This is a genomic window from Saccharopolyspora sp. NPDC045839, from assembly GCF_056431645.1.
The window spans coordinates 56,620-113,414 of the sequence record NZ_JBWKKH010000017.1; the positions used below are offsets into that span (position 1 = coordinate 56,620).

The 56,795-nt window shown below is 71.7% G+C and carries 49 protein-coding genes (2 of these 49 only partly in view); 18 read left to right on the forward strand and 31 right to left on the reverse strand.

Annotated elements, in window-relative coordinates; translation table 11 throughout:
- Positions 1–1,039, forward strand: the 3' portion of a protein-coding gene (locus tag AC07EQ_RS23400) for an MFS transporter (RefSeq protein ID WP_478390033.1). It extends 311 nt beyond the left edge of the window; the window shows 1,039 of its 1,350 coding nt (coding positions 312–1,350); the start codon falls outside the window, past its left edge; it ends in the stop codon at positions 1,037–1,039.
- On the opposite strand, the gene AC07EQ_RS23405 is transcribed toward AC07EQ_RS23400, so the two are convergent.
- From AC07EQ_RS23405 to AC07EQ_RS23420, 4 genes are all read right to left on the reverse strand, one after another.
- A complete protein-coding gene (locus AC07EQ_RS23405) occupies positions 998–1,693 on the reverse strand; it encodes an IclR family transcriptional regulator (protein ID WP_478390034.1) in 696 nt (231 codons plus the stop codon). The two genes, AC07EQ_RS23400 and AC07EQ_RS23405, sit on opposite strands and share 42 nt — an antisense overlap.
- A 155-nt stretch (positions 1,694–1,848) precedes the next feature.
- Positions 1,849–2,631 (reverse strand): DeoR/GlpR family DNA-binding transcription regulator, encoded by a 783-nt coding sequence (locus AC07EQ_RS23410; RefSeq protein ID WP_478390035.1) that lies wholly within the window; start codon positions 2,629–2,631, stop codon positions 1,849–1,851.
- Positions 2,632–2,652: 21 nt separating this feature from the next.
- Positions 2,653–3,645, reverse strand: coding sequence for a 4-hydroxythreonine-4-phosphate dehydrogenase PdxA (pdxA, locus tag AC07EQ_RS23415; protein ID WP_478390036.1), 993 nt, complete (start codon positions 3,643–3,645; stop codon positions 2,653–2,655).
- A complete protein-coding gene (locus AC07EQ_RS23420) occupies positions 3,642–4,835 on the reverse strand; it encodes a four-carbon acid sugar kinase family protein (protein WP_478390037.1) in 1,194 nt (397 codons plus the stop codon). Before AC07EQ_RS23420 ends, pdxA begins: the two co-directional genes overlap by 4 nt.
- Positions 4,836–5,059: 224 nt before the next feature.
- On the opposite strand from AC07EQ_RS23420, the gene AC07EQ_RS23425 reads away from it, so the two are divergent.
- The 3 genes from AC07EQ_RS23425 to AC07EQ_RS23435 all read left to right on the forward strand — a co-directional run bounded on the left by AC07EQ_RS23425 (position 5,060) and on the right by AC07EQ_RS23435 (position 7,500).
- Positions 5,060–5,329, forward strand: coding sequence for a hypothetical protein (locus tag AC07EQ_RS23425; protein WP_478390038.1), 270 nt, complete (start codon positions 5,060–5,062; stop codon positions 5,327–5,329).
- A 310-nt stretch (positions 5,330–5,639) separates the two neighbouring features.
- The gene (locus AC07EQ_RS23430) at positions 5,640–7,211 is read left to right on the forward strand and encodes a BCCT family transporter (protein ID WP_478390039.1); all 1,572 of its coding nucleotides are present in this window, start codon (positions 5,640–5,642) and stop codon (positions 7,209–7,211) included.
- A gap of 163 nt (positions 7,212–7,374) precedes the next feature.
- Positions 7,375–7,500 (forward strand): hypothetical protein, encoded by a 126-nt coding sequence (locus AC07EQ_RS23435; RefSeq protein WP_268951827.1) that lies wholly within the window; start codon positions 7,375–7,377, stop codon positions 7,498–7,500.
- A gap of 3 nt (positions 7,501–7,503) precedes the next feature.
- Here the strand turns inward: AC07EQ_RS23435 and AC07EQ_RS23440 are convergent, their stop codons facing one another.
- The 8 genes from AC07EQ_RS23440 to AC07EQ_RS23475 form a co-directional block, all read right to left on the reverse strand.
- Complete coding sequence (locus tag AC07EQ_RS23440) at positions 7,504–11,457, reverse strand: HAMP domain-containing protein (RefSeq protein WP_478390040.1); 3,954 nt, start codon at positions 11,455–11,457, stop codon at positions 7,504–7,506.
- A gap of 18 nt (positions 11,458–11,475) precedes the next feature.
- Positions 11,476–12,132 (reverse strand): response regulator, encoded by a 657-nt coding sequence (locus tag AC07EQ_RS23445; RefSeq protein WP_478390041.1) that lies wholly within the window; start codon positions 12,130–12,132, stop codon positions 11,476–11,478.
- A 133-nt stretch (positions 12,133–12,265) separates the two neighbouring features.
- The gene (locus AC07EQ_RS23450) at positions 12,266–12,685 is read right to left on the reverse strand and encodes a CBS domain-containing protein (protein ID WP_478390042.1); all 420 of its coding nucleotides are present in this window, start codon (positions 12,683–12,685) and stop codon (positions 12,266–12,268) included.
- 293 nt (positions 12,686–12,978) lie between these two features.
- Positions 12,979–14,109, reverse strand: a complete 1,131-nt coding sequence (gene solA / locus AC07EQ_RS23455) for an N-methyl-L-tryptophan oxidase (RefSeq protein WP_478390043.1) — start codon at positions 14,107–14,109, stop codon at positions 12,979–12,981.
- Between the two features lie 95 nt (positions 14,110–14,204).
- On the reverse strand, positions 14,205–14,969 hold the full coding sequence (locus AC07EQ_RS23460; protein ID WP_478390044.1) for an amino acid ABC transporter ATP-binding protein: 765 nt from the start codon (positions 14,967–14,969) through the stop codon (positions 14,205–14,207).
- Positions 14,966–15,823 carry an amino acid ABC transporter permease gene (locus AC07EQ_RS23465; protein ID WP_478390045.1) on the reverse strand — a complete coding sequence of 286 codons (858 nt, stop codon included), beginning with the start codon at positions 15,821–15,823 and terminating at the stop codon, positions 14,966–14,968. The genes AC07EQ_RS23460 and AC07EQ_RS23465 overlap by 4 nt, the downstream gene beginning before the upstream one ends.
- A gap of 21 nt (positions 15,824–15,844) precedes the next feature.
- Positions 15,845–16,768, reverse strand: coding sequence for an ABC transporter substrate-binding protein (locus AC07EQ_RS23470; protein WP_478390046.1), 924 nt, complete (start codon positions 16,766–16,768; stop codon positions 15,845–15,847).
- A gap of 184 nt (positions 16,769–16,952) precedes the next feature.
- A complete protein-coding gene (locus AC07EQ_RS23475; protein WP_358503808.1) occupies positions 16,953–17,198 on the reverse strand; it encodes a hypothetical protein in 246 nt (81 codons plus the stop codon).
- A 155-nt stretch (positions 17,199–17,353) separates the two neighbouring features.
- Here AC07EQ_RS23475 and AC07EQ_RS23480 point away from each other — a divergent pair, with 155 nt between their 5' ends.
- Positions 17,354–18,856: an ArnT family glycosyltransferase gene (locus tag AC07EQ_RS23480; protein WP_478390047.1), complete on the forward strand. Its 1,503-nt coding sequence runs from the start codon at positions 17,354–17,356 to the stop codon at positions 18,854–18,856.
- Between the two features lie 3 nt (positions 18,857–18,859).
- Here AC07EQ_RS23480 and AC07EQ_RS23485 read toward each other — a convergent pair whose 3' ends face one another.
- The 4 genes from AC07EQ_RS23485 to AC07EQ_RS23500 form a co-directional block, all read right to left on the reverse strand.
- A complete protein-coding gene (locus tag AC07EQ_RS23485) occupies positions 18,860–20,170 on the reverse strand; it encodes a PrsW family intramembrane metalloprotease (protein ID WP_478390048.1) in 1,311 nt (436 codons plus the stop codon).
- A 147-nt stretch (positions 20,171–20,317) separates the two neighbouring features.
- Positions 20,318–21,742 carry an amidase gene (locus tag AC07EQ_RS23490; protein ID WP_478390049.1) on the reverse strand — a complete coding sequence of 475 codons (1,425 nt, stop codon included), beginning with the start codon at positions 21,740–21,742 and terminating at the stop codon, positions 20,318–20,320.
- A gap of 102 nt (positions 21,743–21,844) precedes the next feature.
- On the reverse strand, positions 21,845–23,338 hold the full coding sequence (locus tag AC07EQ_RS23495) for a CoA-acylating methylmalonate-semialdehyde dehydrogenase (RefSeq protein WP_478390050.1): 1,494 nt from the start codon (positions 23,336–23,338) through the stop codon (positions 21,845–21,847).
- Entirely contained in the window at positions 23,335–24,636 is a 1,302-nt protein-coding gene (locus AC07EQ_RS23500) for an aspartate aminotransferase family protein (protein ID WP_478390051.1), read from the reverse strand. The genes AC07EQ_RS23495 and AC07EQ_RS23500 overlap by 4 nt, the downstream gene beginning before the upstream one ends.
- 154 nt (positions 24,637–24,790) lie before the next feature.
- Here AC07EQ_RS23500 and AC07EQ_RS23505 point away from each other — a divergent pair, with 154 nt between their 5' ends.
- A complete protein-coding gene (locus AC07EQ_RS23505; RefSeq protein WP_478390052.1) occupies positions 24,791–26,413 on the forward strand; it encodes a PucR family transcriptional regulator in 1,623 nt (540 codons plus the stop codon).
- Positions 26,414–26,481: 68 nt separating this feature from the next.
- On the opposite strand, the gene AC07EQ_RS23510 is transcribed toward AC07EQ_RS23505, so the two are convergent.
- Positions 26,482–27,090: a TetR/AcrR family transcriptional regulator gene (locus AC07EQ_RS23510; RefSeq protein WP_478390053.1), complete on the reverse strand. Its 609-nt coding sequence runs from the start codon at positions 27,088–27,090 to the stop codon at positions 26,482–26,484.
- A gap of 153 nt (positions 27,091–27,243) precedes the next feature.
- Between AC07EQ_RS23510 and AC07EQ_RS23515 the strand changes: the two genes are divergently transcribed.
- Positions 27,244–28,809: an MFS transporter gene (locus AC07EQ_RS23515; RefSeq protein WP_478390054.1), complete on the forward strand. Its 1,566-nt coding sequence runs from the start codon at positions 27,244–27,246 to the stop codon at positions 28,807–28,809.
- A gap of 871 nt (positions 28,810–29,680) precedes the next feature.
- On the opposite strand, the gene AC07EQ_RS23520 is transcribed toward AC07EQ_RS23515, so the two are convergent.
- From AC07EQ_RS23520 to egtA, 5 genes are all read right to left on the reverse strand, one after another.
- Entirely contained in the window at positions 29,681–30,022 is a 342-nt protein-coding gene (locus tag AC07EQ_RS23520; RefSeq protein WP_478390055.1) for a hypothetical protein, read from the reverse strand.
- A gap of 120 nt (positions 30,023–30,142) precedes the next feature.
- On the reverse strand, positions 30,143–31,114 hold the full coding sequence (gene egtD / locus AC07EQ_RS23525) for an L-histidine N(alpha)-methyltransferase (protein WP_478390056.1): 972 nt from the start codon (positions 31,112–31,114) through the stop codon (positions 30,143–30,145).
- Positions 31,111–31,872: an ergothioneine biosynthesis protein EgtC gene (egtC, locus tag AC07EQ_RS23530; protein WP_478390057.1), complete on the reverse strand. Its 762-nt coding sequence runs from the start codon at positions 31,870–31,872 to the stop codon at positions 31,111–31,113. Before egtC ends, egtD begins: the two co-directional genes overlap by 4 nt.
- Before the next feature lie 3 nt (positions 31,873–31,875).
- On the reverse strand, positions 31,876–33,213 hold the full coding sequence (gene egtB / locus AC07EQ_RS23535; RefSeq protein WP_478390058.1) for an ergothioneine biosynthesis protein EgtB: 1,338 nt from the start codon (positions 33,211–33,213) through the stop codon (positions 31,876–31,878).
- Positions 33,214–33,245: 32 nt separating this feature from the next.
- Positions 33,246–34,478 (reverse strand): ergothioneine biosynthesis glutamate--cysteine ligase EgtA, encoded by a 1,233-nt coding sequence (gene egtA / locus AC07EQ_RS23540; protein WP_478390059.1) that lies wholly within the window; start codon positions 34,476–34,478, stop codon positions 33,246–33,248.
- 267 nt (positions 34,479–34,745) lie between these two features.
- On the opposite strand from egtA, the gene AC07EQ_RS23545 reads away from it, so the two are divergent.
- The 4 genes from AC07EQ_RS23545 to AC07EQ_RS23560 all read left to right on the forward strand — a co-directional run bounded on the left by AC07EQ_RS23545 (position 34,746) and on the right by AC07EQ_RS23560 (position 40,636).
- Complete coding sequence (locus AC07EQ_RS23545) at positions 34,746–35,339, forward strand: TetR/AcrR family transcriptional regulator (RefSeq protein WP_478390060.1); 594 nt, start codon at positions 34,746–34,748, stop codon at positions 35,337–35,339.
- Positions 35,340–35,436: 97 nt separating this feature from the next.
- On the forward strand, positions 35,437–37,524 hold the full coding sequence (locus AC07EQ_RS23550; protein WP_478390061.1) for an FUSC family protein: 2,088 nt from the start codon (positions 35,437–35,439) through the stop codon (positions 37,522–37,524).
- A gap of 117 nt (positions 37,525–37,641) precedes the next feature.
- Positions 37,642–39,021: a pyridoxal phosphate-dependent decarboxylase family protein gene (locus tag AC07EQ_RS23555; RefSeq protein ID WP_478390062.1), complete on the forward strand. Its 1,380-nt coding sequence runs from the start codon at positions 37,642–37,644 to the stop codon at positions 39,019–39,021.
- 103 nt (positions 39,022–39,124) lie between these two features.
- On the forward strand, positions 39,125–40,636 hold the full coding sequence (locus tag AC07EQ_RS23560) for an alpha/beta hydrolase (RefSeq protein WP_478390063.1): 1,512 nt from the start codon (positions 39,125–39,127) through the stop codon (positions 40,634–40,636).
- Positions 40,637–40,721: 85 nt separating this feature from the next.
- On the opposite strand, the gene AC07EQ_RS23565 is transcribed toward AC07EQ_RS23560, so the two are convergent.
- Entirely contained in the window at positions 40,722–42,197 is a 1,476-nt protein-coding gene (locus tag AC07EQ_RS23565; RefSeq protein WP_478390064.1) for a peptide MFS transporter, read from the reverse strand.
- Positions 42,198–42,416: 219 nt separating this feature from the next.
- Here AC07EQ_RS23565 and AC07EQ_RS23570 point away from each other — a divergent pair, with 219 nt between their 5' ends.
- The 5 genes from AC07EQ_RS23570 to AC07EQ_RS23590 all read left to right on the forward strand — a co-directional run bounded on the left by AC07EQ_RS23570 (position 42,417) and on the right by AC07EQ_RS23590 (position 48,084).
- The gene (locus AC07EQ_RS23570; protein WP_478390065.1) at positions 42,417–42,977 is read left to right on the forward strand and encodes a TIGR03086 family metal-binding protein; all 561 of its coding nucleotides are present in this window, start codon (positions 42,417–42,419) and stop codon (positions 42,975–42,977) included.
- Positions 42,978–43,159: 182 nt separating this feature from the next.
- Entirely contained in the window at positions 43,160–44,497 is a 1,338-nt protein-coding gene (locus tag AC07EQ_RS23575; RefSeq protein ID WP_478390066.1) for a hemolysin family protein, read from the forward strand.
- Positions 44,494–45,534 (forward strand): hemolysin family protein, encoded by a 1,041-nt coding sequence (locus AC07EQ_RS23580; protein ID WP_478390067.1) that lies wholly within the window; start codon positions 44,494–44,496, stop codon positions 45,532–45,534. The genes AC07EQ_RS23575 and AC07EQ_RS23580 overlap by 4 nt, the downstream gene beginning before the upstream one ends.
- Before the next feature lie 114 nt (positions 45,535–45,648).
- Positions 45,649–47,172: a protein kinase domain-containing protein gene (locus AC07EQ_RS23585; protein WP_478390068.1), complete on the forward strand. Its 1,524-nt coding sequence runs from the start codon at positions 45,649–45,651 to the stop codon at positions 47,170–47,172.
- A gap of 36 nt (positions 47,173–47,208) precedes the next feature.
- On the forward strand, positions 47,209–48,084 hold the full coding sequence (locus tag AC07EQ_RS23590) for a 3-methyladenine DNA glycosylase (protein WP_478390069.1): 876 nt from the start codon (positions 47,209–47,211) through the stop codon (positions 48,082–48,084).
- Here AC07EQ_RS23590 and AC07EQ_RS23595 read toward each other — a convergent pair whose 3' ends face one another.
- Positions 48,085–48,465 (reverse strand): winged helix-turn-helix transcriptional regulator, encoded by a 381-nt coding sequence (locus AC07EQ_RS23595; protein ID WP_478390070.1) that lies wholly within the window; start codon positions 48,463–48,465, stop codon positions 48,085–48,087.
- A gap of 40 nt (positions 48,466–48,505) precedes the next feature.
- Positions 48,506–49,768 (reverse strand): MFS transporter, encoded by a 1,263-nt coding sequence (locus AC07EQ_RS23600; protein ID WP_478390071.1) that lies wholly within the window; start codon positions 49,766–49,768, stop codon positions 48,506–48,508.
- Positions 49,769–49,859: 91 nt separating this feature from the next.
- On the opposite strand from AC07EQ_RS23600, the gene AC07EQ_RS23605 reads away from it, so the two are divergent.
- Positions 49,860–50,822 (forward strand): ArsR/SmtB family transcription factor, encoded by a 963-nt coding sequence (locus tag AC07EQ_RS23605; RefSeq protein ID WP_478390072.1) that lies wholly within the window; start codon positions 49,860–49,862, stop codon positions 50,820–50,822.
- Here AC07EQ_RS23605 and AC07EQ_RS23610 read toward each other — a convergent pair whose 3' ends face one another.
- Positions 50,823–52,055: a Bcr/CflA family multidrug efflux MFS transporter gene (locus AC07EQ_RS23610; protein WP_478390073.1), complete on the reverse strand. Its 1,233-nt coding sequence runs from the start codon at positions 52,053–52,055 to the stop codon at positions 50,823–50,825.
- A 138-nt stretch (positions 52,056–52,193) separates the two neighbouring features.
- Between AC07EQ_RS23610 and AC07EQ_RS23615 the strand changes: the two genes are divergently transcribed.
- Complete coding sequence (locus tag AC07EQ_RS23615; RefSeq protein ID WP_478390074.1) at positions 52,194–52,775, forward strand: TIGR03086 family metal-binding protein; 582 nt, start codon at positions 52,194–52,196, stop codon at positions 52,773–52,775.
- 60 nt (positions 52,776–52,835) lie between these two features.
- On the opposite strand, the gene AC07EQ_RS23620 is transcribed toward AC07EQ_RS23615, so the two are convergent.
- The 5 genes from AC07EQ_RS23620 to AC07EQ_RS23640 form a co-directional block, all read right to left on the reverse strand.
- Positions 52,836–54,374 (reverse strand): class I adenylate-forming enzyme family protein, encoded by a 1,539-nt coding sequence (locus AC07EQ_RS23620; protein WP_478390075.1) that lies wholly within the window; start codon positions 54,372–54,374, stop codon positions 52,836–52,838.
- 170 nt (positions 54,375–54,544) lie between these two features.
- A complete protein-coding gene (locus AC07EQ_RS23625) occupies positions 54,545–55,324 on the reverse strand; it encodes an energy-coupling factor ABC transporter ATP-binding protein (protein ID WP_478390076.1) in 780 nt (259 codons plus the stop codon).
- Positions 55,312–56,079 (reverse strand): cobalt ECF transporter T component CbiQ, encoded by a 768-nt coding sequence (cbiQ, locus tag AC07EQ_RS23630; protein ID WP_478390077.1) that lies wholly within the window; start codon positions 56,077–56,079, stop codon positions 55,312–55,314. Before cbiQ ends, AC07EQ_RS23625 begins: the two co-directional genes overlap by 13 nt.
- A gap of 2 nt (positions 56,080–56,081) precedes the next feature.
- The gene (locus tag AC07EQ_RS23635) at positions 56,082–56,423 is read right to left on the reverse strand and encodes a PDGLE domain-containing protein (RefSeq protein ID WP_478390078.1); all 342 of its coding nucleotides are present in this window, start codon (positions 56,421–56,423) and stop codon (positions 56,082–56,084) included.
- A protein-coding gene (locus AC07EQ_RS23640) for an energy-coupling factor ABC transporter permease (RefSeq protein WP_478390135.1) crosses the window boundary here: on the reverse strand, positions 56,420–56,795 show its 3' portion. The gene runs 296 nt beyond the window's last position; only the last 376 of its 672 coding nucleotides appear in the window; its start codon lies beyond the right edge, outside the window; its stop codon occupies positions 56,420–56,422. Before AC07EQ_RS23640 ends, AC07EQ_RS23635 begins: the two co-directional genes overlap by 4 nt.

Below are 56,795 nucleotides of genomic sequence, written 5' to 3' on the forward strand. Positions count from 1 at the left end.
CGGCCCGCGCTCGGCGATGATCGCCGGCGCCTTCCTCTGCGCGCTCGGCGTGCTCAGCCTGGCGCACGCGCACGCCTTCCCCGGACTGCTCGCCGGGTACTCCGTGCTCGGCGGCACGGGCGCCGGACTGGTCTACGCCGCGTGCACTTCGACGGCGGCCAAGTGGTTCCCCGAGCGCGCCGCCTCGCGGGTCGGGTTCGTCACCGGAGCATTCGCGTACGGATCGGTGCCGTTCGTCCTCGCCCTGCTCACCGGGCCGTGGAATGTGACGGCGGCGCTGGACTTCTTCGCGCTCGCGCTGTTCGCCGCGGTGCTCGGCTGCGGCTTGCTGCTGGCCGACCCGCCGCGGCACTGGTGGCCCGCGCACCTCGATCCCCGCGAATGGGCCCTGGCCCGCACCAGACCGCCGGCAGCGCGGCAGTACTCGGCGGCCGAGGCGCTGCGCACGCCCGTGCTCCCGGCGATGGCCGCGTGCTTGTTCTGCGCCGCAACGGTTTCGCTGTTCAACGCGGCGTTCCTGGTGCTGTTCGCTGCCGCTCTGGCGCCTGCTCCGGCCGCCGCGGCATTCGTCGCGACCAACGGCGCCGGGCGGGCGCTGGCGATCCCGGTCGCCGACCGGATCGGCTGCCGGCGCACGCTGTGCTGGGTGGTGACGATCCAGGCCGTCGGTCAGATCCTGCTGCTGGCAGCGGTTTCGCAGGAATCGGTCGCGCTGGTGATCGCCGGTGCGACGGCGGCGGGGGTCGGCGGCGGCGCGTTCTACCCGCTGTTCGCCGCGCTGGCCCGCGAGTACTTCGGCGAGCAGCGCAGCGCCGAGGTGCACGGGCTGATCTACAGCGCGAAGGCCCTCAGCGGCGTGGTCGGCATCGGTCTGGCCGCCATCGTCGTCGCGCAGTGGGGATCCCCGGCCGCGCTGCTGGCCGCAGCGGCTCTTTCGCTGGCCGCTTCAGCCTTGTGCGCAGCGCTGCGGCGTCCTGGCCTGCCGAAGACGCTGCCGTCACCCGACCTGGGCGCCGATCGCGTTCGCGGCGGCCTGTAGCCGCTCCGCCAGCTCGGCGGGCTCCTGGTCGCTCGACACGTAGACCACGGCCACGGCCGCGCAGGAACCGCGCGACGGGATCGGCACGGCCACCGAGGAAAGGCCCGGGACCACCTCGTCCCGGCTCGTCGCGTACCCCCGCCGACGGGCCTCGGCCACGCGCGCCGCGACGTCCTCCCCCAGCCCTTCCGTCCCCAGCAGCGCGAGCAGCGCGACCCCCGGCGCGCCGTGCTCCAGCGGATGCCGGGTACCCGGGTGCTCGGCCACGGTCCCGGCCGCGCGCCGGGGTTCGACGCTGGCGAGCGTGATGCACTCGCCGTGGTCGTGCACCACCACGAAGCTGGTCATCGCCAGATCCGCTGCCACGGCGGCGAGTTCGGGTACCACGACGCTCTGCAGGTCACGGGCGACGCCGTGCGCCAGCACCGCCAGTCCCGCGCCCGGCGCGCAACGCCCGGCGGAATCCCGCGCCACCAGGCGATGGTCCTCCAGGGTACGCACGATCCGGTAGACGATCGAGCGGTGCACGCCGAGGTCCGCGGCGATTTCGTCGATGCTGCGCGGCCGTTCCGCCGCAGCGAGCAGCTCCAGCACCTGGATGCCGCGCGACAGCGTCTGGGACCGCGCTCCGTCGTTCTTCGCCCGTTCGACCATGTCGGCGAACATAACCGCCCACCCCTTGTGCCGCCGCTCCACATGGAGGTGCCCGGCGCATACGGCTCTCGATGCTCGACGAGCCCGAAGCGGTCGCCCGCGAGCTCGGCGAGTTCCTCACCTGACGCATTCTTCGCGCACCAGCGGCTTCCGCCTCACACCACGACGATCTCGGCGCCCGGCAACGCCCGGAACGGCGCCAGGTCGTCTTCGGTCGCGCCGTCGTCTGTCACCAGCGTCCACATCGCCGGCAGCGGGGCCCAGGCGTTGAACGGCGCCGCGCCCAGCTTGCTGCTGTCGGCGAGCACGAAGACCTCGCGGGCGCGGGCCATCATCTGCTCCTTCAGGCGGGTCTGCAGGAGGCTCGCCTCGCAGATGCCCAGCCGCGGATCGAGGCCGTCCGCGCCGAGGAAGACCTTGTCGGCCGTCAGCCGGGACAGGGTGAGCTCCGCCAGCGGTCCGACGAAGCCCTGGCTGATGTGCCGCATCTCCCCCGCCAGCGCGATCACCTGCACCGCGTCGGCGTCGGCCAGCTCGGTGAGCACCGGGATGCCGTTGGTGATCACCGTCAGCCCGGCGCGGTCGCGCAGGTGGTGGGCGAGGCGGCCGGTGGTTGTCCCGGCGTCCAGCAGCACCGTGTCCGGCGCGCCGATCCGCGCCGCCGCCCACCGCGCGATGCGGTCCTTCTCCGCGGTGGCCAGCGCGGTGCGCTGGCCGAGCGACGGTTCGGTCGCCGTCGCGGGCATCGCGCCGCCGTAGGTGCGGGCCAGCTTGCCCTGCTCGGTCAGCAGCGAGAGGTCGCGGCGGATGGTGGACTGGGTGACCGCCAGGGATGCCGCGAGCTCCTCCACCTGCACCGCGCCCTGCTCGGTCACCAGCCGCTCGATCAACGCGCGCCGCCGGCCCGCGGGCATCCGCTGCCCGAAATCAGTGCTCACCCCACCATCCTCCCAACAAGGTCAGGGGCGGCGGGCGAGTGCCGCGCCCTGGCGCAGGGCCTCGACCAGGCTGCCCGCCTCGGCCCGTCCGGTGCCCGCGATGTCGAAGGCGGTGCCGTGGTCCACCGAGGTGCGGATGACCGGCAGGCCCACCGTGATGTTCACCCCCGCCTCCAGCCCGAGGATCTTCACCGGCCCGTGCCCCTGGTCGTGGTACATGGCCACCACCAGGTCGAAATCCCCCCGGCCGGCGCGGAAGAACACCGTGTCGGCGGGCAGCGGCCCCTGCGCGTCGATGCCGTCCGCGCGGCACGACTCCAGCGCCGGGACGATCTTCTCCTCCTCCTCGCCGCGGCCGAACAGCCCGTTCTCCCCGGCGTGCGGGTTGATCCCGCACACCGCGATCTTCGGCTCCGCGATGCCGGAATCGACCATCGTGCGGTGCCCGCGCCGGACGGTGCGCTCCACCAGGCCCGGATCGATGCGCTCGATGGCGTCGACCAGCCCGATGTGGGTGGTCACGTGGATGACCCGCACCTTGCCGGTGGACAGCATCATCGACACCTCCGGAACGCCGCACAGCTCGGCGAGCAGCTCGGTGTGCCCGGGATAGCGGTGCCCCGCGGCGTGCAGCGCGGCCTTGTTCAGCGGCGCCGTGCAGATGGCCTGCACCTCCCCGGCCATCGCCAGCTCGGCGGCCTTCGCCACGTACCGGAAGGCGCCCTCACCGGCCACTTCGGACAGTTCGCCGAACGGCAGGTCCGCCGGGATGATCCCGAGGTCCAGCACGTCGATCACGCCGGCCTCGCCGGTCGCCTCCGCCGGCGAGCCGACGGTCTTGAACCGCACGTCGACGCCGCAGATCTCGGCGGCCCTCGCCAGGCGCGCGGCGTCGCCGACCACCACGCAGCGGGCCAGCTCGCGCACCTCGGGCTCCACGAGCGCGCGCACGACCACTTCGGGTCCCACGCCGGCCGCATCGCCCATCGTGACGGCAATGGTGGGCAGGTTCATCCGAGTCCCCTTCCGGAACGCACCGCCGCGATGGCCCGGTGCAGCGTCTCCGGCGTGCCGAAGCCGCCGGCCTTGGTGATGACGTAGCCGGGCTGCGGCTCGGTGCGCGCGAGCACCACTCCCGGTTCCAGTTCGTTGAGCAGCCGCAGGCCCGTGACGCCGCGCCTGCTGAGCACCGCGCGAGCGGTCTCGCCACCGGTGAGCACGAGCAGCTCGGCGTGTTCCGACGCCGGTGCGCAGACCTCGGCCAGTGCGGTGTTGACGCGGCGGGCCGAGCCGGCGTCGACCGGGCCGTCCACGGTGACGACGACGTCGCCGGTGGCCAGCTCGTCGCGCAGCTGCTCGGACATCCGAGCCAGTGCGGCGGCGTTCGCGTCGAGCAGGTTCCGGACCGGTAATCGGCGGGTGTGCGGGACCCGCTCGGCCAGGAACTCCGCCTGTTCCCGGGAGACGTCGTTGGCACTGCCGACCACCGCCAGCGCGCGGCCGCCGACCGGCGGCGGGGGCTCGACCTCGCGGCCCGGCCGCAGCTGCTCGGCCAGCGCATCCGCCAGCCCGGCCGAGCCCACCCAGTACGGCAGGCGACCGCCGGCCGTCCCGGCCGTCACCACGGCCCTCAGGTCGTTCTCGGCCACGGCATCGCAGATCACGACGTCGGCCTCGGCGAGCAGTTCGGCGAGCTTCGCCCGCAGCGCCACCGCGCTGCCGCGGATCGACGCGAGCGCCACGTGCCGCACCGCCAGCGGCTTGAGCGCCGAGGCGATGTCGACGGGCGGATCGGCGACCTCCGCGACCCAGGAATTGGTGTGGTGCAACGCGATTCCGCCGATGTGGACGACACCGCCCAGCACCGTGCGCCCGGTCGCCGGGGACGCCGGGCACAGCAGCACCCCGGCGCCGTCGGCGTGCTCGACGAGCGCCCCGATCTCGGCGGCGAGGTTCCCGCGCAGCGTCGAGTCGATCTTCTTGAACACCACCCGCCCGGCGGCGTGCCCGCGCAGCGCCGCCGCGACGCGCTCGGCCGCCTGAACCGGTTCGAGGTGGCGGCTGTCGGTGTCGGCGACGAAAACCTCGGCGTCACCGGTGTCGTCGAGGGCCAGCAGCGTGCGCATTTCACGCAATGCGAAGGGAACGCCGGAATCACCGGCACCGCTGAGGTCATCGGCCACGACCAAGACTCGCGATCCCATGATCACCCGATCTTCCGCTCGCCGGAACACATGCGGCCGCCCGTCGCGCGGCCGGCGCCGCGAGCCACACGATAGTGATCGCTGCGCGAATCACGCAATAGCGCGCAGGATGATGAGCACAACGCGCAGGCTCGGCAAAGCGGTCCGGCCGTCTGCTGAAATCCCGCCGGACCGACGAAGGAGATGACCCCGATGCGCCGAGCCTCCAGGGTCCGCTCGGCCCGGTGCCGCCCGTGCTCGCGCGACTACGCGCCGCGCCCGGAACGACGACGATGCGCGGTTCGTCGTGCTTGCTGGAGGGCGAGATCCCGGCGACGCGGGTGTACGAACTGCAGCAGCAGCTGCCGGGACCGACGCTCGGAGAGGGCGTGCTCGATTCCACTTTCGACCGCTACGAACCGGTCCGCGACGCGATCCCCGCCCGGCCCAGGACGGACCGGAATCCGTTGGACCGCAAGGAATACCTGCCGCGGCTGCGCGCGGCGGGACGCTGACGACCGGCCGTGTGCTCCACCACACGGCCGGTCGCCTCCACTGTGGTCGCGCCCGGGTGCGGTATAGTTCTCGTTTCGGCGGCGGGCTTTTTCCGCGCGGCAGTTGCCCGGGTCGCCAGCATCGAGGTCCGACGGGACCTCCGGCCGCGATCTCCTACAGGAAGAATCTCCACAAAGCCTCCACCTCTGCGCCCGCCGTCGCACGCGCTCCGCGCGTCCGGGGTGCTTCCCCTCACTCTTCCCGCTCGGGTCGCTGCGCCGGATGCGCGCGCCCGGGCCGGGTCCGAACCTTTCCACTGGAGTCGACCTCATGGCACGAGCCAGCACGCCCCCGGCCAACCGGCTGGGCGCGGTCTTCTACACATCGGTGGCGCTCTGCGCCCTGTTCGTCTGCTGGGCCACCCTGTTCACCGACAGCCTCGACGCGGTCACCGGCGCCGCGCTGAACTGGATCACCGGCTCGTTCGGCTGGGTCTACCTGGTCGCCAGCCTGGCGATGCTGGGCTTCCTGGTGGTGCTGGCCACCACGCGCTACGGCCGCATCCGGCTGGGCGCCGACACCGACCGGCCGGAGTTCAGCACGCTGAGCTGGCTGGCCATGATCCTGGCCGCGGTGATGGGCATCGGTCTGGTCTCCTACGGGGTGTCCGAGCCGATCAGCCACTTCGTGACGCCGCCGCACGGGCTGGCGCAGCCGGGCACCAAGCACGCGGCCGTGGTCGCGATGCAGTACTCGTTCTTCGACTGGGGCCTGCACGCCTGGGCGATCTTCGCGGTGTTCGGCATCGCGCTCGGCTACTCCACCCACCGCAAGGGCCGCAAGGGCCTCGTCAGCCCGATGCTGCGGCCGCTGCTCGGCGACCGCGTCGAGGGCCCGCTCGGCAAGGCCATCGACGTGCTGGCGATCTTCGCGACGCTGTTCGGCACGACCACGTCGCTGGGGCTCGGTGCGCTGCAGATCAACGGCGGGCTGTCCAGGCTGTTCGGCATCCCGGGCGGCACCGGCACGCAGATCCTGATCATCGCGGTCGTCACGCTGCTGTTCACGTTCTCCGCGATCACCGGTCTGCACAAGGGAATCCGGTTCCTCAGCGAGACCAGCATGGGCCTGGCGGCGCTGCTGTTCGGGTTCGTGCTGCTGCTCGGGCCGACCGGTTTCGTGCTCAACCTGCTGGTGGAGTCGCTCGGCCAGTACGCGGGCGACTTCATCCCGATGAGCCTGCGCACCGGGATCTTCGGCGAGCTGGAGTGGATGCAGAGCTGGACCTACTTCATGCTCGCCTGGTGGATCTCCTGGGGCGCGTTCGTCGGCGTGTTCCTGGCCCGCATCTCGAAGGGCCGCACCATCCGCGAGTTCGTGATCGCCGTGCTCGGCGTGCCCAGCGCGGTGTTCTTCCTCTGGTTCACCGCCTTCGGCGGTACGGCGATCTTCGAGGACGCCTTCCGGGGCGGGCAGGTGGCGCAGGCCGCCGCGGCGGACTCCAACAACGCGATCTTCGCGATGCTGGAGACGCTGCCGTGGCCGACGATCACGTCGCTGATCGCGATGACGCTGGTACTGCTGTTCTTCGTCTCCGGCGCGGACGCCAACACCTTCGTGCTGAGCATGCTGTCCTCCGACGGGCACGCCCGGCCGCGGACGTCGGTGCTGGCGTTGTGGGGCGGGCTCACCGGGGTGACCGCGATCGTGCTGCTGATCGCCGGCGGGCTCGACGCGCTGCAGAACACGGTGATCGTCACGGCTGCGCCGTTCGTGCTGGTGATGCTCGCGCTGGCGGTCTCGCTGTGGCGGGAGCTGCGCCAGGACCCGCTGATCGCAGCGGCGCCGGAGAAGAAGGAACCGGTGGCGGTCGCGACAGTGCCGAAAGACCCGGAAGTGTGACGTTCGTCGGCCGCCGGGGGCCCTGGAACGCCCCTGGCGGCACACCGGCAACAGCCGCCCCGGCCGTTGCCCGGTAGGGTGCCCCCGGGCCGTCGGCCGGTCTTCCACCTGCGGTTATGGTGGTCGGCAACAGCCTGCGAGCTATCAGAGTTGGGACACCGCCATGGCTGATCCACACGGCATCGACCACTTCGACGCGACGTTCGCGCGCGACCTCGCCTGGGCCCAGCGGCTCCGCGAGCAGCTCGCCGACATGCCGACGATCGAGGAACCGGAGCAGGTCGACTGACCCTCAGCCCCCGGTCTCGGGGGCGCGGCCGGCCGGCAGGTGCTCGGCCAGCAGCTCCAGGAGCCTGCCGACGTCGACCGGCTTGCTCAGGCACTCGTTGGCGCCCGCCGTGATGCTCGCCTCCCGGTCGCCCTTCATCGCCTTCGCCGTGATCGCGACGATCGCCAGGTCCCGGTGGCGCGGCATCTCCCGGATGATCCGGATGGTGGCGTTGCCGTCCATCTCCGGCATCATCACGTCCATCAGCACGATCACGATGTCGCCGTGCTGCTGCAGGGCGTTCAGCCCCGCCAGCGCGTTGTCCGCGTGCACCACCTGCAGGCCGTGCTGCTCCAGCAGCAGCGTCATCGCCTGCACGCTCCGGTAGTCGTCGTCGACGACCAGCACCTTCTCCCCGTTGAACTGCAGTGACGCGTGTTCCTCCGGCTCCTCGGTGTGCAGCATGTGCTGGTGGCCCTCCTGCCGGATCAGCTCGGTGGACCGCATCGGCGGGTCGATGCCCTCGGCCGACACGTCCAGGCTGGTCTCCGCCGCGCTCGGCACGTGGGGGCGCGGCGGGCGCGCCGGCTCGGCCACCGGCTCGACGAGCTCCGCGGGCCTGCCCAGCGGCGGCTCGACCGGCAGGTACAGCGTGAAGGTGCTGCCCTCGCCGGGTTCGCTCTGCACCTCGAGTTCGCCGCCGAGCAGCGTGGTCAGCTCGCGGCTGATGGACAGCCCCAGGCCGGTGCCGCCGTACTTGCGCACCGTCGTGCCGTCCACCTGCTGGAACGCCTCGAAGATCAGGTTCAGCTTGTCGGCCGGGATGCCGATCCCGGTGTCGCGCACCGAGAACGCCAGCCGCTGCCGGGCGTGGCGCAGCGCCTGGGTGTGCACCTCGGAGGGCTGCGCCGGGCGGATCCGCAGCTCGACGCCGCCCCGGTCGGTGAACTTGACGGCGTTGGACAGCAGGTTCCGCACGATCTGCTCCAGCCGGTTGCGGTCGGTGCGCAGGGTCTGCTGCACCGACGGCGCCACGGAAACCCGGAAGTCCAGGCCCTTGTCCGCCGCCAGCGGCCGGTACAGCGATTCCACGTGCGCGGCCAGATCGGCCAGCTCGACGTCCTCGGGCAGCAGGTGCATCTGCCCCGCTTCCACTTTAGACAGATCCAGCACGTCGTTGATCAGCTGCAGCAGATCGGTGCCCGCCTGGTGCACGGTCTTGGCCAGGTCCACCTGCTGCGACGTGAGGTTGCCCTCCATGTTGTCGGCCAGCAGCTTGGCGAGGATCAGCACGCTGTTCAGCGGGGTGCGCAGCTCGTGCGACATGTTGGCCAGGAACTCCGACTTGTAGGCGGAGGCCTGCGACAGCTGCCGGGCCCGCTCCTCCAGCTCCTGGCGGGCCTGCTCGATCTCGATGTTCTTCAGCTCGATGTCCCGGTTGCGGCTGGCCAGCAGCGCCGCCTTCTCCTCCAGTTCGGTGTTGGAGCGCTGCAGCTCGGTCTGCTGCTGCTGCAACTGCTCGGACCGCGCCTGCAGCTCCTTGGCCAGGTGCTGGGACTCGGCCAGCAGCGCCTCGGTGCGCGAGTTCACCACGATCGTGTTGACGTCGACGCCGATGGTCTCCTTCAGCCGTTCCAGCAGGTCCAGGTGCACCGGGGTGAACGCGTTGACCGATCCCAGCTCGATCACCGCCAGCACCTCGCCCTCGAACAGCACCGGCACGATCGCCACGTTGGTGGGCGCGCTGCCGCCGAGCCCGGAGCTGATCCGGATGTAGCCCGGCGGCGCGTCGCTGACCAGGATCGACTTGCGGTCGGCCGCGACCTGCCCGACCAGCGACTCGCCCACCTCGAAGCGCAGCGGCGGGCGGCCGTTGCGGTCGCTGGGGCGGCCGTAGGCGGCGGTGCGCTCCAGGATGCTGCGGCCGTCCTCCCCCGCCCGCCGCAGGAAGAACGCGCCGTACTGGGCCGACACCAGCGGCGCCAGCTCGGTCATGATCAGCTGGGCGAGCGCGTCCAGGTCGTGCTGGCCCTGCATCAGCGCCGAGATCCGGGCCAGGTTCGTCTTCAGCCAGTCCTGCTCCTGGTTGTCCTTGGTGGTCTCCTTGAGGTTGCTGATCATCGCGTTGATGTTGTCCTTGAGCTCCGCGACCTCGCCGGAGGCGTCCACGGTGATCTGCCTGGTCAGGTCGCCCTCCGTGACCGCGGTGGCCACCTGCGCGATGGCGCGCACCTGGGTGGTGAGGTTGAGGGCCAGCCGGTTGACGCTCTCGGTCAGCCGCCGCCAGGTGCCGGAGACGTCGGCGACCTCGGCCTGGCCGCCGAGCTTGCCCTCGGTGCCGACCTCGCGGGCCACCCGGGTGACCTCGGCGGCGAACGCCGACAGCTGGTCGACCATCGTGTTGATGGTGGTCTTGAGCTCCAGGATCTCGCCGCGGGCGTCCACGTCGATCTTCTTCGACAGGTCGCCGCGGGCCACCGCGGTGGTCACCTGCGCGATGTTGCGCACCTGGTTGGTCAGGTTGCGGGCCATGATGTTGACGTTGTCGGTGAGGTCTTTCCAGGTGCCCGCCACGTTGGGCACCCTGGCCTGGCCGCCGAGGATGCCCTCGGTGCCGACCTCGCGGGCGACGAGCGTGACCTGCTCGGCGAACGCGCGCAGCGTCTCGACCATCCCGTTGATCGTCTCGGCCAGCGCGGAGACCTCGCCCTTGGCCTCCACCATGATCTTCTTCGACAGGTCGCCGCGCGCCACCGCGGTGGTCACCTGCGCGATGTTGCGCACCTGGATGGTCAGGTTGTCGGCCATGATGTTGACGTTGTCGGTGAGGTCCTTCCAGGTGCCCGCCACGCCGTGCACCCGCGCCTGACCGCCGAGCTTGCCCTCGGTGCCGACCTCGCGGGCCACCCGGGTGACCTCGTCGGCGAACGCCGACAGCTGGTCGACCATCGTGTTGAGGGTGTTCTTCAGCTGCAGGATCTCGCCGCGGGCGTCCACGTCGATCTTCTGCGTGAGGTCGCCCCGGGCGACCGCGGTGGCGACCTGCGCTATGTTGCGGACCTGCACGGTGAGGTTGTTGGCCATGAAGTTCACCGAGTCGACCAGCCCGCGCCAGGTGCCGGCCGCACCGGGCACCTCGGCCTGACCGCCCAGCCGGCCCTCGCTGGCCACCTCGCGGGCCACCCGGGTGACCTCCTCGGCGAACGCCGACAGCTGGTCGACCATCGTGTTGATGGTCTCCTTGAGCTCGCGCGTCTCGCCGGAGACCTCGACGGTGATCTTGCGGGTCAGGTCGCCGGCGGCGACCGCCTTCGCGACGTGCGAGATGTCGCGCAGCTGGCCGGTGAGGTCGGCGGCCATCCCGTTGACCGTGTCGGCCAGGTCCCGCCAGGTCCCCACCAGGCCCGGCACCTGCGCCTGGCCGCCGAGCTTGCCCTCGGTGCCGATCTCCCGCGCGACCCTGGTGATCTCCTGGGCGAACAGCGACAGCTGTTCCAGCATGTCGTTGACGGCCCCGCTGAGGCCGGCCAGCTCGCCGGGCAGCGCGGCGTCCGCAGCGCGCCGCGGCATCCGCTGCGACAGGTCGCCGCGGGTCAGCGCCCCCAGCACCCGGTTCAGCTCCGCCATCGGCGCCAGCAGGGTGTTGATCATCCCGTTCACCGAGTTCGCGGCGACCGTCCAGCCGCCGTGCGAGGAGCCGTCGAAGTCGATCTTCTGGATCGGCCAGTCGCCCCGTTCCGCGGCGGCGCCGACCCGCTGCAGCTCGCCGGCCAGGAACTGGTTGCGCTCGGCGAGCTCGTTGAACACCGTGGCGATCTCGGTCGCCAGGCCGCCGCCGGAGAACACCAGGCGGCGGCGGAAGTTGCCGTCCCGCAGTTCGCGCAGCCCGATCAGCAGGCGCGTCAGCAGAACTTCATCGCTCACCGGCCCGGCGAGGGCGAGCTCCGCGGACGGGACGTCCGACGGCTGTGACGACATGACGGCCTCCGCCCCCGCTCAGCGCTTGCCGCGCGAATCGCGGTCCAGCCGCAGCTCGGTGGCCAGGACCGCGGCCTCGCTGCGGTGCCGCATGGCCAGCTTCGCCAGCATCTGGGACACGTAGTTCTTGATGGTCTTCTCGGCGAGGAACATGCGGCTGGCGATCTCCCGGTTGGTGAGCCCCTCGCCGATCAGTTCCAGCACTTGCCGCTCACGGGCGGTCAGCTCGCGCAGCGGGTCGGTCTGCTCCTGCTCACGGCGCAGCCAGGCCAGCATCGCCTCGGTCTTCTTGGGGCTGAGCAGCGACTCCCCGGCCCCGGCGGTGCGGATGGCGGTGACCAGCTCCTCGCTGACCACGCCCTTGAGCACGAACCCGGCGGCGCCGGCCATGATCGCGTCCATCAGGGCGTCGTGGTCGTCGAAGGAGGTCAGCATCAGGCAGCGCAGCTCGGGCAGCTGCGACTGCAGTTCGCGGCACAGCTCGACGCCGTTGCCGTCGGGCAGCCGCACGTCCAGGACGGCGACCTGCGGCTGCGCCCGCGGTACCCAGGCCAGCGCCTCGGCGACCGTCGCGGCCTCGCCGACCAGTTCCAGGTCGTCCTCCACGGCCACCAGCGCGGCGATTCCCCGCCGGATCACATCGTGGTCGTCGACCACGAAGACGCGTGTGGTCATCTGGTATCCCCGCCCCCTTCGCGCCGAACTCCTAGGGAGGGCACTGACCAGGATAAATAGCTCGTCTGCGGGGCGCTGGCCGGAACGCGCCGGAGCCGGCACCCGGCCGTGACCGGGCGCCGGGCGAAGGAGCTCACTTCATCGCGTAGACGCTCTCCACGAAGTGCGCCAGCTGCTCGTCGGTCAGGTGCCGGGCGAGGTCGGCCTCGCTGATCATGCCGACCAGCCGGTGTTCGGCGATCACCGGCAACCGCCGGATCTGGTGCTCCTCCATCATCGAGAGCACCTTGCCCACGTCGGAGGCGGCGTCGACCCAGTACGGCTTGCCCTGGGCCAGCTCGCCGGCCTTCATCCCGGCGGGGTCGCGGCCTTCGGCGCAGCAGCGCAGAACGATGTCGCGGTCGGTGATGATGCCGTGCAGCCGGTCGTCCCGGCCGCAGATCGGCAGCGACCCGACCTTCAGGTCGCGCATCATCTGCGCGGCCTTGAACAGGCTGTCGTCCTCACCGATGCATTGCGCCCCCGCATGCATGATGTCGCGCGCAGTGGTCATGGCTGATCCTTTCGACTGCGGTGCTGGGCTGTCCTCGCACTACCCGCCCCGGTCCCCGGCGAAACCGCCGCCCGCTCGGTCCCGCTGCCACAGGTCGGGCGGAATGACCGGAGCACGCGGGGCGTCTGCGGTGTCCCGGCCCGACCGGCACCCGCGGTACCCCGGAGGTGGCCGCCAGGTCCGCGCGGCGCGCGCTCCGAACGTCGCCGAGCACGAACCGGCGCCCGGCCGATGTGCCCGGGGCCGAGAGGGGGCGACCGCTGTCGGCTGCCCGTTGCATGCTGGGCACGGCCTCAGAACCGTTCCGGCGCAAGGAATTCCGGCAGGCCGGCCTTGCCGGTCAGCGCATCGGCCACCAGCGCGGCGATGCCGGGCGCGTACTTGAAGCCGCGCCCGGAGTGCCCGGTGGCCAGCACGACCCGTCCATCGCCGATGCGGCCGACCAGCGGCTTGCCGTCGGTGGTGAACAGGTCGGTGAACGCGTCCGTCCGCACCGGCTCCGGGTGCAGCCCCGGCAGCATCTGCCGGACCGCGCCCGCGATGGCGCGGATCTCGGGGAGGCTGTGCCGCCGGTCGACCGCCGCCGGTTCCGGCACCAAGTGCGAGGTGACCGCCCCGGCGACCTTCACCATGACACCGTCCACTGTGGGCGTTCCGTAGACGTGCACGTCGCCGTCGTGGTGGATGAAGATCGGGAAGCGCTCCGGCCGGTAGTCGTCGATGGCGTCGGTCCCGAACCAGGTGAGCAGGACCCGCCGGGGCTCCACCGCCGCGGCCAGCGCCCCGGGCAGGAACCGCGATGCCCACGAGCCCGCGCACACCACGACTTCACCGACCCGGTGCGTGCCACCCGTGGTGTGCACCAGAACGCTGTCGCCGTCCTCGGCGATGCCGGTGACCTCCGTGTAGCGCAGCACCTCCGCCCCGGCCCCCTCCGCTACCCGGGTGGCGCTCAGCACCGCCTGCTCGCAGCGCAGGAAACCGGCCTGCTCGTCGAGCACCGCGACCTCGCCGTCGCGAAGCCGGTGCTGCGGATATCGTTGGGCGACTTCGTCCCTCGACAGCACCTCGACCTCGACCCCGGTCTCGCGGGCGCTCTCGACCAGCCCGGAGATGTAATCCTCCGCGGGGTCGCCGATCGCCAGACCGCCGCACTGCGTGAGGATGCCGTCCCCCGACTCCGCTTCGAGTTCCCGCCACAGCCGCAACGAATCGCGCAGCAGTGGCACGTACTGCGCGCCTTCGGCGTAGGCGAGCCGGAACAGGCGCGTCTCGCCGCCCACCGCACCGCGGTCGTGGCCGGGCGAGAACTGCTCGAAGGCCAGCACGTCGACTCCGCGACGCGCCAGCTGCCAGGCGAGCAGGCTGCCGATCGTGCCGGTCCCGATGATGCCGACCTGGGCGTCCAGGTTGCTTGCGGTCATTCTCTCGGCCCCTGTCCGTGAATTTGCACCGGATGGTCGAACCTCCCGCAATTTCAATGGAAATCAGAGGTTCGATTTCAATGGAAATTGCGGAGTCAGAGCACCTTCGACAGGAACGACCTGGTGCGTTCGTGGCTCGGGGCGGCGATGATCTCGCGCGGGTCGCCGTGTTCGACGATGGTGCCCTCGTCCATGAAGACCAGCGTGCTGCCGACCTCGCGGGCGAAGCCGATCTCGTGGGTGACCAGCAGCATCGTCATCCCGTCGGCGGCCAGGTCGCGCATGGTCGCCAGCACCTCGCCGACCAGTTCGGGGTCCAGCGCCGAGGCCGGCTCGTCGAACAGCATCACCTTGGGGCGCATGGCCAACGCCCGGGCGATCGCCACCCGCTGCTGCTGCCCGCCGGAGAGCTGGCCCGGGTAGGCGTCCTCCCTAGCCGCCAACCCGACCCGTTCCAGCAGCTCGCGGGCGCGCTCGCGCACTTCCTCGCGCGGTTCCCGCTTGACCCGGCACGGCGCCTCCAGCAGGTTCTCCAGCACCGTCATGTGCGGGAAGAGGTTGAAGCGCTGGAAGACCATGCCGATGTCGGCGCGCTGCCGGGCGATATCGCGCTCCGGCAGCTCGATCAGCCGGTTGCCCGACCGCCGGTAGCCGATCCGGGCGCCGTCGACCTGCACCTCGCCACCGTCCACCCGCTCCAGGTGGTTGATGCAGCGCAGCAGCGTCGACTTGCCGCAACCGCTGGGGCCGATGATGCAGCACACCTCGCCGGGGTCGACCTCCAGGTCGATGCCGCGCAGCACCTCCACCGAACCGAACGACTTGCGCACGTCCCTGAGCTTCACCAGCGGGGTGCTCACGCGACGGTCCCCTTCCCGTAGTGCCGTTCGACGTAGTGCTGCGCCACGGTGAGCACCGATGTCATCGCGAGGTACCACAGCGCGGCGACGATGAGCAGCGGCATCGTCTGGTAGGTGCGGGAGTAGATGACCTGCGCGCTGTGCATCAGGTCCATCGCGCCGAGCACGCTGACCAGCGAGGTGTTCTTCAGCGTGGCCACCGTCTGGTTCGCCGTCGGCGGGATGATGATCCGCATCGCCTGCGGCAGCACGATCCGGCGCAGGATGTGCAGCTTGCCCATGCCCAGCGCCTGCGCGGCCTCGGTCTGCCCGCGGTCCACGCCGAGCAGGCCGCCGCGCACGATCTCGGCCATGTAGGCGGCCTCGTTGAGCGCCAGCCCGAGCACCGCGGCGACGAACGGGGTGATGAACACGTTGGCGTTGCCGGAGATCAGCACCGGGCCGAACGGGATCTTCAGCTCCAGCACCGGGTACAGGGCCGAGAGGTTGAACCAGAAGATGAGCTGGATCAGCAGCGGAGTGCCGCGGAAGAACCAGATGTAACCGGCCGCGGCGCCGCTGATCAGCTTGCTCTGCGACTGCCGCATCACGGCCAGCACGACGCCCAGCAGCAGCCCGGCGACCATGGTGATCGCGGTCAGCTCCACGGTCAGCAGCGCACCTTCGGCGATGGACCGCGCCGTGAGGTACTCCGCGACGACGTCCCACTCGTACTGCTCGTTGGTCACCAGGCTGGTCAGCAGCGCCGCGCCCAGCAGCGCCAGGACCACTGTCCCGACGATTCGCCACGGCCTCGGCCGCTTGACGATCACCAGCCGGCCGGCCTCGCCGACCGCTGCGTCCACTGTGGTCATGAGCGGGGTTCTCCTCGCTGGTCAGGAAGCCGGGGTTTCCACGACGGGGTCGACGATCGCGTTGGCGTCCATCCCCCAGCGGTGGAAGATGCGCCGGTAGCCGCCGTTGTCCATCAGCGTGCGCAGCGCCGCCTGCACCGCCGGGGTGAGGTCGGAGTCCTTGGGCAGCCCGATGGTGATCGCGCTGACGTTCAGCTCGCCGATCAGCTCGAACGAGTCCGGCGCCTGCGTCTGGGCGTAGGCCAGCACCGGCGTGTCGGCGAACACCGCGTCGACCCGGCCGCTGTCCAACTGCAGCAGCGCATCGTTCTGGCTGGGCAGGATGACCGGCTCGATCGGGTCGGTGCCCTTGCAAGTCCGCTCGCTGAGCTCGGGCAGCCGCTGGGACTCCTGGATCGAGCCCTGCTGCACGGCGACCTTGAAGCCGCACAGCCGCTCGGTGGACAGGCCCAGCGGATTGCGGGTCTTGACCGCCAGTCCACTGCCCCAGGAGCCGTAGCGGACCATGTCGAGCGTCTCCAGGCGCTTGGCCGTGGGCGACATGCTGGAGATCGTGAAGTCGTAGCGCTTCGCCTGCAGTCCCGGGATGATCCCGTCCAGCGGCACGTTGTGCAGCGTCACGGGGAGGCCGAGCAGGCGTCCCATCGCCCGCGCCAGGTCGGGGTTCAGCCCGACGATCGTCGTGTTGTCCTCGGCGTAGAACTTGGTCGGCGCGCTGGAGACGTTCATGACCACGTTGAGCGTCCCGGCCTCGCGGATCCGCGCCGGCAGCAACGCGGCGACGGCCGGATCGGCGGCGAGACCGTCGAACGTCTCGTACTTGGGCCCGTCCGCGGTGCCCATGACGTTCTCGTCGGGGTTCGTGCAGCCGACGGCGGTCAGCGACACCACCAGCGCGCCGGCGACGAGCAGCCGCAGGCGGCGGGCGGCGGGCAGTGAGGGCATGCGCACTCCAGATGGCTGCATCGGCGACGATCCCGGCTGGCGGGTGCGGCTCGGCTCGGCGGGAGTAAAACGTATATTGAATCCAACTCCGGTTTGGCCGCAAGACCTCCAGCGCGAGTCATCGCGCCCGCGGGCGACAGGAAGACTTGCGCTCGAACCCAGATTTCCGTTGTGGACGGTTGCGTCAGTACTCGTGCATGTACCGGTCGAACGCGGCGTTGGCCGCCGCCCACTCGTGGGTGATCAGCTCGGTCGGCACGTCCGGCCGCGGCTCGGCGTCCACGGTGACGACGAACCCCGGCTCGGAGACCCGGCGGCGCAGCTGCACCAGGCACCCGCCCGCCGAGCGGCCGAACCGCTCTCCGTTGTCCTTGGACTCGACCTGGCCCGGCTGCAGGGCGGACAGGTCGTCGTTCGGGTTTTCCGCCATGCGCCCGTTTGTAGCCCAATCCGGCAATCCCGGCACGCCGTCGCCTGCCGGTTCGAACAGGCGTGCCCCCGCCGCGCGCGGAAACCCGGGATCGGCACCGCGGCCCGGTACCGCAACTAAACTGCCTCGCGAAACGCGCGAGGTCAGGGGGGCAGATGAGCGCGAGTTCCAGCACCGCCGCCGCGGAGACCACCGACCGCATCCCCCGCGCTCTCCCGCCGTTCGCCCGCGCCGCGGTGCCGGTCGTCGCCGCGACGACCCTCGCGCTCCTGCTCGCCCTGACGACCCGCTACGACTACGTCACCGACGAGCTCTACTTCCTGGCCGCCGGGAGGTACTACCCCGACTGGGGGTACATGGACCAGCAGCCGCTGGTCCCGCTCCTCGCCGCGTTCCTGGACCGGGCCTTCCCCGGTTCCCTGTTCGCGTTCCGGCTGCTCCCGGCCGTCGCCACGGCGCTCGGCTCGATCGTCACGGCGCTCCTGGCGCGGGAGCTGGGCGGGAGCCGGCGGGCCCAGGTCCTCGCCGCGGCGGCGTACCCGCTCTCGCCGTGGATCCTGCTCAACGGCCACTGGCTCACCGCGTCCACAATGGAGCTGCTCCAGTGGACGACCATCCTCTGGTCGCTGACCCGCTGGGCGAGGCTCCAGCACGGCGGCGTCGACCGCGACCGGCTGCTGCTCGGCATCGGCCTGATCACCGCCCTGGCGGTGCAGACGAAGTTCCAGGTGCTCGTGCTGATCGCGGCTCTGCTGGTGAGCATCGCGATCACCGGCCCGAGATCCCTCTTCGCCCGGCCGGCGCTGTGGCTCGCCGCCGCGATCCCGCTGGTCACGGCGGTCCCGACGCTGTGGTGGCAGGCCCGCCACGGCTGGCCCGTCCTGGCGATGGGCACCGCGGTGAACAGCGAGAACGACCGGCTGCTCATGGTGCCGACCGCGCTGTTCTACGCGGGCCTGCTGGTGGGCGCCGCGTGCTGCTGCTACGGCGCCCTCCGGCTCCTGCGGGCCCCGGAGCTGCTGCCGTTCCGGTTCCTCGGCTGGGCCGCGATCGCGGTGTTCCTGTTCTTCCTGGCCGCCGGCGGCCGGCCGAACTACGTCGCGGGCCTGTTCGGGCTGCTGTTCGCCGCGGCGGCCACCGGCTTGCAGCGCCGCACCGGAAAGCTGCTGTGGCCCGCCTACCTGCTCTCGGCGGTCCTGCCGCTGTCGCTGCTGCCGGTCTACCCGCTGGGCTTCCTGGCCCGCCATCCCGAGCTGCCGAGCTACGTCCGCCTCTACGAGACCGGCTGGCCCGAACTCACCGAAGCGGTCGCCCGCGCCTACCGAGCGCTCCCGGCCGAGCAGCAGCGCCGCACGGCGATCATCGCCGAGAACTACTACCTGGCGGGGGCGCTCGACGTACTCGGCCGGAAAGCGGGCCTGCCCCGCGCCTACAGCCCGCACCGGGGCTACTGGTTCTTCGGCGCACCGCCGGAAACCGCCGACTCCGTGCTCTACATCGGGAGCAGGAACCCGCTTGCGATCCACTTCGGACGGTCACGGGAACTCGGCGAGATCGAGACGGGCCTGGTGAACGTGGCGCAGGGCAATACGATCACGCTCTACCAGGACCCGTTGCAGCCGTGGCCCGCGCTGTGGCCGCGAATCCGCACGATCTGACGCTCACCTCGGGCCCCAGGGGCCGCCGGGCCGCGGGCCGTTCGGCCCCGGCGGCTGCGGCGGACGCCCCGGCGGCCGGTGCGGGCGTGGTTGGTAGGCCGGCAGCTGGCCCGCCGCGAGCTGCGCGGGCGGGGCGAAGAAGCCCGACCGCTCCTGGCGGGCCCACGGCGGCGGAGGCGCCTGCGGCAGCCGCCGGAAGAAAGCGTCCCGCGCAGTCCGCATCAACCCCAAGATCGCCTCCCGCCTGGCGAAGAACTTCTCCGGCGGGATCGTCTCCTTCTCGGCGTGCGCGTGCAAGAGTGCGAGTTCGGTGGCCGCCAGCTGGTAGTCACCCATCGCCCGCGCCCCGGTCGCGCCCGCCTGCGCGCGCGCCCAGCGCCGCGCCTGCCGGCGACCGGCGAGGCTGCCGAGCATCTGCACGTCGCGCGGCTGCACCAGGCCGCTCGGGATGTAGGCGGGCAGGTACTTGCGGATCAGGTGCACCAGCCGTTTGCGGTCCAGCACCACGATCACGACCAGCGCGATCAGCACCAGGAACTGCACCAGGTACGCCACCACCATGCCCGGGAAGCCGGCGAGCGTCAGGCTGCCGTTCCACAGCGCGTGCAGGAAGACCGCGCCGCACCAGCCGCCGACCACGGCGAAGAACCGGCCCACGCCCCGGTGCGTCGCGGCGTAGGCGACGCCGAGCCCGGTCATCGCGGTGTACATCGGGTGCCCCAGCGGCGCGATCACGCCGCGGATCAGCACCGTGACCCAGATCTCGCCGGTCTCGGCGCCCAAGCCCTGCATGTAGTAGAGGACGTTCTCGACGAGCGCGAAGCCCAGCCCGCACATCCCGGCGTAGACGAGCCCGTCGGTCGGCCCGTCGATCTCGTGCCGCCGCACCCACAGCAGGTACAGCAGCAGCGCACCCTTGAAGCTCTCCTCGACCACCGGCGCGACGATCGACACCGTGACCACCGAGGCGGCCTCCGCGCCCAGCGCCGGAGCCATCAGGATCTCGCTGCCGGTGTTCACGACCAGCGCGCCGATGATGGCCACCCCGGCGCCCCAGCCGAACGCCAGCCACAGGTTGAGCCGCGGCTCCGGCTCCAGCCGGTCGATGAGCAGGATCAGACCGATCAGCACGACGGCGGTCGGCAGCGCCAGCGCGGTGCCGATCACCACGTTCACCGGCCCGCCCTGCAGCAGGTAGAAGGCCAGCGCCAGCAGCAGGCAGAAACCGGACACGACCAGGCCGATGATCAGCGGTATCGGCGCGCGGTTGGTGCTGCGGCCTTCCAGGACGGACCGAGGACTGAGTGCGGGCATGCCCGCGAGCGTAGGAGATGCCTCGAGCCCCCACCCCGGGTACCGCGATCTCGCCGGAGATCACCGGTTGCCGATCGTCCCGGACGGGGCGCCCTCGACTCGTTCCGGCCGACCGCCCGGCGCCTCCTCCGAGCGGTCGGCGTCGCGCTAGAGCGCCGGACGGTGGCTTTCCGTGTACGCCCACGGCCGGACCCGCTCCAGTTCCTTGCCCAGCCGGAACACCGTGGCGTCGTCGTAGGTGTGGCCGACGATCTGCACACCGGTGGGCACGCCGTTGTCGCCGTGCCCGCTGGGCACCGCGAGCACGGGGCACCGGTTGTTGATGTTGAACGGGGCCGTCAGCGTCGCGTCGGAGAACCGGGCGAAGCGGTGACCGTCCACTTCGAACTCGCCGATCAGGTCGTCCCCGGCCGGCAGCGCCGGAATCGCCGCGGTCGGGCACAGCAGGGCGTCGAAACCGGACATCGCCTCGGCGAGCTCGCGCTGCATGCGGGTCTCGATCCGCAGCCCGTCGAGGAAGCCGCCCCGGTCCGCGGCCTTCGCCGCCCAGCCCAGGAACGCCGCGGTGTAGGGCGCGACGAGGTCACGCCGGTCGCCGACGACGTCCTGGACCAGCGCCCCGAAGATGGAGCCGAAGTGCAATCCGGTGGCCCGGCCGATCTCCTCTCGGGTCCAGGGCAGTTCGATCTCCTCCACGACCACCCCGGCCTGTGCCAGCGCGTCGGCGACCGCGCGGGTGTTGCGCTCGACGTCCGGCTTGACGTCGTAGTCACCGAGGCGCACGCACAGCGCCACCCGCATCCCGGCGGCCGGTTCGTACTCGGTGGGCAGCGCGATGCGGGGCCGCAACGACGTGTGGTCGCGCGGGTCCGGGCCGATCAGCGTGTTGGCGAACAGGATCGTGTCGTCGACGGTGCGGGCCAGCGGGCCGTCGCCGCGGTAGAAGTCCATCGACAGCGGCGGAGTGCCGGGAATCCGGCCGTAGGGGGCCTTGAACCCGACCGTTCCGGTGAAGGCGGCGGGAATCCGGGTGGAGCCGCCGATGTCGGAGGCCGTGGCCAGCAGCGCCGTGCCGGCGGCGAGCGCGGCGGCGGACCCGCCGGAGGAGCCGCCGGGCGTGTAGTCCGGGTTCCACGGGTTGCGGGTGACACCCCACATCGGCGTGTGGGTGAACGTGGAGATGCTGAACTCCGGCGTGGTGGTGCGGGCGTGGATGATGCCGCCCGCAGCCAGGACGCGGTCGATGACCGGGGCGTTCTCGGCGGCCACGTTGCCCTTGTTGATCAAGGATCCCTCGGTCAGCGACCGGCCCGCGATGGCGTGCTTCTCCTTGGCGGCGACCGGGATTCCCTCCAGCGGCCGGGGCGCGGGCCCCTTTCCCAGGTACCGGGCCTCGGCTTGCGCGGCGGCCGCCAGGGCCTCGTCGAAGAGCCGCTCGGTGAACGCGTTCACCTCGGGCTCGACCTGCTCGGCGCGCTCGATCAGCGCCTGCAGCAGCTCCACCGGTGACAACGCGCGCTTGGCGAACAGCGCGCGTGCTTCGGTCGCACTGAGGTAGATCAGCTCCGACATGCCACTCCTTTATTCAGCTGTTGCACCGTTGTCGCGCAGGTGTCGTGAGTGGACGTGGCCGCTGGGGCGACCACTGCCACTCACGACACCTCTGCCGAGACCTCAACTGTTCTGCGGGAACCCGAGGTTGACGCCGCCGTGGGACGGGTCCGGCCACCTCGTGGTGACCACCTTCGTGCGGGTGTAGAACTGGATGCCGTCCGGGCCGTAGGCGTGCGCGTCGCCGAACAGCGAGTCCTTCCAGCCGCCGAACGAGTAGTACGACACCGGCACCGGGATCGGCACGTTCACGCCGATCATGCCGACCTCGACCTCCTCGCAGAACTGCCGCGCGGCGCCGCCGTTCTCGGTGAACACCGCCGTGCCGTTGCCGTACGGGTTGTTGTTGAGCACCTCGATCGCCGAGTCGTAGCCGGGCACCCGGAGCACCGACAGGACCGGCCCGAAGATCTCGTCGGTGTAGATCGACATGTCGGTGCCCACGCGGTCGAACAGCGTCGGCCCCAGCCAGAACCCGTCGTCCCCGCCGTCGACCCGCACGCCGCGCCCGTCCACCACCAGGTCCGCGCCCGCCTCGACACCGGCGTCCACATAGGACGTCACGCGGTCCCGGTGGGCGGCGGTGACCAGCGGGCCCATGTCGCAGCCGCGGCGCCCGTCGCCGACGCTGAGCTTGGCCATCCGTTCCGCGATCTTGGCGACGAGCTCGTCGCCGACCGGGTCGACGGCGAGGACCGCGGAAATAGCCATGCACCGCTCGCCCGCCGAGCCGAACCCGGCCGACACCGCGGCGTCCGCGGCCAGGTCGAGGTCGGCGTCGGGCAGCACCACCATGTGGTTCTTCGCCCCGCCGAGGGCCTGCACCCGCTTGCCGTTGCCGGTGCCGGTCTCGTAGACGTAGCGCGCCACCGGCGTGGAGCCGACGAACGACACCGCCTTCACCACCGGGTGCGCCAGCAGCGCATCGACCGCGACCTTGTCGCCGTGCACGACGTTGAACACGCCGTCGGGCAGCCCGGCCTCCTGCCACAGCCCTGCGATGAAGTTCGCCGCCGACGGATCCTTCTCGCTGGGCTTGAGCACCACGGCGTTGCCGCAGGCGATGGCGCCCGGCACGAACCACAGCGGCACCATGGCCGGGAAGTTGAACGGCGAGATCACCCCGACGACGCCCACCGGCTGCCGCACCGAGTGCACGTCCACGCTCGTCGAAGCATTCTCCGAGAAGCCGCCCTTGAGCAGGTTGGGGATGCCGCAGGCGTACTCGACGTTCTCCAGGCCGCGCTGCACCTCGCCGGCGGCGTCGGAGACGACCTTGCCGTGCTCGGCGGTGATGATCTCGGCCAGCTCGCCCTTGCGCTGGTTGAGCAGCTCGCGGAAGGCGAACAGCACGTTGGACCGCTTCGCCAGCGACGCGCGCCGCCAGCTCTTGAGCGCCTCGGCGGCCGCCGCGACCGCGGCGTCCACATCGGACTCCGCAGCGAACGCGACCCGCTTGGTCGCCTGTCCGGTGGCGGGGTCGAAGACCTCGCCGGTGCGCTGCGGCGTCGCGTCGGCGGGCTTGCCCGCGATCCAGTGCCTGATCAGTTCTGTCATGCGTGGAGCTCCTGGTCGGCCAGCGTGATCGTGTCGGTGAGGATCTGCAGCGCCTGCGCCGCTTCCTCCTCGGTCAGCGTCATGGGCGGCGCAAGGCGCAGGACGTTCCCGTGCAGCCCGCCCTTGCCTATCAACATTCCGCGCCGCTTAGCCAGTTCCATCACCCGCGTGGCCGAGGCGGCGGCGGGCGTGCGGGTGCCGGGTTCGACGAGCTCGACGCCGATCATCAGGCCCTTGCCCCGCACGTCGCCGATCAGCGGGCACCGCTGGGCGTGCGCCCGCAGGCCGTCGAGCAGCCGGGTGCCGAGCTTCGCGGCGTTGCCCTGCAGGTCGTGGTCGAGCAGGTAGGCCAGGGCGGCCCCGGCGCCGGCGGTGGAGATCGGGTTGCCGCCGAAGGTGGAGATCGAGTTGGCGGTCAGGCAGTCCATCAGCTCCGCCTCGGCGACCACCCCGCCGATGGCCAGCCCGTTGCCCAGGCCCTTGGCGAAGGTCATCGCCGCGGGCACCACGCCGTGCGCCTGGATGCCCCAGAAGTGCTCGCCGGTGCGGCCCCAGCCGGTCTGCACCTCGTCGGAGATCAGCAGGATCCCGTACTCCTCCAGGACCTCGGCGAAGGCGCCGAACAGCCCGTCCGGCGGGGTGGCGAAGCCGCCGACGCCCTGGATCGGCTCGGCGATCATGCAGGCCACGTCGCCGGCGGTGGTGGTCTCGATGACATCGCGCAGGTCGTCGACGCAGGCGGCGATGTAGTCGGCGTCGGAGAGGTCCCGGAACGGGCTGCGGTAGCGGTAGCCGCCGTGCACGTAGCTGACCTTCACCGGCGACAGCGAGCTGGCCGACCAGCCCCGGTTGCCGGTCACGCCGAGGGTGCCGAAGGCCCGCCCGTGGTAGGAGTTGCGCAGCGCGAGGACCTGGTTGCTGCGCCGGTACTGGGTGGCCAGCATGAGCGCGGTCTCGTTCGCCTCGGTGCCGGAGCCGGTGAAGAACACCTTGGGGTTGGTCATCCCGGACAGCTCGCCGATCCGCTCGGCCAGCTCCACCTGCTGGCGGATCAGGTAGAGCGTCGAGGTGTGCAGGATGCCGGTGTCGACCTGGCGGCGGATCGCGTCGCTGATCTCGGCGACGTCGTAGCCGATGGCGTTGGTCAGGATCCCGGCGAAGAAGTCCAGGTAGGTGTTGCCGTCGGCGTCGGTGACGTGCCGTCCCTCGCCCGCGACGATCTCGATGGGCTCGTCGTAGTAGAGCGCCAGCCAGCCGGGCATGGCGGCGCGGTGCCTGGCCAGCAAGGATTCCGTCATCAGCGTCCTCTTCCCTCCAAGGGCGGCCGGTTCCTCCGCGGCGGTCGTGCGTGCCGCTGCGGCCAGTCTGGTCGGCCGCGGCGGCCGCTTCCACGGACAACCTGTACTCATCTGGCGCCGCGGGCATTACGGTTTGTGCACCATGGATGCCGCGATGAAACCGACCTCGCCGGACGTGCTGGCGCTGCCGACCGTGTCCGAGGTGCTGGAGCTGCCGGTCCTGCGGCGCGGCAAGCCGCGGGTGGTGGCCGGCGCCTCCGGCCTGGACGGGCGGGTGCGCTGGGTGCACGTCGCGGAGATCGCCGACATCGCCCCGTTGCTCAGCGGCGGCGAGCTGGTGCTGACCACCGGCATCGCGCTCCCCGAGGAGCCCGCGCAGCTGGTGCGCTACGTCGACGAGCTCGCCGCGGTCGGGGCGTGCGGGCTGGTCGTGGAACTGGTGCGCCGGTGGCGCGACCGGGTGCCGACGGCGCTGGTGGACGCGGCGCACCGGCACGACCTGCCGCTGGTGACGCTGTCGGAGGAGACGAAGTTCGTGGCCGTCACCGAGGCGGTGATCGCCCGGATCCGCGACGCCCAGCTGGCCGAGCTGCGCGCGACGCACGCCATCCACGAGACGTTCACCGCGCTGACCACCTCGGGCGCCGAACCCGCGTCGGTGCTGCGGGAAGCGGCACGGATCGCCGGCCGCCCGGTGGTGCTCGAGACGCTCGCCCACCAGGTGCTGGCCTACGACTCGGCCGGTCAGGATCCGGTGGCGCTGCTGGCGGACTGGGCGGAGCGGTCCCGCTCGGTGGTGCAGTCCGGCCGCACTTCCTACGACCCGGACCAGCGGTGGCTGACTACCGTGGTCGGGGCTCGCGGCGACGACTGGGGGCGGCTGGTGATGCTCGGGCCGGAGCCGCCGCACCGGCACGTCGTGGTCGCCGAGCGGGCGGCGTCGGCGCTGGCGGTGAACCGGCTGGCGACCCGCGACCGGGAGAGCCTGGAGCGCCAGACGCACCGCACGCTGATCACCGAACTGCTCGCGGGCAACGCCGACACCGCCGATCTGGCGGCCCGGTCCGCGGGCGTCGGCGTGCCGCTCGACGGTCCGCTGGTGGGCATCGCGGTCCGCCCGCACACCACGACGACGGTCGCCCCGGCCCTGGAAACCCAGCAGGTGCTGCGGGATCTCGCCGAGGCGACGGCGCTCGCCGCGCGCAAGGCGAAGCTGCCGGTGCTGGTGGGCGTCGTCGACGACGTCACCGTCCAAGCCCTGGTGTCGCTGCGAACGCCCGAAGCCGACGCCGTGCTGACCCGCTTGGCGGCGGAGGTCCGCCGGTCCGCGGGCACGCATTCGCTGCAGGTGGTGGTGGCGGCCGGCAGCGTCGTCGGCTCGATCGCCGGCGCGCGCCGGACGCTGACCGAGGCCGCGCAGGTCGCGGAGGCGGCGCTGCACATCGACGACGGCGGCCGCGAGTTCCACCGCCTGGACGACGTGCGCTTGCGCGGGCTCTTGCACCTGCTGCGCGGCGACGAGCGGCTGATCGCGTTCGCGGAACGGGAACTCGGGCCGATCATGTCCAACGAACGGCTGCTGGACGCCTTGCGATCGCTGTGCCGCCACGGCGGGAACAAGTCCGCGGCAGCGGCGGCGGCGCACCTCTCCCGAACGGCCTACTACGCTCAGCTGGCGCGCATCGAGCAGCTGCTGGACGTGTCGCTGAGCGCGCCGGAATCCCTGGTGTCACTGCACGTCGCGCTCCTGGCACGGGATCTGCACAACAGCACGTGAACCCGGGCGGACAACTCACGGACGTCTCCCAAGTCGGGTCCGGGGCCGTGAGCGTGGAACACGTCGAATCAGGGGCGGGGGCTCAGAGTTCGGCGGATCAGGTCCTGGGTCTGCTTCGTCAGGTCCGCGACGTCGATCTCCGCCCCGGTGGCGATCAGTTCGTCGAGGAGGCCGTCCACGCCGTGGTAGACGATCCGGAACGCCGTGGGCGCGTCCGGCGCGAAGGTGCCGTCGGGCACGCCGTCGGCGACGAAGTCGCCGATGCGGTCGATCACCCGGCGGTTGATGTCCTTGCACAGCTCCAGGGCCTTGGCGTTGGCCGAACCGTAGACCGTGCGGTGCAGTTCGGCGTTGCGCACCGCGTGGTCCAGCAGCGCCGCCCACAGTTCGTCCAATGTGGACCACCTCGACCCGTTGCCGGCGAGCACCCGGTCGGCGATCTCCAGGATGCCTTCGACGTAGCGCTCCCAGACGGCGGCGAGCAGGTGTTCCTTCGACTCGAAGTAGAGGTAGATGGTGCCCTGGGCGATCCCGCCCGCCCGGGCGACCTCCGCCATCGTCGCCCGAGCGAAACCCGTGGTCGAGAAGACCTCGGTCCCGGCCCGCAGGATCGCTTCGCGCCGGTCCTCCGGGCTCATCGTCACCCGGCGGCGGCGTGCCGGTGTTCGTGCGGACATCTCGGCAACCCTTCTGCTGTGCGGCGGGCGCCAGCATAACACCCGACTGAACGATGCTCACTGAGCCGCGCTCATTGACTGACTGAGCATCATTCAGTTAGCGTTCGCGGCGGCGCTCTCGCGCCGTCCGATCACTCCGCGAGGTTCTCCCGAATGCCGAATTCCCCTGCCCCCGAACGTCATCCGCGACTGCTGCTGGCGCTGATCAGCAGCGGCGTCTTCCTGGTCCAGCTCGACGCGACGATCGTCGCCATCGCCCTGCCGGACGTGCAGGCGCACCTCGGCGTCGGCGTCGGCGATCTGCAGTGGATCGTCGCCGGCTACACGCTCATGCTCGCCGGGCTGCTGCTCACCGCGGGCACCCTCGGCGACCGCTTCGGCCACCGGCGGCTGTTCCTCGGCGGGCTCGTCGCGTTCACCGCCGCCTCCGTGCTGTGCGCGCTCGCGCCGACCTTCGAGGCATTGCTGGCGGCGCGCATCCTGCAGGGCGCCGCGGGATCCGTGCTCATCCCGGTGTCGTTGGCGCTGATCAGCACGGTGTTGCCGGATCCACGAGCGCGCGCGAAGGCCATCGGCACCTGGGCCGGCATCGGCGGGCTGGCGCTCGCCGTCGGACCGCTGCTCGGCGGCGTGCTGGTCGGAGCCTTCGGCTGGCCGAGCATCTTCTGGGTGAACATCCCGGTCGGCGCCGCCGCCGCGCTCGCCCTCCGGCACCTGCTCCCAACGCACCGTCCACAAGGGACTCGTTCGCTCGATCCGCTGGGGCAGCTGCTCTTCACCGCGTCGATCGCCACGCTCACCTACGCGCTGATCGAAGGCGGGCGCGACTGGACGGCCACGCCCGTCGTGGCCGCGCTGGGGGTCGCCGCGACGGGGCTGGTCGTCTTCGTGCGCTGGGAGCTGCGGCACCCCGACCCGATGGTGCCGATCCGGCTGTTCCGCAGCCCGGTGGTGCTGGTCGCCGGGGCCGTCAACCTGTTCGGACTGCTCGGCCTCTACGGCGGCATCTTCTTGCTGACGCTCTACCTGCAGCAGGTGAACCGGCTCAGCGCGACGGCGGCCGGACTGCGGTTCCTGGCGCTGAACCTGGCGATCATGATCTTCTCCTACCTGGCCAGCGTGCTGGCCGCGAAGCTGGGGCCGCGGCCGCCGATCGTCGCCGGTTCGGTGCTGACCGCCATCGGCCTGCTGGGCCTCACCGGGCTCGGCGTCGGCACCGGCTACGAGCAGTACTGGTGGGCGCTCGCGCTGCTCGGCGCCGGGGTTTCGCTGGTCGGCGCGCCCGCCACCGTGGCGCTGCTGAGCGCGGTTCCGCCCGGGCAAGCCGGGGCCGCATCGGGAATTTCCAACACGTTCCGGCAGCTGGGCAGCGTGTTCGGCGTCGCGGTCTGCGGCACGCTGCTCGTCTCGCACCTGCGGGCGGAACTGCCCACCCGGCTGCCGGCGCTCCCGGCGGCCGCGATCGACCCGCTGTCCAGCGGAGATCTGTCGATCATCGACCGGCTCCCGATCGACCTCCGGCAACCGGCCTTCGACGTCAGCGCACGGCTGCTCGTCGAAGGGCTGCACCTGGGCACCCTGGTCGCCGCCGCCTGCGCGCTGCTCGCCGGAGTGGCCGCCCTGCTGTTCCTGCCCCGAAGCGGCGCGATCCGGCCGCTTTCCCAGTCCCAGCCACAAGTCCGCGCCCGCCGGGGAAGGACGCCGCGGCGCCGGGTGTAGCCTTGGGCCGCTGGCCGCGCACTGACGGCACCTCCCCCCAGTGGCTGTCGGTGCGCGGCCGGCCCAGAGCCCGATTCGCCGCCACAGCACCGAAAAACGGCATTCGCCGCACCGCGACCGCACCCCTCCCCGCAAAACGAAGCACCCCCCGATGCCAGCGGCTCCCAAACCGATCACGACGGTCCCGATGGTGCTCGCCAACGCGATCGAACAAGCCCCACCCCCCGGCGCCGGTGCCGGTGCCGGTGCCGGTGCCGGTGCCCAGTGCCGCAATTTCAATGGAAATCGAAGGCCCAATTTCCATTGAAATTGCGGAAGACCGGAACTGGACGCCCGCACCTGGCGGGAGGCCCGCCGTGGGCCGCGCCCGATTTGACCACCGTGCGTGCACGGTGACCCCGGTTCGCCCGCCATTCGGGCGAGTGGTCGATCATTGCCACCGGAGGGCGTTGGGCCGAACGGGTCATTGCCCGTCCACCGGGCGTCACGCGTCCCCTGCGCGCCAGTCCCGTCCGCGGAGGTGGGGAAGATGTTTCGACCGAAGCACCACTGGCAACCTGCCGAGCAGCAGCGGCACGCCGTCGCGGGAACGCTGCCGGACGGGCGGCGCCATCGGGACGGGGAATCCATAGCGAAGCCAGCCGCCAAGTACACCTCGCCGTCGCCCCCGAGGCCGGCACCCCGGAGCGCTGGCTCACGTACTGCGTCGTGGAGATCCCCACGAACGTCGCCGAGGTGTCCGCGCAACCGGGCGGCATGCCGTGCATGGGCTGCCTCAGCGCCCCCGGCGGCCCGGCGAGACCGCGACTCGGCTCCGGATAGCAGAACCGCACCCACCCGGAGACCGGGCAGGTGCGGTCGGCTGCGACGATCAGCGCGAGAAGGTCACGGAACGCACCGCGACGTCGCGCGGGGCCTGCTGCCCCGGCTGCAGAACGTAGTAATACACGTCGCTGGAGCAATTCGAGTCCAGGAAGACGATCGCCGTTGCGTCGGTGTTGTTGCGCACCCCGTAGGCCGGGGCTTCCGGGTTCGGCAGTTCGAGCCGGTGGCAGAGCCGCCCGGCCGGGTCGAAGAGCGCGCGCTGGTGGTAGGCGTTGGTCCCCTCGACCCAGTAGCTGAATTCGCCGTCCGCGGCGAGCGCAGAACCGGGCAGCGACAGCAGCAGACCGGCCGCACCGAGTGCGGCGGCGACAGTTGCGCGTAGACGCATCGAAACCGTCCCTTTCTGGGAAAATCGGACGCTGACACCGCAATACTCGTGTTCCCGCCCGCACGCGCCACCGCGATCACCCGCCGGTGGGGTGATCACCGCCGAATTCACCGATCGGCTCTACCGCGCCACGGCCAGCGACAGCGCGAAGTCCTCGGCGTCGTCCAGCCACCAGTGGCGCAGCTCGAATCCGGCCACCGCCAGCTCGTCGCGGACCCGGTCGTGCCGGAACTTCGCCGAGATCTCGGTGCGGATCTCCTCTCCCGCGGCGAAGTCCACGCCCAGGCCGAGCTCCGGCAGCCGGACGTGCATCGGCCGGCCGGCCCGCAGCCGCATCTCGATCCACTCCTGCTCGGCGTTCCACAGGGCCACGTGCCGGAACCGCTCGGGCGCGAAGTCGGCGCCGAGTTCCCGGTTGAGCACCCGAAGCACGTTGCGGTTGAACTCCGCGGTCACTCCCCGCGCGTCGTCGTAGGCGCGCACCAGCCGCCCGGGATCCTTCACCAGGTCGGTGCCCAGCAGCAGCCACTCGCCCGGCCGCAGCGTCGCGCGCACCGCGGCGAAGAAACCCGCGCGCTCGGCCGGCAGCAGGTTCCCGATCGTGCCGCCCAGGAAGGCGATCAGTCGGCCCGCCCCGGCGTCCAGCGCTGACAGGCCGCTGGTGAAGTCGTCGACGACGCCGCGCACCCGGAGTTCCGGGTAGTCCAGCGCGATGGACTCCACGGCGGCGCGCAGCGCTGATCCGGACACGTCCAGCGGCACGAACCGCTCCAGGGTGTCGGTCTTGCGCAGCGCGTCCAGCAGCAGCCTGGTCTTCTCCGACGACCCGGACCCGAGCTCGACCAGGGTGGCCGCGCCGGTGATCTCGGCGATCTCCAGCGCGCGCCGCTGCAGGATCTGCTGCTCGGCGCGGGTCTGGTAGTACTCCGGCAGGGTCGTGATCCGCTCGAAGAGGTCGCTGCCCGCCGCGTCGTAGAACCACTTGGGCGACAACCACTTCGGGCTGTCCGTCAGTCCCTCGCGGGCGTCGGTGCGCAGCGCCCGGGCCGCGTCTTTCTCGGTGAATCGGACGAGAAGTTCCGGCTCGCTCATCGCTCCCCCATCGACAACTCCGACAACGACGTCACCCGCGCATCCGCGGTGTCCGCGACGAGCAGGCACCGGTCCGGGACCTCCACCCACCCGGTTTCCGGGCCGAACGGCTCCGACGCCACCGTCACCGCCGCCTCCGCCCGGCGCATCCACAGCGCGTGCGTCCAGGTGGTGGCGATCAGCCGGGCACCGTCGGAGAGCAGCAGGTTCAGCCGCGAATCCGGTGCGGCGGCGACGACCTCGCACACCAGCTCCCGCACCGCCCGGTCGGGCTCCTCGCCGTCGGCCAGCCGCTGCCGCAGCAGCGCCCACAGCAGCGCCGAGTCGGTGGCCGCCTCCAGCGTCAGCAGGTCCACGACCTCCAGCCGGGCGGCGAGCTTCGCCAGCGAATCCGGCCAGCCGGTGACCCGGCCGTTGTGGCTGAACAGCCAGGTGCCATCGGTGAACGGCGCGCACGCGCCCGGCGTCACCGGCATGCCGACGGTCGCCGAGCGGACCGCCGCGACCACCGCGCCGCTGCGCACGTCCGCGGCCGTCTGCCGGAACGATTCGTCCGTCCACATCGGAACGGCGGCCCGGTAGCGGGCGACCGCGCCGTCCGGCCGGTACCAGCCGACGCCGAAGCCGTCGGCGTTGATCGTGCCGCCGCCGCGCATGTCGTTGGGCGCCCACGTCTGCTCCAGCAGCGAATGGGCCGGTTCGAGCAGCAGTTCCGCCAGCGACACGGCTGGCCCCAGGTATCCCACGTGCCGGCACATCGGTCAGTCGCGCTCCCCTCGTCGGGGCGTCCGGGCGCACCGGAAGCCGGCGAAGATCTGCCGCCGGACCGGGTAGTCCCAGTTCCGGAAGGTGCCGCGGCACGCGGTGGCGTCGGTGCCGAACGAGCCGCCGCGCAGCACCTTGTAGTCGGGCCCGAAGAACACCTCGGAGTACTCGCGGTACGGGAACGCCGAGAACCCCGGGTACGGCGAGAAGTCCGTCGCCGTCCACTCCCAGACGTCGCCGATGAGCTGCCGCGCACCGCACGGCGCCGCGCCGTCCGGATAGGCCCCGGCGGGCGCCGGTCGCAGGTGCCGCTGCCCCAGGTTGGCTTGTTCGGGACGCGGGTCGGCGTCACCCCACGGGTACCGCCGGGACCGGCCGCTCGCGGGGTCGAACCGCGCGGCCTTCTCCCACTCGGCTTCCGTGGGCAGCCGCTTGCCCGCCCACGCCGCGTACGCCTCGGCCTCGTGGAAGCTGACGTGCACCACCGGTTCCTCCGGCGGCACCGGCTCGACGTGGCCGAACCGGCGGCGCAGCCACCGGTCGCCCTCCAGCCACCAGAACCGCGGCGCCCGCAGGCCGGCCCGCTGCCGGTGCCCCCAGCCCGCGTCGCTCCACCAGCGCGGGTCGTCGTAGCCGCCGGCATCGATGAACGCCAGGTACGCGCCGTTGGTGACCGGGGTGCTGTCGAGGTAGAAGTCGTCGACGTGGACCTGGTGCGCCGGTCGCTCGTTGTCCAGCGCCCAGGGTTCCGCGGAGGTGCCCATGGTGAACGGCCCGCCGGGCACGAACACCTCGGGCGGCAGGACGTCCACATCGGACGGTGGTGGCTCGGCCGCGAGGGCCGGTGGCCCGTCCCGCAGCTGGTGGGTGGCCAGCATCGTCTCGTCGTGCTGCTGCTCGTGCTGCACGATCATGCCGAAGGCGAACGCCTGCTGGACCAGCCGCCGCCCCTCCATCGGGACGCGGTCGACCAGGTCGAAGACCTTCGAGCGCACCGTTGCGACGTACTCGCGCGCCTCGGCCGGGCCCAGCAGCGGCAGCTGCGGGCGGTCGGACCGGGCGTGCTGGAACGCGTCGTAGAGGTCGTCGATCTCCGGGCGGATCGCCGGCGCGCCGCCGACGTCGCGCACCAGCCACAACTCCTCCTGGCTGCCGACGTGCGCCAGGTCCCAGACCAGCGGCGACATCAGCGGCGAATGCTGCTTCACGAGGTCCTCGTCGTCGACCGAATCGGTCAGCTCGGCGCTGCGCTGCCGGGTGCGCGCGAGTTCCGCGGCCACGTGCGCGCGCAGGTCGGCGATCCCCAGATCCACCAGATCTTGCGTGCCTTCCACCGGTCACCTCCGGTTTCGTCAGCGGTCAGCGGTCAGCGGTCAGCGGGCGCGGCGAGCCGCCGCGCCACGAAGTCGGCCAGCCGCCCGGCCAGTCCGGCCGGGCTGTCCGGCTCCTCCTCCAGGTGCCGGCACGCCAGCTCGAACACGTCGCGGGCGCTGCGCGCCAACGCCGGGTCCAGCAGCCCGTGCCGCGCAGCTTGCACCCACCGGCCGACCGCCGGGGACGTCATCGCCAGCACCTTGTCCACAGTGGATTCATCGCGGAACAGCGCGATCAGCGCGCCCGCGGGCAGCATCCAGTCCTGGCCGGGCTGCGCGTCGAGGTAGCGGACCTCGAAGTAGCCGCGCGGCCGGACCGGCGGGAACACCGTGGACAGGTGGTAGTCGAGGTCGTCGCGGGTGGGCGGGTGCGGCAGCGCGCCGTGGATCCACTCCGCGAAGCTGATGCCGCTGGGCGCCGTCCAGTCCCCGCCGTCGCGGCGCAGGCACACGATCGCGGTGTCGAGCACCCGCTTGGCCCAGCTGGCCGCCGGGTCGACGGTGATCGGGCCGGGCCGGGTGCGCGGCGGATCGGTGCGCAGCAGCGCGCGGGTGCGAGTGGACACCCAGCCGGTGCGTTCGCCGAAGAGCATCGGCGAATTCGCGAACGTCGCCATCATCACCGGCCCCAGCGCGTGCAGCGCCGCCCATCGGGCGGCCACCCGGTCCGGTTCGCCGGCGTCGAGGCAGACCTGCACGCCGGCGGTGCTGCACATCATCAACCGACCGTCCAGGCCGATGCGGTCGAAAGCGGTTTCCATCGCGGCGTAGCGCGGCACCCGCAGGATCCGGTTCGGGTACCGCCACGGGTCGGTGCCCTGCTCGCCGAGCACCAGGCCGGCGGCGCGCAGCCGGCGCTCGACGTACTCGGCGTCGGTGGCGACGACGCTGAACAGCGACCGCATGGACGTGGTGGGAAGACTGGAGATCTCGACCTGGCCGCCGGGTTCGACGGTGAGCACCGAGCCGTTGGGCAATTCGCGGTGCGGGCTGTCCGGGACCAGGGAGCGCGGGGCGTGCGGGCCGAGCGCGGCGATCAGCGTCGCGGCGTCGAGCGTCCGGCCCGGGTCGTCGGAGTGGTGCACGGTCCATTCGAGTTCGATGCCCATCAGTCGCGGCGGACCGTGCTTGAAGCACACCGACGCGACGTAGGCCTCGGCCTCGGCCCTGGTGCGGACCCGGGAGGCCGGGAAGTCGGCGGCGGCGGGGTCGGTCGTAGTGGGCAATTCGATCACCCCCTGTAATTGGCCGGTTACCGACGCTACCGCTCCCCCCTGACGCCCGCGACCCTTGTTCTTGATCCGGAGAACTGGTAGTAGCGAAAGGGAAACCCGTTCCCCCACCCGCTTTTCCTGGATCTCGACCGCCACGCGGGTAACGGTTCCGCCGGTCCCGGCGACCATATGGTCGGGGGTCGCCCATCGGTTGGGACATGCGCAGCAAAACGTACGTACGGATTGCAATGTGGCGGCCGCACCTGGGACGATCAGAACATGCCTCGGGTCAGCCAGGACCACCTCGACGCCCGGCGCCGTCAGATCCTCGACGGTTCCCGGTCGTGCTTCGCGCGCTTCGGCTACGAAGGCGCCACCGTGCGGCGGCTGGAAGAAGCGACCGGCCTGTCCCGGGGTGCGATCTTCCACCACTTCAAGGACAAGGAGTCGCTGTTCCTCGCGCTGGCCGAGGACGACGCGACCCGGATGGCCGACGTGGTGGCCGAGCAGGGCCTGGTGCAGGTGATGCGCGACCTCCTCGCCGAGCCCGCCGGTGGCACCGGCAGCGCGCCCGGCGCGGACTGGCTGGGCACCCGGCTGGAGGTGTCGCGCCGGCTGCGCACGGACGAGGAGTTCCGGGCGCGCTGGGCGCAGCGCTCCGAGCAGCTGACCGCCGCCACCCGCGCCCGGCTGAAGTGGCAGCGCGACGCCGGCAACCTCCGCGACGACGTCGACGTCGACGTGCTGACCGCCTACCTGGAGCTGGTGCTGGAGGGGCTCGTGTCCCACCTGGCGATGGGCCTGCCCGCGGCACACCTCCCCGCGGTGCTGGACGTCGTCGAGGAGAGCGTCCGCCGCCACCGCGGTAGCTGACCCGCACGGCCCGCCCGGGTAATCTCGCTACCGCGAACGGCCGAGCCCCAGCAGGACCATCCGGGTTCGGCGCACACCCCGAAGGAGCGCGCGGCGCATGTGGAGCGAGTGGTGGAACCGCTTCCTCGCCTCGGACCCGGCGCTGCGCCGTCTGCGCACCGCGGCCCGGGTGACGCTGTCGGTCGCGCTCTCGCTCGTGGTGGTGCTGCCGCTGCTGGCGTGGTGGGGACAGCCGCTGCCGCTGGCCATGCTGGCCGCGGTCGTGGCGATCAACTCCTCGCTCGGCATCAACGACCCGGACCGGCGGCAGCAGAAGATCACCAACCTGCTGATGCCGCTGCCCGCGGTGCTCGCGCTGCTGCTGTCGATCCTCACCTCGCCGTGGCCGCTGCCGAACAGCCTGCTGTTCCTGGTGGTGATCTTCACCGCCACCTACATCCGCCGGTTCGGGCCGCGGTTCTTCCCGCTGGGAATGGTCGCGTTCATGGGCTACTTCTTCGCGATGTTCCTGCGCCCCCAGCTGCCGCAGCTGCCCGCGCTGATCGCGGCGGCGGTGGTCGGGGCGCTGGCCGCGTTCGCGATGCGGTTCCTCGTGCTGCGGGACGATCCCGAAGGCGTGCTCGAACGCGGCCGCCACACGCTGCGCGCCCAGGTGCACGGGCTCCTGCACGCGGTGCGCGACGTCGCCGAGCACCCGGATTCGACGCAGCGGCGACGCGAACTGCACAACCGCTCGGTACGGCTCAACGAGACCTCGCTGATGCTGGAGAACACCGTCGGCCAGCTCGACGACCTCGACGAGGCCGGCCGCGAGCTGCTCCGGCAGCGCATCCTCGACGTCGAACTCGCGGCCGAGAACCTGCTCACCCCGCTGATGCGGCTCGTCGACCACCCCAGCGGCGGCACCACCGTGCCGCACGCGATCACCGCGCTGCTCGCGGTGCTCAACACCGAGCCGCGGGAGGTCCGGGAGGCCACGCGGCTGGTCGCCGAGGGGATCGAGCAGCAGGGCTCGGTGGAGATCGCGATGGCGGTGCGGCGGCTCGGCGCCGGGCTCGCGGAGCTGGCCGACGCGACCGGCGAGCTCGGCGGCGAACGCCGGGAGGAGGTGCCGCCGGAACCGGCCGGCGAGCCGGAGCCGGCCGAGGACGACGAGACCGGGTTGCGGCGGCCCGAGCTGCGGATGGCGATCCAGGTGACCTGCGCGACCGCGCTGGCGATCATGCTGGGCCAGCTGGTCTCGCCGAACCGGTGGTACTGGGCGGTGATCACCGCGTTCGTCGTGTTCATCAGCACCAACAGCCGCGGCGAGCTGCTGGTGCGGGCGTGGCAGCGCACCGCGGGCACCATGCTCGGCGTGGTCGCGGGCATCCTCGTCGCCGCGCAGATCTCCGGCAACACCCCTGCCGAGATCGCCATGATCCTGACCTGCGTGTTCCTGGGCTTCTACTTCGCCGGCTACTCGTACGCGGTGATGACGTTCTTCATCACCGCCTTGCTCGGCGCGCTCTACGGGATGCTCGGCACCTTCGACGAGGCCGTCCTGGAGACGCGGCTGTGGGAGACCGCGGTCGGCGCGGCGGCGGGCGTGCTGGCGGCGGTGTTCGTGCTGCCCACCCGCACGCGCTTCCTGGTGCGCACCAACATCCAGGACTTCCTGCTGACGCTGCGGGACTTCCTGCGCGGCACCGGCACCGAGATCAGCGCGCACGACACGGTCGCCGGCCTGCAGGAGTCGATGCGCGACCTCGACGACGGGCTGCAGCGGGTGATCACCAGCGCGAAGCCGCTGACCAGCTACCGGCTGCGCTCCCGGCGCAGCCAGGTCCAGCGGTCGGTGGCGATGCTCAGCGGCTGCGCGTACTACGTGCGCAACCTGGCGGTCGCCCTGTCCTCCACTGTGGACATGGTCGACGAGGACACCCGCAACCGGCTGGCCGAGCTGCTGTGGGCGCTGGCCGACGCGGTGGAGTCGCTGACCGACGAGGCCCAGGTCAGCTTCGAGGCGGCGATCGCCTCGGCGCACAGCACGGCCGACGCGCTGCACGACATCGCCGAATCGCTGACCGACGGCCCGACCTCCCTGCACCGCACCATCCGCTGGCTGGACCGCACGACCCAGGTCGTCGAAGACCTGGCCCGCGAACTCCCCGCGGCCACGCCCGGGAAGCAACCCGTCACCTGAGCCACCGAGCAGTCCAGCCGATCCGGATTGGACCGCGCCGACGTGCGCCTGCTTCGTTACGGTCGTGAGTGAGTTTTCCGGTTCCTACCGGATCAAACGCTCACGAAGGATGTCGCATTGCACCCGAAGCTCTCCGAAGACCTCGTCCGGCTACCCGAGCTGCTCGACATCGCTCGGCGATGCGCCGTCGAGGCGCTGTCCGGGATCGCGGACCGGCCTGCCGCCGTACCGCCCGCACCACCGAATTCTGCTTCGCTGCCCGATTCCGGCATCGGCGCCGAAGCCGCCCTAGAACGGTTCCAGAGCCGCTGGGCGCCGGGCTTCTCCGGCAGCGCGGGGCCCCGCTACCTCGGGTTCGTGACCGGTGGCGCAACCCCGGCTGCCGTGGCAGGCGACTGGCTGACCAGCACGTTCGACCAGAACGCGGCTGCCGGCGGCGACTCGTCGGCGCTGGACCTGGAGCGCGAAGCGACCGGCTGGCTGCGCGAGCTGTTCGGCCTCGGCACGGCGCACGAAGGCGCGTTCGTCAGCGGCGCGACGATGTCGAACTTCGTCGGGCTGGCGATCGGCCGCGAATGGGTCGGTGAGCAGCTCGGCGTCTCCGTGGCGCAAGACGGCGTGGCCGCTCTCGGGAACGTTCCGGTGCTTTCCGGCAGTCCGCATTCCAGCGTCTACAAGGCACTCTCGATGCTCGGCCTAGGCCGCGGTTGCGTTCGCGAGGTGGCCACGCTGCCCGGGCGGGAGGCGGTCGACGTCGACCGGCTTTCCGCGGAACTCGCCGCGCTCGACGGGCGGCCCGCGATCGTGGTCGCCAATGCGGGAACGGTCAACACCGTGGACTTCGACGACCTGCGGGCGATCGCCGAACTGCGGCGGCGCTTTCCGTTCTGGCTGCACGTCGACGCCGCCTTCGGGGGCTTCGCCGCGCTGTCCCCGCGGCACACCGAACTGGTCGCAGGCATCGACGAGGCCGACTCGGTGTGCGCGGACCTGCACAAGTGGCTCAACGTGCCCTACGACAGCGCAATCCAGTTCACCCGGCACCGGGACCTGCAGGTCCGGGTGTTCCAGAACGCGGCCGCGTACCTGGGCCCGATCACCGAAGACCCGGACTTCGTCCACCTCACGCCGGAGAACTCGCGCCGGCTGCGCGCCCTGCCGGCCTGGTTCACGCTCGCGGCCTACGGGCGGCAGGGGCACCGCGAGATCGTCGAACGCGACATCGCACTCGCACACGACCTCGGCGACCGGATCGCCGGGATGCCGCACCTGCGGTTGCTCGCACCGGTGCGCCTCAACGTCGTCTGCTTCACCCTCGCCGACGATCCCACCGCCGAGCGGGTCGGCTCACTGGCCCGCTCCGTCGCCGGATCCGGGGAAGCGTTCCTCACCCCGACCGTCTACAAGGGAACGCCCGGTCTGCGCGCGGCCTTCAGCAATTGGCGCACCACCGGGGCGGATGTCGGTCGCGTCGCCGCCGCCCTGCTGGCCGGCTGAACCGGAATCGGCCGGGGGACACGGACTTTCGCTGCCGGGTGTGGAACCGGGCCACCGATTACGCTCCGCCCTGAACCAGGTTCCACTCCACGAGGAGACGCCCGTGAAGCGTTCGATCGCGCTCGGCCTCGCCGGGGCCGCGGTGCTGGCCGGCACCGCGGCGCCGGGAGCTGCCGCCCAGGCCGCGCCCGGCCTGCAGTTCGGCGCGTGCCCGCAGGACATCAGCCAACCCCACCCGCAGCTGCAGTGCGCCGACCTCGACGTGCCGCTGGATTACGCCGCGCCGAACGGCGAGAAGCTGCAGCTGCTGATCGCGAAGTCGCCGGCGCGCAAGCCCGAGGCCCGGCGCGGCTCGCTGCTGATCAACCCCGGCGGTCCGGGCGGGCCGGGGGTGGCCTTCGCCGGCACGCTGGGCGGCCGGCTGCCCGCCGAGGTGCTCGACGCCTACGACCTGATCGGGTTCGACACCCGCAACTCCGCGCACAGCACCCCGATCAGCTGCGTGGACCCGGCCACCTACTGGCGGCAGCCGCTGCCCGACCCGGACTCACCGCAGACCCGCGAGCAGAACTGGCAGCGCGCCCAGGAGTACGCCGACGGGTGCGCGCAGCGGGCCGGCAAGTACCTGCCGCACCTGAACACGCCGACCAACGCCCGGGACATGGACCGCATCCGGGACGCGCTGGGCGAGCCGAAGATCAGCTACCTCGGCTATTCCTACGGCACCTACCTCGGCGCGGTGTACGGCCAGTTGTTCCCGGAGCGCGTGGACCGGATGGTCCTGGACAGCGCGGTCAACCCGGACACCTCCGAGGTCTGGTACCGCAACAACCTCAACCAGGACATCGCCGGGCAGCGGCGGCTGGGCGGCTACTTCGACTGGATCGCCCAGCACGACCAGGTGTTCCACCTCGGCACCGACCGCGGCCAGGTGCAGGCCGCCTGGGACGGCGTCCGGGCCGAGCTCCGCAAGGGGGCGCGCGGCGCGCTCGGGCCGTCGGAGCTCACCGACATCACCTTCGGCGCCCTCTACGGCGAGAGCAACTGGAAAGGCGTCGCCGAGGCGGTCGCCGACTTCCGCCTCCGCGGCGACGACCGCAAGCTCGTCGCGCGGGTGTCGGCGAAGGACGCGGCGGCGGAGAACAGCAACGCCATCTACAACGCCGTGGAGTGCGCGGACGCCCCGTGGCCGACCCGCCGCAGCGAGTGGGAGCGCGACTCCGAAGAGCTGGCCGCCGACTACCCGCTGGCCGCCTGGTACAACAGCTGGACCATCGCGCCCTGCCGGGTGTGGCACGCTCCCCGGCAGCAGCCGATCAAGATCACCGGCGCGGGGCTGCCGCCGATGCTGGTGATCAACTCGGAGCACGACGCCGCGACCCCGTACGCGGGCGCGGTGGAGATGCACCGGTCGCTGCCGTCGTCGGTGCTGGTCACCGAGAAGGACGCGGGCAAGCACGGCGTGTGGGCGATGGCCGGCAACGCCGAGGTGGACCGGATCGGCACCGACTACCTCGTCCGGGGCGTGCTGCCGAGCGGGAACGTCACGGTCGCGGGCCACGAGAACCCGGACCCGGCGGCCCCGGAGAAACCCCGCACCCTCGACCTGCGCTGAAAAGAGGCCGGCCCCGGGATCACCGGGGCCGGCCTCTTTTTCGTTCACCCGCACCGCCACACAGGATGAGCTGGAAACTCCCTAGCTAGTTCACGCCGTGCATGTAGCGCTTGATGCTCTTGGAGCCGAGCAGGAGTAGCACCGCGCAGCCGATCGTGGCCGCGCCGACGATGCCGAAGTAGACCGGCTGGTTGTCCACCGAGTACAGCTTCACCACCTGGGCGCCGAGTCCCTGCCCCATCGCCGGGGCCAGGAAGTACAGGCCCATGGTCTGGGAGGCGAAGACCTTCGGCGCCAGCTTGGTGCTCGCCGACAGGCCGACCGGCGAGAGCATCAGCTCACCGAAGGTCATGATCACGAACACCAGCGCGAGCATGATCGGCAGGTGCTTGCCGTCGCCGGCGACGAACTTCGACACCACGACCCACAGGAACGAGACACCGACGAAGAACAGGCCACCGACGAACTTCTGCGGGGTCGACGGCTGCCGCTCCCCCAGCTTCGTCCACAGCAACGCCATCAGCGGCGCCAGCACGATGATCGCCAGCGAGTTGATGGACTGGAACCACGACGCCGGGATCACGAACCCGAGGATGTTCAGATTGGTGTCCGCCTCGGCGATGTTGGCCAGCGAGTTCGGCTGCTGCTCGAAGAGCAGGAAGAACAGCGCGGTCGCCAGGAACAGCGGGATGTAGGCGATCAGCCGGTCGCGCTCGATCTTGGTGATCTGCTTGCTGGAGAGCATCACCGCGAAGTAGATGACCGGCAGCACCGCGGAGATCAGACTGATCACGTTGACCAGGCCGTCGAGGCCCATCACGCCGCTCACCGACAGGCCGACCAGGACCGCGATGAACGCCAGGCCGATGCCGATGGCGCGCCCCAGCACGCGGCCCTTGTGCCCGGCGGGCAGCGGGTTGACCGGTACCAGCCCGGCCGAGCCCAGGTTCTTGCGCCCGAGCTGGTACTGGATCAGCCCGAACGCCATGCCGACGGCCGCGGCGCCGAACCCGACGTGCCAGCTGACCTTCTCGCCGAGGGTGCCGACGACGAAGGGGGCCAGGAACCCGCCGAGGTTGATGCCCATGTAGTAGATCGAGAACCCGGCGTCGCGGCGCGTGTCGTGTTCGCCGTAGAGCCCGCCGACGAGGCCGGAGATGTTCGGCTTCAGCAGCCCGGTGCCGATCACCAGCAGCACGAGCCCGAGCACCACCGTGGCGATGCCGCCGGGCAGGGCCAGGCTGATGTGGCCGAGCATGATCACGCAGCCGCCGTAGAACACCGCACGTTGCGCGCCGACGACCCGGTCGGCGAGCCAGCCGCCGAGGATGCCGGTCATGTAGACGGAGGCGCCGTAGACGCCGACCACCGACAACGCCGTCGACTCGGGGATCCCCAGGCCGCCCTCGGCGACCGCGAAGTACAGGTAGTACCCGAGGATCGCCCGCATGCCGTAGTAGGAGAACCGCTCCCACATCTCGGTGAAGAACAGCGTCGACAAGCCGCGGGGGTGCCCGAAGAAACCCCTCTGCGGTGCGTCCGCAACCGTGGGTGTGCTCACGATCACGTCCTCTCGTGTGTCCTGGCGGCGGTAGCCGCTCGACGAAACCTGCGGCAGGTTACGTCTCGCCCCAGTGGCCCAGACCACCGGGGCGTAAACCCGCCTCGCCGCGGATGCCACGAGCGCCCCCGACCAGCCACACTGGACGCGTGGCCAGGGATTCCGCCGCCACCTCCGGGCGCCCCGTGACCGATTTCACAACGCTCATCGGGAGAAATCATGCAGCTGCTGGACGCCCACCGCAGGGCCATGGCCGAGTTCGACACCAGGGTGGGGCACATCGGCGACGGCCAGTGGGACTTGCCGACGCCGTGCACGCGGTGGAGCGTCCGGGACCTGCTCGGTCACCTGGTGTCCGAGCAGCTGTGGGTGCCGTGGCTGCTCGACGGCGCCACCTTGGACGAGGTCGGCGACCGCTTCGACGGTGACGTCCTGGGCGCCGACCCGGTCGGCGCGTGGCGGGAGGCCGCCGCGGCGGCCCGGCGGGCGTGGGACGAACCAGGCGCGACCGATGGCGAGGTCAACGTGACGGGCGGCGTGATCCCGGCGCAGGACTACGGCTGGCAGATGACGCTGGACCTGGCGGTGCACGCCTGGGACCTGGCCCGCGGCATCGGCGCCGACGACCGGCTGGACCCGGCGCTGGTGACCGCGGTGCGCACCGTGTTCGCGCCGCAGATCCCGGCCTGGGCGGACATGGGGATCTTCGCCCCGCCGCGCCCGGTGCCCGCCGACGCCGATGAGCAGGCCAAGCTCCTGGCCCTGCTCGGACGATCGTGATGATGTTGGCGCGGCCGGACCGGCCCGAACCCCGTATACTGGCGTCGTATTTTTCCGAATTTCTGTCTAGGAGTGACGTCTTCAGTGCCTGCGGCACAATCCCCCGAGGGCAGTACCGAGCCGGGACATAGTCCCGGCTTTCCGAATCTGATGGCCGGTTTCCCCGCCCGGGGTGATCGGTGATGGAGATCCTGCTGGCCGTTCTCGGCCTCGTTTTCGTCGGCATCCTCACACTGGGCACCGGATTGGCGGTCGCCGCGGAGTTCTCGCTGACATCCTTGGAACGCAGCACGGTGGACGCGCACGTCCGCCAGGTCGGCGACCGGCGCGCGCGGGCCGTGCAGAAGGCGCACCGGACGCTGTCGTTCCAGCTCTCCGGCGCTCAGGTCGCGATCACGCTGACGACCCTGATCACGGGTTACGTCGCCGAGCCCTTGATCGGTGAGCTGATCCGGCCGGCGCTGATCGCGCTGGGGCTGCCCGGCGAGGCCGCCGGGGCGGTGTCGCTGACGCTGGCGATCCTGCTGGCCACCACGCTGTCGATGGTCTTCGGCGAGATGGTGCCCAAGAACCTCGCGATCGCCCGGCCGTTGCCGACCGCGCGCGCGGTTTCCGGCTACCACGCCGGGTTCTCGCAGGTCTTCCGCTGGCTGATCGACGCCATGAACAACAGCGCCAACTGGGTCGTGCGCCGCTTCGGCATCGAGCCCCAGGAGGAACTCCGGTCGGCGCGTTCACCCGACGAGCTCGGCTCGATCGTGCGCTCCAGCGCCGAGCACGGAACGCTGGACTCCGCGACCGCCCAGCTGATGGACCGGTCACTGCGCTTCGGCGACCGGACCGCCGAGGAGCTGATGACCCCGCGCGTGCGCGTCGAGTCGCTGACGGCCGACGAAAGCGTGCTGGACCTGCTCGACATCGCCCGCCGCACCGGGTTCTCCCGCTTCCCGGTGAACGGCGCCGACCTGGACGAGGTGCACGGTGTCGTCCACGTCAAGCAGGCGTTCGGCGTGCCCGCCTCCCGCCGCGCGACGACCCCGGTGGGGTCGCTGGCCCGGCCGGTGCCGACGGTGCCGGAGACGCTGGACGGCGACGCGCTGCTGAACCGGCTGCGCGGGTCCGGGCTCCAGCTGGCCGTGGTGGTCGACGAGTACGGCGGCACCGCGGGCATCGTGACGCTGGAAGACGTAGTCGAAGAGATCATCGGCGACGTCCGCGACGAGCACGACCGCCGCGAGATCGCCGCCGTGCGCCGCGCTGGCGATGGCACCTGGATCATCTCCGGGCGGCTGCGCCCGGACGAGCTCGCCGAGGCCACCGAGTTCGCCGTGCCCGACGGGGACTACGAGACCGTCGCCGGTTTCGTGCTGGCCCGGCTGGGCCGCATCCCCGAGGTCGGCGATCGCCTCGACCCCGATGGATGGGATCTGACCGTCACGCGGATGGACCGCCACCGCATCGCCGAGCTGCGGCTCACCCGCCGGCCGGCGCACGTCGAGGCCGTGGAGGAAGTCCGATGAGCGACGGTTTCGCGATCGTCCTCGGTGTCGTTCTGCTGCTGCTCAACGCGTTCTTCGTGGGCGCGGAGTTCTCGCTGCTGTCCTCCCGCCGGGACCGGCTGGAGGCGCTGCTGGCCCAGGGCAACAGCCGGGCCAGGATCGTGATCAAGGCGAGCCAGGAGGGCTCGCTGATGCTCACCAGCGCCCAGCTGGGCATCACGCTGTGCTCGCTGGGCCTGGGGCGGCTGGGCGAACCCGCCGTCGCCCACCAGCTGGAGGTGCCCTTCGCCGCCCTCGGCATCCCCGAGCCGGTCATGCACGCCGTGGCGTTCGCGATCGCGCTGGCGATCGTGGTCGTCCTGCACGTGCTCGTCGGCGAGATGGTGCCGAAGAACCTGGCGATCGCCGAGCCCGAGCGCCTCGCGCTGTGGCTGGTGCCGCCGCTGGTCGGGTTCGTCACCCTGGCCCGGCCGCTGATCGCCGTGTTCAACATGCTGGCCAACGCCGTGCTGCGGCTGCTGCGGGTGGAGCCCAAGGAGGAACTCGACACCGCCTACACCTCGGCGGAACTCGCCGAGCTCCTGGTGGAATCCCGCCGCGAAGGCCTGCTGGACCAGTCCGAGCACCGCAGGCTGGCGCAGACGTTGTCGTCGGTGGAGCACACCGTCGCCGACGTCCTCGTGCCGCTGCCGGACCTGACGACGCTGCCGCAGCGCCCGACGCTGGGCGATGTGGAGCGGGTGGTGACCGAGACCGGGTTCTCCCGGTTCCCGGTGCGGGGTGGTGACGGCGCGCTGCGCGGCTACCTGCACGTCAAGGACGTGCTCGACCAGGCCGGGCACGATCCCTCCACCCCCATCGCGCCCGGCCGCATCCGGCGGCTGCCGACGGTGCCGGTGGGCGCCCTGCTCGACGAGGCGCTGACGTCGCTGCGCCGGGCCGGGAGCCACCTCGCCGTGGCCGTCGGCACCGCGGGCGAACCCGTCGGCGTCGTCGCCATGGAGGACCTCGTCGAGGAGTACGTGGGCACCGTCCGCGACGCCACCCACGTGCACTGACGGCCGCGTGTCTTCCGGGCTGCCCCCGCGGCCCGGAAGATGCGCGGTTCGACAACCGTGACCATTGGCCGATTTGTCACCCATTAGGGTCACGGTGTGCGAGATGATCGGGTCGTGGCTCACCATCAACAGGTCAGCTCCGCCCCCCGCGTCATCGGCGGCCGGTACCGGCTGGAGAGCACCATCGGCCGCGGCGCGATGGGTTACGTCTGGTCCGGCACCGACGAGCTGCTGCAGCGGCCGGTGGCGGTCAAAGAGCTCCGGCTGTCCCCCGGCATCCCCGAAGAGGAAGCCGCCGAGCTGCGCGAACGAGCCCTGCGCGAGGCGCGCTCGATGGCGGTGCTCAGCCATCCCAACGCCGTCATGCTCTACGACGTCGCGCGCGATGGCGAGCAGCCGTTCGTCGTGATGGAGCTGGTGCGGGCGCAGAGCCTGTCGAGCGTGCTCAACAAGCACGGGGCGCTGAACCCGCACCAACTCGCCGTGCTGGTCGACAGCGTCGCGGCGGCCCTGCAGGCGGCGCACCAGGTGGGCATCGTGCACCGCGACGTCAAGCCCGGCAACGTGCTGCTGGGGCGGCACGGCCAGGTCAAGCTCGCCGACTTCGGCATCTCCCGCAACGCCGCGGAATCGACCCTCACCCGCACCGGCGTCCTGGTCGGCACGCCCGCCTACCTCGCGCCGGAGATCGCGATGGGCCGCTCCCTGGGGCCGTCCGCCGACCTGTGGAGCCTCGGCGCGACGCTGTTCGCGGCGGCCGAAGGCCGGCTGCCGTACGACACCTCCGGCGACCCGCTGATCACCGTCAGCTCCATCGTGCACGGGCCGGTGCCGCAGCACCGCCAGAGCGGCCCGATCGGCGAGGTCATCAGCGGCCTGATGATCAAGGATCCCGAGCGGCGGATGCCGCTGCTCGAGGTGCGCCGCCGGCTCCAGGACCTGGCGCGCGACGCAGGGGAGGCCCCCTTCGACGCCCTGCTCGACGCCACCGAGCCCGCACCGCTCCCGACCACCCACCCGGGCACCTCGTCGCAAACCCTGCCCACCGCGCCGGTGAACGCGCCGAAAAGCCGGAACGGGCGCCGGGCGGCGGTCGTGGCGGGCGGGCTCGCGGTGCTGCTCGCGGGTGCCGCCGGGGTTGCCGGTTTCTACGCCGGAGTCGCCGGACGCCCGAACGGAGTCCCGGGCGCGGCGCCGCTGGAGCCGACGTCCGGGCAGGCTCTCGGCACGTCCGCCTACCGCATGATCGAGGCGGAGTCCTTCCAGACGGAGTCCGGTGGCGTCGCCACCGACAAGGAGGGGCAGGTCGGGTTCATCGGGCCGATCGACAACGGCGACGGGGTGCTGTTCCGGGGCATCGACTTCGGCTCGGCGCCTGCGACCCAGGTTTCCGCGCGGCTGCGGACGTGGGCCGACGACGGGGTGAAGGCGAAGATCGAGGTCCGGCTCGGCGGCCCGAAGGGCAAGGTCATCGGCAAGATCAACGTGTCGTCCACCGTGGACGGCCAGGCGTGGAAGGAGGTGCCGGTCGACCTGCAGGAGTCCGTGACCGGCAGGCGGGACGTGTACCTGTCCTTCGTCTCGGACGGAGGCGGGGACTTCCTGGACCTCGACTGGTTCAAGTTCTTCCGCCGCTGACCGCCCCCGCACCCGCCTCGACTACCCTGACCGGCGATGATTGTGCTGTCTGAGCAGGACTGGCGCGCCCGGCAGGCCGCCCACCGGGAGCGGGTCGCGCGCTGGACGCAGCCGCACCGCCGGCGCCAGCACGAGCACCGGAAGCACCCGGTGCTGGACTTCCTCTTCACCTACTACTCGTTCCGCCCGGCCCGGCTGGAGCGCTGGCAGCCCGGTGTCGGCGTCGCGCTGGCGGGCGGCGAGGAGTTCCTGGCCCGCCGGGGCTTCGCCGAGACGCCGGAGGGCGTCGCGCTCGATCCCGCCGCGCTGACCGAGAAACGCCGCGCCAGCACCGAATTCGTGCTCGGGCTGCTGACCGCCACGGCCTCCCGGAAGGCCCGGCTCGGCTGCTTCGGCCTGCACGAGTGGGCCATGGTCTACCGGACACGACCGGAAGAGATCCGGCACAACGGGTGGGCGCTGCGCCTCGGGCACGACGGCACCGACGAAGTCGTCGAATCGATGCCGATCAGCTGCACGCACCACGACGCGTTCCGGTTCTTCACCCCGCAGGCCCGCCCGCTCAACGCGCTGCAGCCCGAGCGCGCCGACCAGGTCCGCCTGGAACAGCCGGGCTGCCTCCACGCGAACATGGACCTGTTCAAGTGGAGCTACAAGCTCGAGCCGTTCGTGCCCGCCGAACTGGTCGCCGACTGCTTCGAACTGGCCGTGCGGGTGCGCGAACTGGACATGCGCGCCAGCCCGTACGACCTGCACGAACTCGGCTACGAGCCGGTTCCGGTCGAAACCCCCGACGGCCGCGCCGACTACGTCCGGCGGCAGCGCGACTTCGCCGCCGAGGCCGCGGTCCTGCGGCAACGGCTGATCGACACCTGCCGCGAGGTCCTCGACTGGGCGGCGCAGCCGGTGTGATCACCCCTGGTCGGCGGCGGCCCGCGCGGCGAGGATGCGGTTGACGTTGCGCTCGGACCAGTCGGCGATCGCCTCCACCGGCCCGCGCAGCGAATGCCCGAGGTCGGTCAGTTCGTAGGTCACCCTCGGCGGCACCTCCGGGTACACGGTCCGGATCACCAGTCCGTCGCGCTCCATCGCGCGCAACGTCTGCGTCAGCACCTTCGGGGCGACGCCGCCGATGCCGGTGCGCAGCCGCGTGAAGCGCATCGGGCCGTCGGAGAGCAGCGTCACCACCAGCACCGTCCACTTGTCCCCGATGCGGTCCAGCACCAGCCGGGTCGGGCAGTTCGGATCGGTCAGATCCCCGCGCTTGAGGACGCTGTCCTCGATGGTATCCACCAGGTACCTATAGCACGGCCGAACAGTCGGTAACAACTGGTTACCGGCGTGCCGGAACGCGCGGCTCCGCAGGCAGCTCTCGCAGGAAGCGCAGCGGCGAGCAGAAGACGACGAGCCAGCTCACCGCGAAGACGCCCGCCGAGACCCACAGCACCGCGCGGACGCCCACGAGTTCGCCGAGCACCCCGGCCAGCACGGAAGCGACGGCCAGCGCGCCGGTCAGCAGGAACCGGAACGTGGCGTTCATCCGGCCCATGAGGCGATCCGGCGTGGCGGCCTGCCGCAGGCTCACCGCGAGCACGTTCCCGATGCCGGCCTTCGCGGTGATCAGCGCCCACGCCACGGCCGCCGGCCACATCCACGAGCCGCTCCCGAGCAGCGGCACGAAGCACCCGGCGCAGCTGGCGACCGCCCCGGTGATCCACAGCATCCGGCCGTGCCCGAACCGCTCGCCGAGCGCACGCGCGCCGATCGCCCCGGTCAGCGCACCGCAGCCGCCGATGGCGAGGAACAAACCCAGGCCCCACTCGCTGATCCCGAGTTCCCGGACGAACAGGACCGGCAGGATCGTGAGGGTCAGCGTCGTGGCGAAGTTCGTCAATGCGCCTTCGACCGCCATGGGCCGCAACAGCCGGTTGCCGAGCACGTGACTCACCCCCGCCGCGACGTCCGGCCACACCCGCGAGGCTCGCGGCACCGGTGCGGTCACTCGCGCGCCCCGGATCCGCCCGATGGCGACGGCCGCGCACGCATAGCTGATCGCGTCGAACGCGATCGTCACCGGCGCGGTGAGCACGGACACCAGCAACCCGCCGACGCTCCGGCCGACGATCTGGTTCACCCCGCGCATCCCCATCAGCCGGGCGTTGGCGCGCACCAGCTGCGCCCGCCCCACGACTTCGGGCAGGAAGCTCTGGGCGGCCACCTCGGAGAACACGGTCGCGATCCCGCCGAGCAACGCGACCACGTAGAGCTGCGGCATCGTGAGGGCGCCCAGCAGCCACGCGACGGGGATCGAGGCGTAAACCACGGCGCGCACCACATCCGTGGTGATCATCACCGCGCGGCGGGGCAGCCGGTCCACCCAGGCCCCGGCGGGCAGCCCGACCAGCAGGAACGCGATGGTGCTGAGGGCGCCGACCGCCCCGACCTGCGCCGGTCCCGCGCCGAGCGCGAGGACGGCGGTCAGCGGCAGCGCGACGAAGCTGATCTGGGTGCCGAGGTCGCTGCCGCCGACGGCGGCGAACAGCAGCCGGAACTCCCCGGGCAACGGGTCGGGATCGGTGGTTCGGTCGTTGATCACCCGGCAACCATGCTTCTCACCCTGCCGGGTGACCACGAATTTAGACTGGGCCGAATCCACCACCGGGAGGCATCGGGTGCTCAGGATGACGATGTCCGCCGGTGACCTCGCCCGCGTCCGGTTCGCCTTCTCCCCGTTGTGGGAGGTCGCGGCCAGCGTGCGGGTCCTGAAGGAGCCCGGCCGGCACCCGCTGCACGGCTCGTGGCGGGCCGAGGCCGAGCGGCGGCTGCAGCGCAGCACCGCCGACCTGTCGCTGCTGTTCGACCTGGTGCCGACCCCGACCAAGTACCTGCCCGGATTCCTCGCGCCGACCCCGGCCACCTCGCGGCCGACCCTGGCCGAGGAGCTCGAAGGGCTGCGGGCGGTGCCGCCGCATTCGGTCCGGACGATGATCGAGAACGCCGGCCGCCCCGCGTCGGCGCCGGTCCGTCGGCTGCACACCGATCCGGCTCGCGAACTGCACCGGCTGGCCGGGGTGGTCGAGAGCTACTGGGACCGGGCGATCCGGCCGTGGTGGCCGGAGATGCTCGACCTGCTGGACCAGGACGTCCGGCATCGCGGCGCCCTGCTGGTGGAGGGCGGCACCACGCGGCTGCTCAACGAGCTCAGCCCCCGGGTCCGCTGGCACGACGACGGCCTGCAGGTGACGCACCGGTACTTCGCCGGCACGCACGCCCTGGACGGCCGGGGCCTCGTCCTGGTGCCGTCGACGTTCGTCTGGCCCACGGTCTTCTCCAAGCTGGAGCCGCTGTGGCCGGCGGCGCTGCGCTACCCGTCGCGCGGCATCGCCGAGCTCTGGACCCCGAAGCCGCGCACCGCGCCCGGCGCGCTGGCCGCGGTCATCGGCAGATCCAGGGCCCTGCTGCTGGCCGAGCTGTCCGCCCCGAGGTCGACCACGGAGCTCTCCCGCCGGACCCGGATGTCCGCCGGGAACGCCTCCCAGCACCTGACCGCCCTCCGCGACGCCGGGCTCGTCTCGGTACGGCGGGAGGGGCGCTACGTGCTCTACAGCCGGACGGACCTGGCCGAGGCCCTGCTCGCCCGGTCCAGCTGATCAGCGCTGGGTGGTCTGGGGCTCCGCGCGGTCGCCTGCCCGCGCCTCGGCGCGGGCGCGGCGGGTCAGCGCGAGGTAGACCACGACCGCGGACAGCGACAGGGCTCCCATCACCACGCCCATCGGCAGTGCCGTGCCGGTACCCGCCGAACCCACCAGCGGCGCCGCGAGGCCGCCGGCCAGGAACTGCATGACGCCCAGCAGCGCCGATGCGCTCCCAGCCGTCTCGGGGTGCCCGGACAGCGACAGGGTCGTGGCGTTGGGGAACACCACGCCCATGCTCGACGCCACCAGGAAGAGTGCCGGCAGCAGCCCCGGCAAGCCCAGACCGAACATGGCGGAGGCCGCCACCGCGACGCCGCCGACCGCGTTGACGCCGAGCCCGATGGCCAGCAGCCGGCTCGGGTCGACCCGGGCCACCAGCCGGCCGTTGAGCTGCCCGAAGAGCACGATGCCCAGCGAGTTCACGCCGAACACCAGGCTGAACAGCTGGGGCGACATGCCGTAGACGTCCTGCAGCACGAACGACGAACCGGCGATGTAGGCGAACATCGCCGCGAACGCCAGCGCCGCGGACAGCGAATACCCGACGAACGCCCGGTCGCCGAGCAGGCTTCCGAAGGTCCGCAGCGTGCTGCCCAGGCTGCCGGGCCGCCGCGACTCGCCGGGCAGGGTCTCGCGCACCCCGAAAGCGGTCGCCACCAGCAGCACCACGCCGATCACGCCGAGCACCAGGAACACGCCGCGCCACGACGTCACCCGCAGCATCTGCCCGCCGATCAGCGGCGCGAGGATCGGCGCCAGCCCGTTGACCAGCATGAGCAGCGAGAAGAACCGCGCCATCGCCACGCCCGAGTACAGGTCCCGCACCACGGCGCGGGCGATGACGATTCCGGCGGCACCGCCGAGTCCCTGCACCAACCGCAGCCCGGCCAGCGCGTACGCGGACGGCGCGACCGCGCACAGCAGCGACGCCAGGGTGAACACCACCAGCCCGATCAGCAGCGGCCGGCGGCGGCCGAAGGTGTCCGACAGCGGCCCGGCGACGAGCTGCCCCAGGGCCAGGCCGACCGTGCACGCCGTCAGCGACAGCTGCACCTGCGACGGCCCGGCTTGCAGATCTCCGGCGATCGTCGGAAAGGCGGGCAGGTACATGTCGATCGACAGCGGGCCGAACGCGGACAGCGCGCCCAGGATCAGCACGTACTTCACCCTGCGCGGTTGGTCCCCCATGCGTTCGCTCCCGTGGTGCTCGATACCGACCGGTACCGTAACTCCGCGGCCAACCCCGGGCAGCGGGCGGGCCCACCGATGAGAATCGGCCGCCGGAGCGGTCTACCCCGTCAGAACGGACTGCGAAGGAGCGGCGAAATGACCGACCTGCCCGACCTCCGGCCGGCCGCCGAGCACCTGGCGACCCTGCTCGGGAACGTTGCCGACGACCAGCTCGGCGCGCCCACGCCGTGCACCGAGTACGCCCTCGGCGACCTGATCGACCACGTCAGCGGCCTATCGCTGGCGTTCACCGCGGCAGCCGTGAAGGACTTCTCGCAGACCGGCGAGGGACCGTCCGGGGACGCCACCCGGCTTCCCGACGACTGGCGCACCCGCATCCCCGCCCAGCTGACCGCGATGGCCGAAGCGTGGCGCGACCCGGCTGCCTGGGACGGCATGACGCAGGCCGGTGGCATCCAGTTGCCCGGTTCGGTCGCGGGCGCCGTCGCGATGAACGAGCTGGTGGTGCACGGCTGGGACATCGCGAAGGCCACCGGGCAGCAGTCCCGGTGCGACGCCGTGTCGCTGGCGTCGGCCTTGGAGTTCGTGTCCGCGTGGGCAACCGAGGAGCCCAGCCCCGACAGCCCGTTCGGCCCGGCCGTCGAGGTCCCGGCTGACGCGACGCCGCTGGACAAGCTCGTCGGCCTCACCGGCCGCAACCCTGCCTGGCAGCCATGAGGAACCCGCGTGCACCTTTGGTTGCCGTAGCCGCCAAAAGTGCACACAGGTCCTGAAGGCTCAGCGGCCCCAGACGGGGTCTCCCCACTCGGTCTGCTCGCGGAGCCGGCGTTTGAGCAGCTTCCCTCCCGGATTGCGGGGCAGCGGCTCCGCGCGCACCACGAAGTACTGCGGCACCTTGAAGTCGGCGAGGCGATCGGCCAGGTAGGCCAGCGCGGCCCGCGGGTCGAACTCGCCGTCCGGCGGCGGCACCACCACCGCGCCGACCTTCTCCCCCATCACGTCGTCCGGCACGCCGACGACCGCCACGTCGGCGACGCCGGGCGCCCCGGCCAGCGCGTTCTCCACCTCCACCGAGTACACGTTCTCGCCGCCCCGGTTGATCATGTCCTTGGCGCGGTCGACGACGCGGACCAGGCCGCGCTCGTCGATGCTCGCCAGGTCGCCGGTGCGCAGCCAGCCGTCGGCGAAGGCGTTCGCGGTCGCCTCCGGCTTGTTCCAGTACCCGGCCACGATGTTCGGGCCGCGGATGAGCAGCTCGCCGACGCCGCTTTCCGGGTCCGGCGCGTCCAGCGCCAGATCCACCACGGGCGCGGCGAACCCGACCGAGTCGGCGTGCTCGGCGGCCCACTCGTGCGGCAGGAACGTCGCGATCGACGACGTCTCGGTCAAGCCGAACCCGTTGCCCACCCGGGCCCGCGGGAAGCCCGCCTTGATCCGCTCGACCAGCGCCGGGGCGATCGGCGCGCCGCCGTAGTTGACCTGGGTGACCGCGCTGACGTCGAGGTCCGCGAACTCAGGCTGCGCCACCGCCAGCGCGTAGATCGCGGGGACCGTGATGAGGGTGTTGATCCGCTCCTCGACGAGGGTGCGCAGGAACCGCTTCGCCTGGAAGTTCGGCAGCACGACGGTGGTGCCGCCGAGGGCGAGCTGCACGAGCAGCTGGGTGTTGCAGCCGGTCACGTGGAACAGCGGCACCGACACCAGATTGCGCTGCGCCGGGCCGTCGGCGCGGTCCGTGCCCATCACCCGCAGCGCGGTCTCCACATTGGACAGGAAGTTCTCGTGGGTCGTCATCGCCCCCTTCGGGAAACCCGTGGTGCCGCTGGTGTAGAAGATCGCAGCGAGATCGTCCGGCGCCAGGTCGTCGACCGCGTGGGCCGGACCGCCGGGCAGCGGATCACCCGGTCGCAGCACGTGCTTCGCGCCGGAATCCGTCAGCACGTAGTCGATCTCGGGTGCGGCGAACCGGATGTTCACCGGCACCGCGACCGCCCCGGCCAGCTGCGTGCCCAGGAATCCCAGCACCCAACCCACCCCGGCGGGCAACAGGCTCGCCACCCGATCGCCCCGGCCGATCCCGGCCGCGCGCAACCCGCCGGCGACGCGCGCCGCCCGGTCCCACAACTGCCGGTAGGTGAGCCGCTCGCCATCGACCTCGACCAGCGCCTCGTTGTCCGGGAAGCGTTCAGCCGTGGACCGGAACATGGTCACCAACGACGCGGGAAGGCCGGTGTAGTGCGCGATTCCACGGCTGTCTCGCCGGATTCCGGAGGTGTCGAACGGGGCGGCACCGCGCGGATGCGGTTCGATCGGCATCCCGCTCACCCCTCCCCGCACATCGGGCTCCTGCCCGGGTCGCCGGGATCTACCGGTCCGCGAACGGTTTCCGCCGAACCCATCGGTGCCTCCTCGCCACGCTGCGACAGACCCGCTCACCCTCACCTCGCGAACAGGCGGGGTCAAGACGTCCGGAAGCGGGGACCGGCTCAGGGAACCCGGAATCCGTAGGGGAGTTCGAGGCGGTGCGCGGCCAGCAGCTCCGCGTCGGACAGCAGCTCCGCGGTGGGGCCGTCGGCGACCACCGCCCCGTCGTCGATCAGCACGCTGCGCGGGCACAGCTGCAGCGCGTACGGCAGGTCGTGGGTGACCATGAGCATCGTGCCGCCCCAGTCCAGCAGCACCTCGGCGAGTTCGCGCCGGGCCACCGGTTCGAGGTTCGACGACGGTTCGTCCAGCACCAGCAGCTCGGGGCGGCAAGCGAGCACCGCGGCCAACGCGACCCGCTTGCGCTGGCCGCCGGAGAGGTGCAGCGGCGAGCGGTCCGCGTGCTCGGCCATGCCCACCGCGTCGAGCGCCGACCGCACGCGATCGGCCAGCTCCTCGCCGCGCACCCCGAAGTTCGCCGGGCCGAACGCGACGTCCTCGCGCACCGTCGGCATGAACAGCTGGTCGTCGGGATCCTGGAACACCAGCCCGACGCGACGGCGGATCTCCTTGAGGTTCCGCGAATCCACGGGCAGCCCGCCGACGTGGATGTTCCCCGACTCGGCCGTGTGCACCCCGTTGAGGTGCAGCGTCATGGTTGTCTTGCCCGCCCCGTTGGGGCCGAGCACCGCGACCCGCTCCCCACGCTCGACGCGCAGGTCGACGCCGTTGAGCGCACGGTGCCCGTCCGGGTAGCGGAACGCCAGTCCGGACACCTCCAGCGCCGGGACGGACGCCGGCCCGGCGGCGCGCTCCGGCAAGGGTTCGGTCAGGCGGTCCACAAGGCCACTCCCAGCACGACGGCGGCGACAGCCGGTGGCAGCATGCCCAGCCACCACGTCGCCGGTGATGTCCGGCGCGACTCCCCCAGCTCGGGCATCGCGCCGCTCCAGCCCCGCGACACCATCGCCAGGTGCACGCGTTCGCCCCGCTCGTAGGAGCGGATGAACAGGCTCCCGATCCCGCGCGCGGTCGCGCCGAGCTGCCACAGGAACCGCGGATCGTGGCCGCGGCAGATGCGCGCGACCCGCATCCGTTTGGCCTCCGCGACGATCACCTCGGCATAGCGCAGCATCAGCGTGATGATGGTGATCAGCAGCCGGGGCGCCCGCAGCCGCTGCAGGCCGACCACCAGCTCCCGCGGCGCGGTCGTGGCGGCCAGCAGCACCGACGTGGCCAACCCGAGCGTGCCCTTGACCAGGATGTTCCAGCCCGACAGCAGGCCACCGGTGGACAGCGCCAGGCCCGCCACCTCGGTGGTCGCGCCGCCGGCGGTGAACGGCAGCACCAGCGCGAGCACCACGAACGGCACCTCGATCAGCAGGCGGCCGGCCAGCCAGCGCGGCGGAACCCGGGCCACCAGCACGAGCCCGAACAGCAGCAGCGCGTACCCGCCGAACGCCCAGAACACCTCGCGCGGCGTCGCCACCACGCACAGCACCACCAGGAAGGCCGCCACGATCTTGACCTCGGGCGCCGACCGGTGCAGGACCGAGTCGCCGGGCAGGTGCAGCGCGCCGGCGTGACCGGCTCCCACCGCTATTCGCCCCCGGTCCGGCGCCGCAGGCCCCAGAACAACCCTCCGGCGGCACCGAGCGTGACCACCGCGCCGATCACCCCGGCCACCCCGGTCCAGCGGTCATCTCCGCCGACGGTGTAGTCCGCCAGCGGGCCGCCGGAGAACGCGTGGTCCTGGGCGTGCTGCGCGATGCACTGCCCTTCCAGTTGCTCGCCCTGCTCGGTCTCCACCACGGTGCAGCCGCGCTGCGTGACCGCGTCCAGCCCGTCGGGGTCGGCGTCCGCGAAGTAGGCCACGCCACCCGCGATGACGAGGATGAACAGGCCGAAGACCAGCAGGAAACGCCGACGTGGGGCGCTCATCGCACGTTCTCCTCCGTCTTCTTCCCGGTCCGCAGCAGGTGGACCAGGTCCGGTCTGGCGGCCGCGACGGCACCCACCGTGGCCGCCGTGATCACGCCCTCGCCGATGCCGATCAGGCAGTGCACCCCGACCATCGCGACCGCGGCCGTGCCGAGGCCGAAACCGGCCGCGCCGCCGACCGCGTATTCGAGGATGAAGCCGCCGGCGGCGGCGACTGTGTTCACCCAGGCCGCGACGAAGGCGGTCACCAGCAGACCGGTCCGGCTCCGCCGCGCGAAGCGGCGCAATGCGAGGGCGACGAGGTAGCCGGCGGCGGTGCCGATCAGCGCCATGTTGGTGATGTTCGCGCCCAGCATGGTCAGCCCGCCGTCG

Coding starts and splice junctions, on each gene's coding strand:
- AC07EQ_RS23405 (WP_478390034.1), bottom strand. CDS start 1,693: ATGGTCGAACGGGCGAAGAACGACGGAGCGCGGTCCCAGACGCTGTCG.
- pdxA (WP_478390036.1), bottom strand. CDS start 3,645: ATGAACCTGCCCACCATTGCCGTCACGATGGGCGATGCGGCCGGCGTG.
- AC07EQ_RS23420 (WP_478390037.1), bottom strand. CDS start 4,835: ATGGGATCGCGAGTCTTGGTCGTGGCCGATGACCTCAGCGGTGCCGGT.
- AC07EQ_RS23430 (WP_478390039.1), top strand. CDS start 5,640: ATGGCACGAGCCAGCACGCCCCCGGCCAACCGGCTGGGCGCGGTCTTC.
- AC07EQ_RS23435 (WP_268951827.1), top strand. CDS start 7,375: ATGGCTGATCCACACGGCATCGACCACTTCGACGCGACGTTCGCGCGC.
- AC07EQ_RS23440 (WP_478390040.1), bottom strand. CDS start 11,457: ATGTCGTCACAGCCGTCGGACGTCCCGTCCGCGGAGCTCGCCCTCGCC.
- AC07EQ_RS23445 (WP_478390041.1), bottom strand. CDS start 12,132: ATGACCACACGCGTCTTCGTGGTCGACGACCACGATGTGATCCGGCGG.
- AC07EQ_RS23450 (WP_478390042.1), bottom strand. CDS start 12,685: ATGACCACTGCGCGCGACATCATGCATGCGGGGGCGCAATGCATCGGT.
- solA (WP_478390043.1), bottom strand. CDS start 14,109: ATGACCGCAAGCAACCTGGACGCCCAGGTCGGCATCATCGGGACCGGC.
- AC07EQ_RS23465 (WP_478390045.1), bottom strand. CDS start 15,823: ATGACCACAGTGGACGCAGCGGTCGGCGAGGCCGGCCGGCTGGTGATC.
- AC07EQ_RS23470 (WP_478390046.1), bottom strand. CDS start 16,768: ATGCCCTCACTGCCCGCCGCCCGCCGCCTGCGGCTGCTCGTCGCCGGC.
- AC07EQ_RS23475 (WP_358503808.1), bottom strand. CDS start 17,198: ATGGCGGAAAACCCGAACGACGACCTGTCCGCCCTGCAGCCGGGCCAG.
- AC07EQ_RS23480 (WP_478390047.1), top strand. CDS start 17,354: ATGAGCGCGAGTTCCAGCACCGCCGCCGCGGAGACCACCGACCGCATC.
- AC07EQ_RS23485 (WP_478390048.1), bottom strand. CDS start 20,170: ATGCCCGCACTCAGTCCTCGGTCCGTCCTGGAAGGCCGCAGCACCAAC.
- AC07EQ_RS23490 (WP_478390049.1), bottom strand. CDS start 21,742: ATGTCGGAGCTGATCTACCTCAGTGCGACCGAAGCACGCGCGCTGTTC.
- AC07EQ_RS23495 (WP_478390050.1), bottom strand. CDS start 23,338: ATGACAGAACTGATCAGGCACTGGATCGCGGGCAAGCCCGCCGACGCG.
- AC07EQ_RS23500 (WP_478390051.1), bottom strand. CDS start 24,636: ATGACGGAATCCTTGCTGGCCAGGCACCGCGCCGCCATGCCCGGCTGG.
- AC07EQ_RS23505 (WP_478390052.1), top strand. CDS start 24,791: ATGAAACCGACCTCGCCGGACGTGCTGGCGCTGCCGACCGTGTCCGAG.
- AC07EQ_RS23510 (WP_478390053.1), bottom strand. CDS start 27,090: ATGTCCGCACGAACACCGGCACGCCGCCGCCGGGTGACGATGAGCCCG.
- AC07EQ_RS23515 (WP_478390054.1), top strand. CDS start 27,244: ATGCCGAATTCCCCTGCCCCCGAACGTCATCCGCGACTGCTGCTGGCG.
- AC07EQ_RS23520 (WP_478390055.1), bottom strand. CDS start 30,022: ATGCGTCTACGCGCAACTGTCGCCGCCGCACTCGGTGCGGCCGGTCTG.
- egtD (WP_478390056.1), bottom strand. CDS start 31,114: ATGAGCGAGCCGGAACTTCTCGTCCGATTCACCGAGAAAGACGCGGCC.
- egtC (WP_478390057.1), bottom strand. CDS start 31,872: ATGTGCCGGCACGTGGGATACCTGGGGCCAGCCGTGTCGCTGGCGGAA.
- AC07EQ_RS23545 (WP_478390060.1), top strand. CDS start 34,746: ATGCCTCGGGTCAGCCAGGACCACCTCGACGCCCGGCGCCGTCAGATC.
- AC07EQ_RS23550 (WP_478390061.1), top strand. CDS start 35,437: ATGTGGAGCGAGTGGTGGAACCGCTTCCTCGCCTCGGACCCGGCGCTG.
- AC07EQ_RS23570 (WP_478390065.1), top strand. CDS start 42,417: ATGCAGCTGCTGGACGCCCACCGCAGGGCCATGGCCGAGTTCGACACC.
- AC07EQ_RS23575 (WP_478390066.1), top strand. CDS start 43,160: ATGGAGATCCTGCTGGCCGTTCTCGGCCTCGTTTTCGTCGGCATCCTC.
- AC07EQ_RS23580 (WP_478390067.1), top strand. CDS start 44,494: ATGAGCGACGGTTTCGCGATCGTCCTCGGTGTCGTTCTGCTGCTGCTC.
- AC07EQ_RS23590 (WP_478390069.1), top strand. CDS start 47,209: ATGATTGTGCTGTCTGAGCAGGACTGGCGCGCCCGGCAGGCCGCCCAC.
- AC07EQ_RS23605 (WP_478390072.1), top strand. CDS start 49,860: ATGTCCGCCGGTGACCTCGCCCGCGTCCGGTTCGCCTTCTCCCCGTTG.
- AC07EQ_RS23610 (WP_478390073.1), bottom strand. CDS start 52,055: ATGGGGGACCAACCGCGCAGGGTGAAGTACGTGCTGATCCTGGGCGCG.
- AC07EQ_RS23615 (WP_478390074.1), top strand. CDS start 52,194: ATGACCGACCTGCCCGACCTCCGGCCGGCCGCCGAGCACCTGGCGACC.
- AC07EQ_RS23620 (WP_478390075.1), bottom strand. CDS start 54,374: ATGCCGATCGAACCGCATCCGCGCGGTGCCGCCCCGTTCGACACCTCC.
- AC07EQ_RS23635 (WP_478390078.1), bottom strand. CDS start 56,423: ATGAGCGCCCCACGTCGGCGTTTCCTGCTGGTCTTCGGCCTGTTCATC.